The organism is Clostridium ganghwense (assembly GCF_026735165.1).
Taxonomy (GTDB): Bacteria; Bacillota; Clostridia; order Clostridiales; family Clostridiaceae; genus Clostridium_H; species Clostridium_H ganghwense.
The window spans coordinates 230685-288355 of the sequence record NZ_JAPQES010000001.1 but is presented as its reverse complement, the minus strand read 5'-3'; the positions used below and the strand labels follow the sequence as shown (position 1 = coordinate 288355).

Here is a 57671-nt window from a genome sequence, read left to right as displayed (position 1 = left end):
AATTTACAGGTAGTGGATTTACACCAGCACAAAAGGTTGGAACAGGTGAATATCTTATTTGTTTAAACTTTATGGATGATCAGTTAATAGTAAAAAAATCAGGATTTAATATATCATCAAGAATTCCTAATGAGGCAGGTTGGACAATCTGTTCACTTTCAAAGCTTAAAAATGGACCAAATGATGAAGCGGGAAAAGCTTTTGTTGACTATTGCTTAACTAAAGAAGCAGGAGACATACTTGGTGATTTCTCAATGGCTATTTCAACTAGAGCAGATGTAAAGATACCAGAAGGTGGACAAAAATTATCTGAATTACCAATTTTCAAAGCATTTGATTTTAATAAATCAGGAAAAGATAAAAAAGATTTACAGGGAAAATGGAGTAAGTTGAAATAATATTTTAATGCTATCAGGTTTTTCCTGATAGCATTAATTAGTTAGGAGATGAGAAGATGTCTGAAATATCATTAAAAGAAAAAAAAGGGTTAAAATTTGATTTGAAAAATGTAATTAAAGAGCCTGCTTTGCTTATCGTTTTATTAATTTTAGCATTGACGTTTATTATATTTATTCTATATCCTTTTTTAAAAGTATTATCAATACCTAATAAAGCTGAGTGGGTAAGAGTATTTACAGAGAAAGAATTTTTGGTTGATTTTGCTCATACAATGTTTTCTTCATTATTAGCTACTACATCAGCTATTGTTATAGGGTTTATATATGCATATGCAATGAATTATACTGATATACCAGGTAAGAAGTTTTTTAGAATTATAGCGTTAATTCCTATAATGGCACCATCTGTAATTACAGGACTTGCTTTTATTATGTTATTTGGAAGAAGAGGATTTATTACGTATCATTTATTAAATTTAAAGGTGGATTTATATGGATGGGTTGGACTTTGGATAGTTCAAACTATAGCGTTTTTCCCTTTAGCATATATGACTATTTCTGGAGTTTTGAAATCTATAAGTCCAAATTTGGAACTTGCTGCTCAAAACTTGGGAGCTAGAGGTTTTACTTTATTTAGAACAGTAACTTTAAAACTTGCAACACCAGGAATATTAAGCGCTTTTTTACTTGTAGCAATAAATGCTTTTGCGGATTTTGGAAATCCAATGCTTGTAGGTGGTAATTATAGAGTTTTAGCAACAGAAGCATATATGCAGGTTACAGGAAATTGGGATATGGGGGTAGCTGCAATTTTAAGTGTAATGCTTGTTATTCCTACATTAATAGTTTTTTTAATTCAAAAGTATTATTTAGATAGAAAATCTTATGTTACTGTTACAGGAAAACCAGTAGCAGGACTAAAAAGAGATGCTGTATCACCTTTGGTTAAGTGGATTTTGTTTATTATATGTTCTATTGTGGCTTTAATAATAATTTTAATATTTGCTGTAATTATCGGATATGCAGTAACAAAAAACTTTGGTGTAAATAACACGTTTACTTTATACAACATAAAAGAAGGAATTTTAAATTCAAGTGCTATTAAAAATAGTTGGATTTTAGCATTGGCTACAGCAATAATTACAACTATTTTAGGTCTTGTTATAGCATTTGTTGTATCTAGAAAGAGATTTCCAGGTAAAGGAGCTATGGATTTTCTAGCTATGCTTCCAGTATCTTTACCAGGAACATTCATAGGATTAGCTTTAATTTTAGCTTTCAATGATGGACCGTTACCTCTTACAGGTACAGCAGCAATTGTAGTTTTAGGTATGAGTTTAAGACAATTACCAGTAGGATATAGAAATGCAATTTCAGCGTTTAAACAAATTGATAAATCTATAGAAGAGGCTTCTACAAATTTAGGAGCAAACAGTGTAGTTACTTTTAGAAAAGTAGTTATGCCTATGTTAAAAAATGCATTTTCAACTAGTTTTGTTTATAGTTTTATGAAATCTATGAATACATTAAGTACTGTTATTTTCCTTGTAGTTCCTCAGTGGATGTTGGCTTCTGTAAAGATATTAAGTCTTTCAGATCACGGATTTTATGGAGTGGCTAGTGCAACAGCATTAGGAATGGTTTTAACTATTTTAATTACTTTTGGTATTGTAAAACTAATTTTTAGAAACAAAATTAATATATTTGAATTATAACAGGAGGACTATTAATGGATAATATTTTAGTTGAATTGAAAAATATAAATAAAGTATTTGCTGGTAATAAAGTAATAGACGATGTAAATCTTAAAATGAAAAAAGGGGATTTTGTAACATTTTTAGGGCCTAGTGGATGTGGTAAAACAACGCTTTTAAGAACAGTAGCGGGATTTTATGAGCCAGATTTTGGTGAAGTAATTATAAATGGTAAAAATGTTGAAAATCTTCCTCCATACAAGAGAAATACTCCTATGGTTTTTCAAGAGTATGCCTTATTTCCTTATATGACTGTTTTTGATAATGTAGCCTATGGACTCAATATACAAAAAGAAAATAAAGCGGTTATTAAGGAAAGAGTAGAAAAAGTACTAGAGCTTATGCAATTATCTAATTTAAAAGATAGATATCCAAACCAAATGTCTGGTGGTCAGCAGCAAAGGGTGGCAATAGCAAGAGCATTAGTTATGAATCCAGATGTACTCCTTTTAGATGAACCTTTAAGTAACTTAGATGCTAAGCTTAGAGAACAGGTAAGAGTTGAACTTAGATTAATACAGAAAAAATTAGGACTTACAATGATATATGTTACACATGATCAGCAGGAAGCACTTGCGATGTCAGATATGATTGTAGTTATAAATAAAGGACTAATCCATCAATGTGGCAGCCCAACAGATATATATTTTAGACCAAAGACAAAATTTGTAGCTGATTTTATTGGAACTACTAATTTTGTAGAAGGATCTGTGAAGGATAGAACGGGTTCAGAAGTACAGGTAGATTATGAAGGAAGCATATTGAATGTAATTAGTGATGAACCAATTAAAATTAATGAAAAATCAGTAATAAGTATAAGACCTGAATCTATAAAATTAAGTAAGAAAAATAAATCAGGAACAGCTATAAGTTTAAAAGGCATAATTAAGCATTCTATGTTCCTTGGTGAAAAAGTTAGATATTTAGTAGTAGATGAATACAAGAAAGAATGGATTGTAGATAGCTTTGATTCTGGTAAGGAAATATTATCAGGAGAAGTAATAGTTAATATAGATAAGGATAAACCACATTTAATTTATGAAAGATAAATTTATTTTATAAAATAGCAAAGAGAAAATAGTTAAGATGAGTTAATAGTATACAATAACTCATCTTAACTATTTTTTATTTTATAAAGTAATATGGTGACAGTTTTTGACTGAATTATAGTTTAAATTTTAGGAATTTTTGTTGAGAAAATCAATATAAATATATTACTGAAAGAATTATACAGAAAACATTATAAAGGAATGAAAGTACATTTTAGAAAGAAGGTAGGGATACATGCTGAATCAGTTAATAACTAGAGATGTAATTAAACTTAATGTACACTGTGAAAATTGGAAGCAAGCCATAGAAACAGGCGTATATTTATTAATTGATAAAGGATTTGTAGAAAAAAGATATTATGAATCAATAATAGAAAACTTTAAAAAAATGGGAACATACATGGTTATTGCGCCAGGAATAGTTCTTTCACATGCACGACCTGAAAATGGTGTCAATGAAATGTCTATGAGTCTAATAACTTTAAAGAATCCTGTAGAGTTTGGAAGTGAGTTAAATGATCCTGTAAAGCTTGTAATTACTCTTGCAGCTAAAGATAGTGAAACTCATCTCAAAGCATTGTCACAATTGATGGAACTATTTATGAACAGTAAAGATTTAAGAGAGATAATACAAGCTTCAAATAAAAATGAAGTTATAGATATTATTAATAAGTATTCTTACTAAGTTTATAATTAAATAATTTATAATAAAGAAATTATATGAGGGGGAATAAAAAATGAAAATTTTAGTATGTTGTGGAAGTGGATTAGGGAGCAGCTTTATGATTGAAATGAATATTAAAAAAATTTTAAAGGAATTAAATGTAACAGGTATTGAAGTAGAGCATACTGATTTATCTTCAGCAGCAGGAATTAAAGCGGATATTTATTTGGCAACTAGAGATATTGCAGGACAGCTGACTTCTTTAGGAGAAGTAATATCTCTTAATAGTATGATAGATAAAAAAGAACTGAAAGACAAATTGGTTCAAAAGCTAACTGAAAAAGGGATAATAAAATAGGCGATTAAAAAAGTAGCTAAGGCTACAAAAGGGGGAAGAGTATGTTAAAACTAATTCTTGACATTTTAAGTGTTCCCGCAATTTTGGTTGGTTTAATCGCAATGATAGGACTTATAGCACAGAAGAAATCTACTTCTGATATTTTTAAAGGCACAATCAAGACTATTTTAGGGTTTATAGTTCTTGGTGGTGGAGCTGGTATAATTGTAGGAACATTAAATCATTTTGGAGCAATGTTCCAAGCTGGATTTAAGGTACAAGGGGTTGTACCTAACAATGAAGCAATAGTGGCTATGGCGTTGAAAACATATGGTACTCAAACAGCACTTATTATGGCTTTTGGGATGGTAGTCAATATATTAATTGCTAGATTTACGAAATTAAAATATATTTTCTTAACTGGACATCATACATTGTATATGGCTTGTATGATAGGAGCAATATTAGTTTCAGGAGGACTTAAAGGAACAGCACTTGTAATAACTGGCTCAATACTTTTAGGATTTGTAATGGCTATTTTCCCAGCTATAGCACAACCTACAATGAGAAGAATTACAGGTACAGATGAGGTGGCGTTTGGTCATTTTGGGACAGTAGGATATGTACTTTCTGCATGGGTTGGTAAATTAGTAGGGAAGAATTCTAAATCTACAGAAGAAATAGATTTTCCTCAAGGATTAGGCTTTTTAAGAGATAGTTCAGTATCAATCAGTTTAACTATGGGTGTACTTTATATTATAGTAGCAATAGCAAGTGGTGAAAATTTTGTTGAAGCTAATTTAAGTGGAGGACAAAACTTTATTATATTTTCAATACTTCAGGCAATAACTTTTGCTGGTGGTGTATATATAATACTTGCTGGTGTTAGACTAATACTTGCTGAAATAATTCCTGCATTTACAGGAATAGCAATGAAAATAGTTCCTAATGCAAAACCTGCACTTGATTGTCCGGTTGTTTATCCATATGCTCCAAATGCAGTACTTATAGGATTTTTATCAAGCTTCTTAGGTGGAATAGTTGGTATGTTTATACTAATAGCTATGAATAGTACAATTATATTACCAGGAGTTGTTCCACATTTCTTCTGTGGTGCAACAGCTGGTGTATTTGGTAATGCTACTGGAGGTAAAAAAGGTGCTTTCTTAGGAGCATTTGTACATGGATTATTAATAACATTTTTACCAGTATTGTTAATGCCTACGTTGGGGAACTTAGGATTTGCAAATACAACCTTTAGTGACGCTGACTTTGGTGTTGTTGGTATATTATTAGGAAATGTATTAAGACTATTTATACATTAATAGAAAGCTAACTAAGTAAATATTAGTACTTAGTTAGCTTTTACTATATATAATTTATTTGTTAATTTTCGTTATGTTCTAAATTTTTAATAGACGATTCATTTGATATAATTTGTGTAGAAGAGTCAAGTTTTGTTTTACATTCTGAAATTTCTTTTTCAAGTTGAGATATTATTTTAGTCTGCTGTCTAATTTTTAGTTTCATGCGAAATTCTCTATAAAGTCCTAATAAGGTTATAATTAATGCTCCAGAAATTGCTGATATAAAAATTACAAGTGCTTGTGATATTTTAATACTATTAGAGAAAAAGTTGATTGAAACAGTTTCTGCATTTTGTACGGCAAAAATTGTTACTATAACTCCAAAAAGTAATGATAAAATAAATCCAATTCTCATAAAACCCCTCCTATAAATTATGAATTATCGACAAATTACTCAATCTTATTATATAATATTATTGAGTAATATATAAATAAATTTAAAAATGTTGAAAATTATTAATGTGTAGATAATAGCAAATGTAATTTATCAACAAAATATCATGATGGAGGGAATTAGTGTGATTAATACAATTAATAAGGAGTATTTATTAGAGTTAGTAATGACTTATGGAATGAAATTAATTCTTGCAATAATCGTATTTTTAATTGGAATGAAAATAATTAAGTATTTGGCAAAGGGAGTTGAAAAAGTACTTAGAAAATCAAAAATAGAGAGTTCGCTAGAATCTTTCATTTTATCTTTAACAAAAATGGCATTAAAAGTGTTGCTTATTATTACTGTAATAGACATGGTAGGAGTTAAAACCACATCTATTGTTGCTATAATAGGATCAGCAGGTTTGGCAGTAGGATTAGCATTGCAAGGTAGTTTGTCTAACTTTGCAGGTGGAGTTTTGATTTTATTCTTAAAACCTTTTAAAGTAGGAGATTATATTGAAGCTGCTGGACATGCAGGAACAGTACAAGAAATACAAGTTTTCTATACCGTTTTAAGAACACCTGATAATCGCGTGATTGTAATTCCAAATGGTAATTTATCTAATTCTAGTGCTGTTAATTATTCTGCTATGGATACAAGAAGAGTAGATTTAACTTTTGGAGTTGGATATGAGGATGATATTAATAAAGTTAAAGATGTATTACAAGGAATTGTACAACAACATAAGTTAGTATTAAAAGATCCTGAACCTTTTATTAGAGTAGGAGAACATGGAGAAAGTTCAGTTAATTTTGTTGTGAGAGTATGGTGTAAATCAGAAGATTATTGGACTGTACATTTTGATTTAATGGAAATAGTGAAAATTAAATTTGATGAAGAAGGTATCAATATTCCATATCCTCATATGGATGTAATGCTAAGAAAATAAAGTCATTCAATTGAATGGCTTTTATTTATGATATAATTAGTGATAACAAAACAAATTAAAAACTTCTATAAATTCTGTATGTAATGTAAATTGATTTCGGTGGTGGGGATAAAGTATGCAAGCAAACAAAGAACAGTTAAAGTTAATTCATAGTAAGCCAAATGGATATAGCATAATAAAAGGACTTGAAGGATGCGGAAAAACTACCGCAGCAGTATATAAAGCTTTATATCTAAAAAATAATTATTCCTTTTGTCAAGATGATAAAATTTTGATGATAGCTTATAGTGAAAATCATTTTAAATATATAAATGATATCTATCATAAGCTTGAAAAGGATACAAAATATGAATATTATACTTTGTTTTCTAATCTAGAAAATAAACCACACATAACTAAACTAGACGACATTATAAAGAAATACTTTAAGGAATATAGCAAAAATAATAAATTAAGTTATAAGCTTATTTCAAGTGATGTTATAAAAATAGAAACTATAAAACAATGTCTTTTTGAAATTAAGAAGCTTTATCCGAGAGTAAAAATATTAAAAGAGGATTATGCTAGATTTTTTATTGATGAAATAAAGTGGATTAAAAGTTTTAACTATGAGAAGCTTGAAGATTATCAGACTGCTAAAAGAAATGGTAGAAAGTGCAAAAAAGGAGAAGGCCCATCTACACTTAAGAAAAATAGTATAGCTAGAGAAGTAGTATTTAATTTAATGCAAAGTTATAATAAAGAGCTTAAAGAACAAGGCTGTATAGATTATGAGGACATGGTATTATTTGCATTAAAGGAAGCTAAAAGAAAAAGGAAATCAAAATATGCACATATATTTATAGATGAAGGTGAAAATTATACAAAATCACAAATAGATTTTATCAAGAGTTTGTATAATGAAAAACCTTATTCAAGTATTACATTTATAGTTGACATAGATAAAAAGGAAAGTCCTTATTCTGCATTTGTAAGAAAAGGAAGAGTATATGCCAAGGAATTAGGTATAAAAATAAGAAAGTATAATTTAAAACATAATTATAAATCATTTAAAGAAAATGCTAATAAAGAAATTGAAAAAGACGGTAACATAGCAGCGGTTTCTTCTATGGAAAAATTTCAGTATTTTGATTTAAGACATAATAAAAAGTTTGATATGATGAGAGATTATAGTAATCTTAATGAGATAATTGTAAATAACAAAGACGGAGATGTAGAATATAAAAATGATGAATTAAGACAACTACAGGTATTTAGTAATATTGCAGCAGGGGAGCCTATATTAATAAATCCAGAGCAGCAGGATAATTTCTATATTCCGCAATACTGGTTAAAGGGGTTAAATGACTGCTTTATTCTTAAAGTAAAAGGGGATAGTATGAAAAATGCTAATATTGATGATGGTGACCATGTAGTTATTCAAAAACAATATAATGCTAATCATAATGATATAGTAGCTGTTAACCTACAGGGAAGTGCAACATTAAAAAGGCTTCATATAGGAAAAAAGGAAATATTACTTATGCCAGAGAATGAAAATTACGAACCTATTCCTGTTAACGAAGAGGGAATATATTTAATAGGAAAAGCTGTGGGAATAATAAAATGTAACTAGAAAAAGTCAAGTTTGTTAAAGTTATATATTTAAAGGTAACTGCGACGATTAAGTACAGTTACCTTATTTTTAATACTATTTATTCTATAACCGTTGTAACTTCTTCTACAGGTTTTCTACCAGGACTTTTAATTGGACCATCTGGAACACCAATTGGAACTATAGCAGCTAATGCAAAATTTTCTTTTTCAAATCCTATTACATCAGATACTTCTTTTGCTGCATAGTTACCGCTTGTCATCCAGCAAGTTCCGTAACCCATTTCAGCAGCAGCAAGAGATAGATTTTCTATAGCTGCACCTACACTCTGCATTTTTGGTGACATTTCTAGTAAATGATTTATTTCTGCCTCATACCCACCTATTTCTGTTAATTCGTCAAGGCCAGTAGGAGTATAAGGTCCTGCATATATTGCTATTGCTACTGGAGCATTTCTAAAAACAGTTGCGAATCTCACAAATTTAGTAAAAGAAGCTTTTTTTTCTTCATTTTTTATATCCTCAGCAATACAAGCGTTTTTTTCTTCAATAGCCTTAGCCATTTCTTCAATTTTTTCTTTGTTTTTTACAACAACAAAATGCCAGTTTTGAACATTTTTAGCTGAAGCACAATAAGTTGCAGCTTCTAATATTTTTTTCAAATCTTCAATTGGCACCTCTTGGTCTGTAAACTTTCTTACACTGTGTCTTTTGTAAATAAATTCTAAATTACTCAACGTGTATATTCCTCCTTAGTTTTGGGTTAGCTTTGTGTCTAATTATAGTTTGTTTTTATAGTATATACAAATTATCATGGAATTATATAGATAATCAAAAGTGTTATTTTGAAATAAAAATAGGAGATAGGTTTGTAAGCAGGTATTTTACTTTAATACAATGATATTGTATAATTTTACTGAATTACTACAAATAAGGAGAGGTATGATGATGAATAATAAAATAAAAAAAATAGTTATTATATCTATGGTAATATTTATTGCTATAGCTGGAGCAGTATTTGGTACATACAAATATAATATGGTACAGTCATATAATAATCTAATCAATGAGGCTAATCAATATATGGATGGTGGAGAGTATGATAAGGCTATAGCTGTGTTTAATCAATCTTTATCTTATAAAAAAGATACTAATGTAGAAAGAAGTATTACTTTGGCTAAAAGATTGAAAGAAGTTAAAGTTATATATGATAATGGAATAAAACAAATGAGTGATAAAAATTACTCAGAGGCTATAGAGACATTTAAAAAGGTTACTAAAGAAGATAGTAAAATATATGATAATGCAAAGAAGAAAATTGAGGAGTGTAAAAAGCAGTTCACCGCTTTAAATATTCAAAAGGCTAGTAATTCTGCTAAAAATAATAAATATGAAGAGGCTAATAAATATTTAGATGAGGTATTAAAATTAGATAGTAATAATGCAGAAGTTAAAAAATTAAAAGATGCTTATGACAAGAAAGACAAAGAAGAGCAAGATAAAATTAAAGCAGAGCAGCAAGAAAAACAGAAAGAGGAAGCAAAAAAAAGTAGTTCAGGAGTAACACAGCAGCAGGCTTGCAAAATTGTAGAAAGATATGTTAAACATAAGGGTGTAAAAACAATTTTTGAATATGATCATGATGAAAACAGAAATGGTGTAAATTATTATGTAATACATGCATTCGATGATATGGGAGATCATATAGCTACAAGTGGTTGGTACTATGTAGATAAAAAAACAGGTAAAGCATATGAATGGGATTTGGTATCAGATAATTTTATTCTCTTAAATTAAGAAATATATTAGGTAATTTATAAATAATCATTTTTCTATGTGCTCATAATACTAGTATAACAAAATAGTAATTAAGGAGGGCACAAAAATGTCAGAAAAAAGCCATATAGATATAAATAAGTTAAATAAAGTTCCAAAAGGTCATCCATTTGAATATAGAGATGTTGTTGAAGAGAATTTCCCAATGAGTGAACGTGTTCAAGATGGGAAACGTTTTAAAGGAGAAGTTGAAAAGGGAGAATATGATTCAGTAGTGATTACTGAAGATGATGGTGATTGTGTACAGTATAAAAAAATATAATTTAGGAATAGGCTGTTACGACTTTGTAAACAGCCTATTATTTCATTATTAGTCTAAGTCCACAAATTAAAAGAATTATTCCAGATATTTTTGTAATAGTTATTGGCATAGGGGCTATTCCGAACCATCCAAAATGATTTATAAGTGCGCCTATTACAAGTTGCACAGTTACAATGATGGAGAAGGTTGTGAGAGTCCCTAAAGCTGGGATTATCAAAATAGTTCCAAACACTACAATAATTCCAAGTAATCCACCTATCCAGTAGTAAGGGGGAACTTTTGTAATATTTGAGTATTCTTTAATATTACCTGTCAGTAATATTATGATAAATATAGTTATAGAACTTACCAATACACTATTTAAAGCAGCATTTTTAGCATTGATTACTTTGCCTAGATTAGCATTTATAGGCGCCTGTACGGCTAAACATATTCCTATACATAGTGCCAAAATTATACTGTAAAACTTATTCATACTAAGTCCTCCAATTTATTCCTTATGACTTAGTATAACATATAATAGAAAATTTGGGGTGTTATTTTAATGATTTTAGATATTCATTTGGTCCAATTTTATATAAATTATTTCCTTGGCAATCTATTACGACTACTGCAGGAAAATCAACTACTTCAAGTTTTCTTATAGCTTCTGCTCCTAAATCCTCATAAGCTATAATTTCTGAATTAACCACTGATTTTGATATACTAGCACCTGCACCACCGATAGCAGCAAAATAAACACAATTATTTTGCTTTATTGAGTTTACAACATCTTCATTGCGTGAACCTTTTCCTATCATTCCTTTAAGACCTATATCCATTAATTTAGGTGCATAAGGGTCCATTCTATAGCTGGTAGTAGGTCCAGCAGATCCTAAAGCTTTTCCAGGTTTAGCTGGAGTTGGCCCAACATAAAATATTATTTGATCCTTAACATCAATAGGTAATTTCTCACCTTTATCTAAAAGATCTACTAATCTTTTATGAGCTGCATCCCTAGCAGTATATATTACTCCGGAAATTAGTACGGAATCGCCTGCTTTTAAATCTTTTACTTTTTCCTCTGTAAGTGGAGTAACTATTTTCTTTATCATAAAATTGCCTCCTTTTTATTAAAGTTCTTTTGATGCATGTCTTGTAGCATGACAATTTATATTTACAGCTACTGGTAAACAAGCTATATGAGTTGGATAAGTTTCAATATTAACTCCTAAAGCTGTTATTTTTCCACCAAAGCCTTGTGGACCAATTCCAAGCTCATTTATAGTATCAAGAAGTTCTTTTTCTAAATTTTCATAGTAAGGGTTTGAATTTTTTAAATTTATAGATCTTGTTAAAGCTTTTTTTGCTAAATATGCTGCTTTATCAAAGCTTCCTCCTATACCAACTCCAATAACTATTGGAGGACAAGGATTAGGACCAGCTTCTTTTACAGTATTTATAATAAATTCTTTAATACCTTCTACTCCATCTGCTGGTTTTAACATGGCTATTTTACTCATATTTTCTGAGCCAGCACCTTTTGGGGCAACTGTAATTTTTATTTTATCTCCTGGAACTATATCGTAGTATATAAAAGCTGGAGTATTATCTTTGGTATTTACTCTATCTAATGGGTCTTTTACAATTGATTTTCTTAAATAACCTTCTTCATAACCCTGTCTAACACCTTCATTTATAGCTTCTCTTAAATCTCCACCTACAACGTGAACATCCTGACCTATTTCTACAAAGACACATGCCATGCCAGTATCTTGGCAAATAGGTATTTCATCATTTTCAGCTATATTTATATTGTCTAAAATATTATTTAAAATATTTTTAGCTATAGGCCAGCTTTCTTCTTCATAAGATTGGTTTAATTTTTCTTTTACGTCACTGCAAAGATAATAATTAGCGTTAATACAAAGTTCTTTAACTGTTTTTATAATTTCTGAAGTGTTTATTTCTCTCATATTAATTGCTCCCTTCTTATTTTAAATTCTAGTAACTCCTGTTTCTTTAGCTGCTTTTCCTATTTCTTTAGCTACTACCTCTACTACTTTTTTGTTAAAAGCATTTGGAATTATATAATCTTCACTTAGTTCCTCATCTGAAACTATGCTAGCGATAGCTTTTGCAGTAGCTAGTTTCATTTCTTCATTAATATCTGTTGCTCTAACATCTAAAGCACCTCTGAAAATTCCTGGGAAGGCTAAAACGTTGTTAATTTGATTTGGATAATCAGATCTACCAGTAGCAATTACTTTTGCACCGCCTTTTTTAGCTTCTTCGGGCATGATTTCTGGAGTTGGATTTGCCATAGCAAAGATAATAGCATCTTCATTCATAGTTTTAACCATATTTGAAGTTACTATATTTGGAGCAGAAACACCTATAAATACATCTTTCCTTTTTATTATTTCATTTAAGTTTCCTTTTTCAAAATTTCTATTAGTTTTTTCTGCAATAGTTTTCTGTGCATCATTCATCCAATTAGCACCTTCTACTAAAGCACCTTTAATATCACATAGAACTATATTTTTAGCACCACTTAAAAGTAATAGTTTGCAAATAGAAATCCCAGCAGAACCAGCACCATTAATAACTATGTTAGCAGTTTCTATATTTTTTCCTACTAATTTAAGTGCATTTATAAGACCAGCTAAAACTACTATAGCAGTACCATGTTGATCATCATGAAATACTGGAATATCTAGTTCTTCTTTTAATCTTTTTTCAATTTCAAAGCATCTAGGTGCAGAAATATCTTCTAAATTTATGCCACCAAAGGTTGGAGCTAAATATTTAACCGTTTTTACAATCTCATCTACATCTTTTGTATCAAGACATATTGGAAAAGCATCTACATTTGCAAATTGTTTAAATAATATAGCTTTACCTTCCATTACAGGTATGGCAGCTTTGGGACCTATATCCCCAAGGCCTAATACTGCAGTTCCATCTGAAACAACGGCTACAAGATTTCCTTTAGCTGTATATTTATATACATTTTCAGGATTTTCATTAATTTTTCTACAAGGTTCTGCAACTCCAGGAGTATAAGCTGTACTTAAATCCTCTTTACTTTCAACTTTTACTTTGGAATTTACTTCAAGCTTACCTTTGTTTTCTTCATGCATTTTTAAACTTAATTCACTGTAATTCATTAAAGAGCCTCCTCGTTTGTATTAAAATTTCTGAATTATAAAACAATTTTACACTAAGCAATAAGTGGAAGGCAATAGCAATAGGGTAAAATAAAGTTATTTGTGATAAAGATTATATTTTAAAATTGATTTCTTATTGATTAAAATTCTAATCTAATTTTAATCTTTCACTAAGTAAACTCTAATTTTTATTGAATACAATATAAACATAAACAAAATAAAATTTATTTGGAGGTATTCATATGGCAGTATCATTAGAACAAATCGATTTATTAAGAAAGAGAGCACATGTAAATTATGAAGAGGCAAAAGAAGCTTTAGAAAAGTGTAATGGAGAAATTGTAGACGCATTAGTGTATCTTGAAAAAGCTAAAAAGATTAAAGAAAACAAAATATCCGAATGTCAAAATAAATTTTTTAGCAAAATAAAAAATATTATAAGAAAAGGAAATAAAACAAGAGTTGTGATAAAAAAAGAAGAAAGTAATATTTTAAATATATCAGTTAATGTAGCTGCCTTATTTACTATTTTTGCTACACCTGTTGCTTTGGTTGCTTTTATACTTGCATTAGGTACAAAGCACAAAATAAGACTTGAAAAAAATAGTGGTGAAGATTCGTCGATAAATAAGGTATTAGATAAAATGTCAACAACAGTAACTACTATAGTGGATGATGTAACTTCAGAAGAGAATTATGCTAAATAAAAATATTTATAAATTAATACATGAATGACATATATCTTACCTTATTATAGGTAAGATATATGTCATTTTTCCTTTTTACTTGTTTACTAATATTTGAATGGGATATAATTTAAAACGAGAAGATTGTTTTAGGGGGAATTAAATTGAAAGGGCAAAGAATTCTTGTAGTGGAAGATGAAGTGAAAATTGCTCGCTTTATTGAATTAGAATTAAAATATGAAGGGTATATTGTTGAACAAGCTCATGATGGGAGAACTGGGCTTGAAAAAGCTCTAGATGGAAATTATGATTTGATTTTATTAGATGTAATGTTACCAGGACTAAATGGTATGGAGGTATGTCGTAGAATACGACAAGTTTCAGAAATACCAATTATAATGTTAACTGCAAAAGACGAAACTATGGACATTGTAATGGGACTTGACACTGGTGCAGATGATTATATTACAAAGCCTTTTGCTATAGAAGAATTGTTGGCTAGAATTAGAGTAACTTTAAAAAGAAAAAATTCAATAGTTAAACCATCCAAGTTTTTTTCTGTAAGAGGTTTAGAGTTAGACTTAAACAAGCATGTTGTAAACTATAATGGAGAAGAGATTGATTTAACGAAAACAGAATTTGATTTATTAAAATATCTTATGGAGAATCAAAACATAGCTTTAACAAGGGAGCAGATATTGGATAAAGTTTGGGGTTTTGATTACATGGGTGATACCAATATTGTTGACGTATATATACGATATTTAAGAACTAAAATTGATAATAAATATAATGAAAAGTTCATTTATACAATTCGAGGGGTGGGATACCTTTTAAAAAATGAATAAAAAAACAACTATAAGAAAAATACTAAAAGCAGTTTTTCACTATACTTTTCTTGTAACAAAGAAAATTTTATTAATTATACCAGATGCTTTTAAAGCTTTAAAATTAATATTTAAAGGTATATATGAGCGATTCAAGAGACTTTTACGCTTTTCTATTACCTTTAAAATAACATTCGTATACACATTTATATTTTCACTTTTCCTTTTTTTATTAAGTACAGCGATTTTATTTGGATTTAAATTTTTTTTAATAGAACAAGCACGTGAAAGTATTGAGAAGAATAACCAAATTATAATGAGTAATATAAATGATATTTCAATAGTTCCAAAGCAGTTGATAAATACTACTGCCGAAAAAGAAGATATAATAATAAGTATTTTAGACATTAATAAAAATATAATATACACAACTACAGATAATAAAGAGAACATTCATGATATTTATACCTTATATGGTTCAAATATTATTAAAGGCATAAATAATAATGAAAAGTTGATTTTAAATAGAAGTATTGATATTGATAATGAAACATATTATCTTCAGATTTTAAAGGATTTAAAAAAAGAAAATGATTATTTTCATATACTTCTTAGTATTTTAGCAGTTTTAAATATTATTATAATAATCGTAACAAAGGTAATAGGGTCTAGTGTAAGTAAAAAATTGCTTAGTCCTGTAGATGACATGACAGAAACAGTAAAAGCTATTAATATTCAAAATTTAGATACTCGTCTAAATGTTAAAGGTTCTCATGATGAACTTAGAGATTTGGCACAAACCTTTAATGATATGTTTGATAGACTTCAGGATTCCTATGAAAGGCAAAATCAATTTGTATCAGATGCATCACATGAGTTGAGAACTCCTATTGCAGTAATTCAGGGATATGCTAATTTGCTTGATAGATGGGGAAAAAATGATAGAGAAGTTTTAGAAGAATCCATAGAAGCAATTAAAGGTGAATCACAGAATATGAAGGATTTAGTTGAAAAATTATTATTTCTTGCAAGAGCAGATAAGAAAACTCAGAAAGTGGAAATGACGGAATTCTACTTAGATGAGTTAGTGGATGAAGTTGTTAAAGAAACTAAGTTAATTGATATAAATCATGAAATTATTAATAAAACAAATGAGAAAATATTAATATTTGCAGACCGTAAATTATTAAAGCAAACATTAAGAATATTTATAGATAACAGCATAAAATTCACTCCGGAAAATGGAAGGATAACAGTAAGTTCCTATTGTAAAAAAAATAAGGCGGTACTTATGATTGAAGATACAGGTGTAGGAATTCCTAAAGAAGATATTCCTTATGTTTTCAATAGATTTTATTGTTCAGATAAATCTAGATCTAAAGATAAAGGAGGAACTGGGCTTGGTTTATCAATTGCAAAATGGATTATAGCACAGCATAAAGGTTCAATTGAGGTAAAAAGTGCTGTTGATATTGGTACAAAAATTAGTATTATACTTCCAAAGTCATTCAAGTGAATGGCTTTTTTTAGTAGTTGAAAGCAATAATATGATATGCTATAATTCAATTACAGGTGGTATAGTCCACTGGTCAACTAGAATGAATAAATCGATATTATGGTGTATAGAATTTAGTTTGGATACAAAACTATCATTGATATAGTAAAAATTTTGAAAAAAGTAAAACATTAGAAAAGAGGGATAAGATGAAATTAGACGAAAATAGTCCAATTCCATTGTATTATCAATTGGAAAATATAATTAGAAAGAAAATAGAAGATGCTGAATATAGAGTAGGAGAAAAAATCCCTTCAGAGAGAAAGTTAAGTGAAGAATTGAATTTAAGCAGAATGACTGTAAGTAAAGCAATTAGTAATTTAGTAGAAGAAGGAGTTTTATATAGAAAAAGAGGGCAAGGTACTTTTGTTTGTAAAAAGAAGATAGATTTTTTTCCAGGATTATTAGGATTCATAGAGATTATGGAGAGAAAAGGTATGAAGCCTTCAAGTAAAGTGATATCCCAAGAGATAATTACTCCTAATAAAACAATTTGTGAAAAATTACAAATTTCGGAGAATGAAAAAGTTATCTTAACTTCTAGACTACGTTTAGCTGATAATGAGATTATTGCGTTTGAAAAATCTTTTGTTCCGTATTCTATGTGTTCTAAGTTGTTAGAAGTAGATTTGTCAAAAGAATCTATTTATAAATGTTTAACAGAAGAAGGACATAAGCCAACAAAAGCAACTCAAGAAGTAGGAGCGGTATTGTCTGATGAGAGATTAGGAGAACTTTTGAAAATAGGCACTGGTGAACCAATTCTAAAACGAGAAAGAATAACTTATTCAGATTCTAAAGTTATAGAATTCAGTTTTAACTTTTATCGTGGTGATATGTACAGCATGATTATTACAGCATCAAACTAAAGTTACTAAATATTTTTATTATATAAATCAAAAAAAATAAAAGGGATGGTGGTATTAATGGCAGCTAAAAAAGGATTGAAAATAGCAGTTATTGGAGGTGGGAGTAGTTATACTCCAGAAATAGTTGAAGGCTTTATTAAGAGATATGATGAATTGCCAGTTAAGGATTTATATTTAGTAGATATTGAAGAAGGAAAAGAAAAGCTAGAAATTGTGGGCAATTTAGCTAAAAGAATGGTTGAAAAAGCTGGATTAGATATAAACATATATCTTACATTAGATAGAAGAGAAGCTATTAAAGATGCTGATTTTGTAACAACTCAATTTAGAGTTGGATTACTTGATGCAAGAATTAGAGATGAAAAAATTCCTTTAAGGTATAACTGTATAGGACAAGAAACTACAGGGGCTGGTGGTTTAGCTAAAGCATTAAGAACAATTCCAGTTATATTGGATATTTGTAGAGATATTGAAGAACTATCACCTAATGCTTGGTTAATAAATTTTACAAATCCAAGTGGAGTTATTACTGAAACTGTTAATAAATATACAAATGTAAAATGTATTGGATTATGTAATGTTCCTATTTTAATGCATATGCTGTGTGCTGATGTATTAAATGTTGATAAAGATAAAATAAGAATGGATTTAATAGGATTAAATCATTTAGTTTGGGGAAGAGATGTAATATATGAAGGTGAAAGTAAAATAGATGAAGTTATAAAACATTTAATTGCTGGAAAAGGATATACTGCTAAAAACATTCCTGATATTAATTGGGGAAAATACTTACTAGAGTCTTTAGGAATGTTACCATGTCCATATCACAGATATTATTATTTAACAGATGTTATGCTAAAGGAAGAGATGGAGAGTGCTAAAAAAGAAGGAACTCGTGGGGAACTTGTTAAAAAAGTAGAAGAAGAATTGTTTGAATTATATAAAAATCCTGATTTAAAAGAAAAACCAAAGCAATTAGAAAATCGTGGAGGACAGTATTATTCTGATGCTGCATGTGAATTAATCAGTGCAATATACAATGATAAAGGAACTATTCATTATGTTAATGTTGCAAACAATGGAACAGTAGAGTGTATTGCACATGATTCGGCTATTGAGAGAACTTGTTATGTGGATAAAGAAGGGGCACATCCTTTCAATGTTAAGCCTTTACCATCTAAAATAAAGGGATTATTACAAGTAATTAATGAATATGAATCATTAGCCGTAGAAGCTGGAGTGCATGGAGATTACGGTGCAGCTTTACAAGCTTTAATACTACATCCACTAGTAGAAAGCAGTATTGTTAAACCGTTACTAGACGATATAATCAAAGAGAATATTGAATATTTACCTCAATTTAAACATTTAATACCAATGGATTGAAGAGTTATATAACTGTGAAAATAATCCAAGCGGTATATCATTGATTTGTAATATGGTATGGTATATAATTATGAAAGTGAAATTACTGATACAAAATCAATATGTTAATAAAGATATTGGTTTTGTCTAAAAGGATGATATTATGTTGTCAAATGAAATGACTACGGTAATAAAGCAGCGTCAGAGACAAGCAAAAAAGAAAAAGAATCAGATTCCTTATGGAATCATATTGTTTTTAATTGCACTAATTCTGTGTATCGTACTTTGGCAAAATCATCACAAGTACGCTGTATGCTGGATTTTAGGAATTGGGATTGGAATTGTTCTAAGGTATTCCAGATTTTGTTTTGCAGCAGCATTTCGTGATCCTTTTCTTGTTGGTAATACAAAATTGTTAAGAGCGATGTTGTTGGCAATGATGGTGAGCACTATTGGGTTTGCTGTGATTCAAGCTAAGTATATTAGTACGAACCCCATTGATTATGATTTTATTCCTGGAGCTGTAAGTTCCGTGGGAATTCATGTTATGATAGGTGCATTTTTATTTGGTATGGGAATGATTATTGCAGGAGGATGTGGTTCTGGTGTATTAATGAGAATTGGTGAAGGACATGCTTTGCAGTGGGTTGTTCTTCTGGGTTTTTTGATTGGGACTGTGCTAGGAGCGAAGGATTATTCATTTTGGTATGACCATATCATTCACAATGCAAAGACGATTTACTTTTCTGAATATTTTGATTTTAAAATTGTTGTATTAGGGCAGTTAACCGTATTAATGAGTTTGTACGGATTAGCAATATGGTATGAAAATAGACGTTCAAAAGATATATAAAAGATATATAATGGAGGAAATTGTATGGCAGTAAGAGAGATGGATTGTTTGAGTGAAGCATGTCCTGTTCCCCTGCTTCGAGCAATGAAAGAGTTAAAAACAATGAAGCCTGGAGATATTCTGATTTTGCATTCAGATCATAGCTGTGTGGGGATTAGTGTGCAGGAATGGGCATCAAAAAATCAATATCAGGTAGAAGTGATTGAAGTAGAGGACGGAGAGTGGGAAATTTATATTGAAAAGCCAAAACAAGAATAGTGGAGGGATATCATGAAACCCATTGTAACATGGCTAAAAAAGCCCTGGCCTTATTGGCTAGGAGGAATTTTACTAGGGTTGATGAATGTAATTTTACTAGCCACAAGCGGAATTAGCTGGCAGATAACCAGTGGATTTTTAATGTGGGGCGTTGGTATTTTAGAATGGTTTGGATTACAACCTCTCAGTTGGGAGTATTTTAAACATTTTCAATTCTATTATGGGCCTGTGATTACAAATGATAATGTGTTTATTAATCAATACACAATTTTGAATATGGGTGTAATTGTAGGTTCTTTAGTTGCAACTTTGTTAGCATCTCAATTTAAATGGAAAAAAATAAAAAGTAAAAAACAATTTGCCTTTGCTCTTTTAGGAGGTATCATGATGGGATACGGCACAAGACTTGCAGTAGGATGTAATATTGGTGCTTTTTTTAGTGGAATTCCATCATTTTCTTTACATGCTTGGGTTTTTGGAATTTTTGCTATTTTAGGAGCATGGGTAGGCATTAAGATTTTGATTCGATTTTTAGTATAAAAAAGGAGGACAGCTGTCCTCCTTTATTTTTTAGCAAAAGCCTCTTTTACTGGAAATAATAAAATCTACAAACATTTGCTCGTAGTCTGTAAATTTATATTTTTTTCTGGAAGCTACATAGTATTCAAAAGGAATTGTCAAATCATCTATAGTAACCGGTTCAATTGAGTGTTTTTTTAGTTCTTGCTGAATGATTAATTTTGGTAAAAAAGAAAAACCTTTTCCTGCAACAATAGAAGATTTAATGGCTTCCGGCGAATTCAAATCATAAATTACATTTAAATCTTCTAACTCAATCCCTTTTTCTTGGAATGCTTTTTCAACTAAGTATCGTGTTCCTGAATTTCTTTCACGTAAAATCAAAGGAATTTCTTTTAGTTCTTCCATAGAAATTTGTTTTGGAGCATCAAAACAATTTCCTACCAAAAGCAATTCGTCCGAAACAATGGTCTGAGTAACAATATCATCCACTTTTGGATCATGCTGAATGATTCCTATATTAATGGTATGGTTAAGTAGATTTTCAATGACTTCAGCAGAGCTGTTTACCTTCATATGTATATCTACTTCTTCGTGAAGTTGTTTAAAAGTATAAATACTACAAGGAAGTGCATACTCTCCTACACTTTTACAAGAACCAATCATTAGCTGAGGACGTTCTTGCTGCAAATTTTTCAAATCCCTTTGGATATTTCCTTGAATGGATAATAAAGTATCTGCATAATCGAATACTACTTTCCCTTCTTCTGTTAATTCAACTCCTTTATTGCTTCGTTTCAGAAGACTTGCTCCTAATTCCTTTTCTAGGTTTCGAAGCTGCATACTCAATCCAGGTTGGGTAAGGTGAAGACTTTTTGCTGCTTTTGATATGCTGTTACATTTTACCGTTATATAAAATGATTCGAGATATTCAAGATTCATATCATCACATCCTCAAAATTATAAAAAATAATCAAATATCTATTTATTTTACCACTACATTGCACAAAAATAAATATATTTTATACAAAATGGGAAGAAAGCACTATATATGGAATGAATCTAAAAGTGCAAATGTATCAATCATAAGAAAGTGTTATAGTGTATAACATTTGCTTATTATGAATAGGGCTCACCGTATATTATAATTAGATTGAGAGAAAATTAACAAACAAAATTGCATAATTTCATTTGGAATAGAAAGTGATTTTGGAACATGTAATTTTCTTTAAAAATAACAAAGGATAAATTTAAAAATATCTATGGGAGTTGATTTTATCGTTGAAGTATTAGGTCAAGTAATTAACTTGATTAATGGTCATTTATGGAACTTATTTTTGCCACTTCTTATAATATCAGGAACCTTTGTAACTTATAGAACAATAAAACTTTTTAATATTGTAAGTGAAAAGGACAAAACTAAAGGGAATTTTTCAAAGATGAAAAGCTCCCTGTCTATATCATTATCATCTAAAGTGGGAACAGGTGCTATTATTGGAGTTTTAACAGCTATGTGGAAAACATCAAGTAATGGTATCGGAGGAGAAAGTATAGTTTTATGGGTTATTATTGGAATGTTTTTATTAGTTCCCCTAACGTATTCAGAGGTATTATTTTCTCAAATAACCATGAAAACTCCTAGAGATTTTATAGATTATAACATAAACAAAAAAGCAGGAGCTATATATACTGTATGCTTAGTTATATTATATTCATTTGGTTTTGTAGGATTTCAATTAACAGGAATACAGAGTGTTGTAAAGATATTTTCTAGACAAAATTTTAACTATCAATTTACGCAGAGTGGATTACTGTTTTATATAATATTACCACTTATCTTAGCAGTGTCGATTATAGTTATAACAAAAAATCACAAACTTTTTATAAATACTTTAGGGTCTATGATATCTTTAGTAATTTTGATTTACGCTATATTCTTTATGATATTTTTATTTTTAACAATAGAATTTGTTCCTGAGTATATATCTTTTATTTGGAAGGATTTTATAAAGTTTAAATCAGCTTCTATTGGAATACCAATAGGTTTTATAATTGGATTTCAAAGAATTATTCAAATAAGTGAAACAGGTTTAGGAACTAGTGCATTGGCAAGTTCAGATGCAGAAAATTCTCCAAGACGAGAAGCTTTAATTCAAACAATATCAACTGTTATCACAACATTTATAGCTGTTGTAATAACATCATATGTGTTTACATATGGACGATATAACCTGGCTAATGTAAAGTTAAGCGGAAATGGATTTGAAAGAATTTCAGGCTATTTAACAAGTGTAGTTTCTGTAACAGGAGATTTAGGAGCAGGAATTATAATTATTTTCTTTATCTTATCTGGATTAACAACAGTATTAGGAGCATTTCACTTTTTAAATAGGACTATGCATATAAGTCAAAATAAAAGAATTATATTTTATATAAGTTTAATAACATTATCTGGAATACTTAGTGTTTCGAATTTTGATGTGATTTTTGATGCAGCAGATTTACTTATGTTTATAGTAGCTTCTATAAATATTTTAGCAATGTTTATTTTTGTAATTAAATATATAAAAAACTTTAAGATAAAGTAATGGAGGGATACAGATGAGTAGAAAATTTTTAATAGTTGGTGGAGTTGCTGGTGGTGCATCTGCAGCTGCGAGACTAAGAAGACTGAATGAAGATGACCAAATAATAATGTTTGAAAGAGGACCTCATGTATCATTTTCAAATTGTTGTTTACCATATCATTTAAGTGGTACAGTAGCAGAGAGTGATGATTTAGTTCTTATGTGCCCAGACAAGTTTTTAAAACAATACAGAATAGAGGCTAGAGTAAATAACGAAGTACTATCTATTAATAAAGAAAAGAAAGAAGTAACAGTTAAAAATTTATTAACTGGAGAAGAGTATACTGAATCATATGATAAATTAATATTATCTCCAGGAGCAAAAGCAATAGTTCCTAACATTCCAGGAATTGAAAATGTAAATATATTCACAGTAAGAAATGTTGTGGATATTGCTAAATTAAATAAGTTTGTAAACACTATGGAAACTAAAAATGTATCAGTAATTGGTGGTGGATTTATTGGAGTTGAGGTTGCTGAAAATTTAAAGGAAGCAGGATATAATGTAACTTTAATTGAAGCTATGCCTCAAATCATGAAACCATTTGATTATGATATGGTACAAGTTCTGCATAAAGAGTTACATGATCATGATGTAAATCTAATTGTAGGAGATAAAGTAAGCTCTTTTGAGAAAAACACAGTTGTTTTAGAATCAGGAAAGAAAATAGAAGCTGAAACAGTAGTTATGGCAATTGGTGTAACTCCAGAAACTGAATTAGCTGTAAATGCTGGATTAGAATTAGGTGAAACAGGAGCAATAAAAGTAGACCAAAACTTTAGAACTAATGATAAAGATATCTATGCAGTAGGAGATGCCATTGAAGTATATAATGCATTAACTAACTCTATGACTAAATTACCTTTAGCTGGACCAGCTCAAAAGCAAGCTAGAGGAGTAGCAGACCATATTCATGGAAAGCCAGTATTAAATAGAGGATTTATTGGATCATCTGTAATTAAGGTATTTAACTACAATGGGGCTTCTACAGGTTTAAATGAAGGACTAATTAAGGCTCTTAACCTAAATATTAACTACGATATAGTTAAAGCAATTCCAGGAGATAAAGTAGGGCTAATGCCAGGATGTGAAGAAGTCCACTTTAAATTAATTTACGAAGTACCAACAGGAAGAATATTAGGTGCTCAAGCAATTGGTAAAGGAAATGTTGATAAAAGAGTAGATATAATTGCTACAGCTATTAAATTTGGTGCAACAGTAGAAGATTTAAGAGATTTAGAATTATGCTATGCTCCACCATTTGGAACAGCCAAAGATGTAGTTAACCACGCAGGATATGTAGCTTCTAACTTATTAAATGATACATTTAAGCAAGTACGTGAAACTGATGTAAGAGAATTAATTGAAAATGGTGCTTGCATAATAGATGTAAGAGAAAGACATGAATATGAGCAAAGTCATATCATAGGAGTTATGAATTTACCACTTAGTGAAATTAGAGATAGATTAGACGAAGTTCCAAAAGATAAGCCAATTTACTTACATTGTAGAAGTGGACAAAGAAGCTACAATGCAGTATTAGCATTACAACATCTAGGATTTGAAAATGTTTATAATGTATCAGGTGGATTTATGGGATTATGTTTCTATGAATACTTTAATGATCAAACAACTGGAAGAGAAAAGGTTGTTACAGATTATAATTTTGAATAAAAACTTAGGGGCGTTATGCCCCTTCATATTGAATAATGTTTTACTGTGGAATTATAAGAATATTTATATTAGAAAACTTTATAGATGAAATTAAAAAAATAAAAATACACATAGAAGGGAAGTAAACAAATGAAGAAAAAGCAAGTATTTATTGGATTTGCACTTTTAATAGCATTGTTTATATTTGGTGGAATACAATATGCAAAAGATTATAGATTAGCGTTACACTTATTTATTGGATTAACAATTGGATATGTTATGCAAAGATCAAGATTTGGGTTTGCAGGAGCAATTAGAAAGCCATATTTAACTGGAGATAGTAGTTTAACAAAAGCATTAATGTTCTTATTTTCAATTACATTATTAGCAACAGCAGCTATACATTATGGTGCTTATGTTAATGGAGCAGATGTATTTTATAGAGCAGTTGAATCAGGCGCTGCTGTAATTCCAGGTTCTGATTATGTTGAACCAGCTAATATAGCTACTATAATAGGTGGTATATTATTTGGTATTGGTATGATGTTAGGTGGAGGATGTGCTTCAGGTACACTTACAGATGCAGGAGAAGGAGAAGGAAGAGGATTAATTGTACTATTCTTCTTTTCAACAGGAGCATTATGGGGAGCACATGATATGCCTTGGTGGACACAAAGTATATTCTTTAAAATAAAGAAACAACTTTATTTACCAGATGTTTTTGGATTTATGGGAACTATAATTCTTTCATTATTAGGATACCTAGCGATTTATATTATAGCTAAAAAATATGAAGATAAGAGAAGAAAAGAAAACACACTACAATTAGAAGAATATGCTGATTGGGAAAAAGAATTATCTGAACCAACAGAGTATAAATTCTTTAGTAAAGAAACTTATCATAAGTTCTTTGTTAAAAGATGGTCTTATTATACTGGTGCAGTATTAATAATGATTATGTTTGTGGCAATATTGGTTACAACAGGTACAAGCTGGGGTGTAACAGCTGTATTTGCACACTGGGCAGCTTGGTTCTATCAAGCATTAGGACTAATAGATGTTTCTAGCTGGGGATGGTTCTCTGGAAGAATGGATGCTATAAATGGTGGATTCTTTAATCACCCAGGTTCAATGAGAAATATGGGAATATTACTAGGAGCATTAATAGCACCACTATTAGCAGGACATTTCTCATTCAAGAAGAATTTTAGATTAAAGGACATTTTATTCTATGCAATTGGTGGTTTATTAATGGGATACGGAGCTAGAATAGCTTTAGGATGTAATGTAGGAGCATTATATTCAGGATTATCTAACATGTCATTATCAGGTTGGGTGTTCATGCCATCATTAACAATTGGTGGAATATTAGGTGTAAAATTAGCTAAAAAACTTAAAGTTAAAATCTAATTGAATAGAAAATAGGCTTCAGTAAACAATAGGTTTATAAGCTTTGGAAATAAATAAAAATACTACTCCTTTCTTATCTTTTAGGAGTAGTATTTTTATGCTTAGAATTGCAAAAATAAAAAACTTTATTGACGATAGTTCAAAATTGAAATAAAATGAAGTTGGTGATAATAATGAAAATAAAAGTAAGTGCTATTGCAACCTACAATTCTTTGCTAAGAGATAGGATAAATGATTTTTTAAAGATGAAACTTAAGGAAGTTGGAGCAGATGATTTAGTTCCAAGCTATGGTTCGCTTTTATATGTGGTTTATACGCATGGAGGTAGAGTTCAAATTAGTGTTCTTTATAATACTCTGTTAAAGCAAAAAACAACTATTACAGAAATGATTAATAGGCTTGTAAAGTTGGGGTATCTTAAAAAAGAAAAGTGTGCAGAGGATAGACGGGTTACTTATGTAATAGCAACAGAAAAAGCTATGGATATTAAAAAGAAATTCGATAATATTTCGGAAGATCTGCTAAACAAACTATATGATGGATTTACTGAAGGAGAAAAATCAGAGTTTGTTAGATTAATGCAGAAAGCAATAAAAAATTTTTCTTAAGATAAAAATCTCTTAAGAAAAATTTTAAATAAAAAGTTCAATTTTGGACTAAAATCTAATTAATTTTATATTTTATTGAGGTGAACTATGAAAAATAATAACAAGAAATTTATTTCACGTTTAAAATTAAGTGAATATTGTCACCAAATTCAATTGAATAAAAAATATCAATATGAAAATTCAGGACTTATATTAGAAGAACGAAAGGAAATAGTTAATTATTTATTAAATGTACTAATAACAGAAGATAAGAGTTTATTTAGTAAAAGAATTCCAAATGATTATGAAATCAAAAGGAAGCTGTTACGTGCTTTGTTAAATATTAGAGAACCGAAACCATTAGAGTCTACTTTCTTACAGCCGTTAAATTGTTTATTGCAAAGTGAAGTTTATGAGAAAGGAATTGTAGAAGTGGATAAACTTAACTCTGTTTCAGAGTTTATGTCTAGTAGTTCTTTTAAAAATTGTCATAAATTTATATTATGGCAAGGAGATATTACCAGACTTAAAGTTGATGCTATAGTTAATGCAGCAAATAGACAAATGCTAGGTTGTTTTCAGCCGTTACATAATTGTATTGATAATGTTATACATTCAGCGGCAGGTCCTCAGCTTAGAGAAGATTGCCAAACAATTATGAATATACAAGGGGAATTTGAAAAAACAGGTGATGCTAAAATTACAAGAGCATACAACTTACCATCTAATTATGTTTTACACACAGTAGGTCCTATTGTGCCCAAAGGAACATCTGTAAGTGATAAACAAAAAACAGAATTAGCATATTGTTATAATTCATGCTTAGATTTAGCTAATGAGATAGAAAATATAAAATCTGTAGCTTTTTGTTGTATTTCAACAGGTGTATTTGGTTTTCCAAAGGGAAAAGCAGCTGAGATTGCTGTAAGAACAGTAAATTCATGGTTAAATGAAAAAAATAATAGGTTTGACAAAATTATTTTTAATGTTTTTAGTGAGGATGATTATAATGAATATATTAGAATATTTCAAAACCAATAATATAAAAAAGGTTTTTAAGAATTTAGAAAAAGCTGATTGTGTACTTATTGGAGCAGGTTCTGGACTATCAGCAGCGGCTGGAATTGATTATACTGATACTAAAAGTTTTGCTAAAGACTTCCCTCAACTTACAAAAAAAGGATTTAGTTGTCATTATGAGTTGATGGGTTATACAAACTGGAGTAAAGAAGAACAGTGGGCATATTTGGCCACTAATGTAAATCATGTAAGATTTCAATTACCACCAAGTCCTATATATAAAAAATTATTTGATTTAGTAAAAAATAAAGATTATTTTGTAATTACTTCAAATGTAGATGGAATGTTTTATAAAAGTGGATTTGACGAAAATCGGATTTTTACTCCACAAGGTGATTATGCTCGTTATCAATGTTGCACACCTTGCACAAATGAAACATGGCCTATAAAGCCTGTTATAGATAAAATAGTACAAAATATTGACTACAACACGTTAAAAGTAACAAATCCAGAGCTCATTCCGCGTTGTCCAAATTGTGGAGGACATGTATATTTAAACGTAAGGGGAGGCTCTTGGTTTGTTGAAGAGCGATATATGAAAAAAGGCGAAGAATACTTAAGATGGATACAAGAATCATTTAATAAAAAACTTTTTGTAATGGAATTTGGTGTTGGTTTTAATACACCGAGTGTAATTCGTTGGCCATTTGAAACGATTGTAAAAAAGCATCCCAATGTGAAATTTTTAAGGGTAAATAAAGACTATCCTCAAGTTCCTCCAGAGATTAAGTACGAATCTATAAGTATTAAAGATAATGCGAAAAATGTAATAGTAAATATGGAAGAATATTTGTAAGAGGATGTCTTGGCACTCCAATTATGTTTAGAGGTAAGGTTACAAACTTATTTTGTTTAAATATGCTAAAATAATTATAAATAGGCTATATATTGGGGAGGTATGTTAATTGATGAGTAAAATTATTTATAGTATATTTGGAATTTTCACTATAGATAAGAAAGAGTACACATGAAATTCATAGGTTATAGAACGTTAAAAACAGGAATTGGTACTTCAATTGCAATAATTATTGCAAAACAGTTAGGTGTGCAATATGCTATATCTGCTGGTATCATTACTATTTTAAGCATTCAAAATACAAAAAAACAATCTGTTAAAATAGCTTTTCAACGAATAGGTGCTTGTATTTTAGCTTTATTTATTTCGTCTATTCTTTTTAAAATCTTTGGTTACAATGAGATAATCTTTGGTGTTTTCTTATTGATTTTTATTCCTGTAGCAGTAAAAGTCAATGTAGGAGAAGGTATAGTTGTAAGTTCCGTACTTGTAACACATTTATTAATTGAAAAATCAGTTGATATATTCTGGCTTAGAAATGAGTTAGAACTTATGACAATTGGGATTGGTGTAGCATTATTGTTAAATCTTTATATGCCAAGTATAGAAGGTCAGATTAAACAAGATCAAATTTATATTGAAGAAAAGATGAAAGAAATTTTATTTCGTATGGCAAAGGCATTGAAGGCGCATCAAGTTTCATTAAAAGAAGATGATTTGTTTAATAGTCTTGAAACTAGATTGTATAAGGCACGAAGGCGTGCATATATTAATTTAAATAATTATTTTCTTTTAGATGCCAGTTATTATGTACAGTATATGGAGATGAGGATGCAGCAGTATGAAACTATAAAACGAATGAAAGAACATTTTCAACGTTTTTTTATGACTTATAGTCAGACGATTATGATAGCTAAGTTTACAGAAAAGGTTGCTCATTCATTATATGAAGAAAATACAGCTGAGCAGTTGGTTCATGATTTATATATCTTAAGAGAAGAGTTTAAAAAAATGCCTCTTCCTTCAACACGAGAAGAATTTGAAAATCGAGCAATGCTTTTTCAATTTTTAAATGATATGGAACAATTTTTAGAAGTGAAGCATGAATTTAAGCAAAACTTAATAACCAAAGAAAGCTAATAGGTTTATGGAGTAAAGAATTAGGGGGAGAGTATATATGCAAAATTTTGATGCCATTTGGAAAATTTATTCCGATTCTTTTCCAAAGGAGGAGCGTAGAACTTTAGAGCAGCAAATCAATATTTTGAATAAGAATAGATATAATCTAAATCCTATATATCATGAGGATATGTTAGTTGGATTTTATGCTGTTTGGGATTTGGATACTTTTCTATTTATTGAACACATAGCTATTGATAGGAAATTTAGAGCAAAAGGCTGTGGGAGTAAAGCTATAAAAAATATTATTCACAAATTTGATAAAATAATATTAGAGGTTGAAAAGCCTGAAACATATGAAGCAAAACGTAGAATAGAATTTTACAAAAGATTAGGATTTCATCTTAATAACTATGATTATGAACAGCCTGCATATGATGATAATAAAGAAAGTGTGCCTTTACTTATAATGTCTTATCCAAATAAAATTAATGAGAATGAATTTGAAAATGTTAAGAACAAACTTTATAAAATGGTATATAAAGTATAAAAAAAGGAGTGTTTATATATCATTTTGTATTACGTAAAAGAGTTAAGTAAAATAGAGCGAAAGAGTAAAGAAAATATATATTTTTTTCAAGAAGAATTCTATTTAAAAATAGGATTCTTTTTTATTGTGAGCAAATAGAAAAATGTTGAAACATAGGAAAAAATGTTGAAATATACAGAAATAGTATGTATTATATGAAATGGTGCGTTATATCTAATAGACAATAGTAAATAAGCATTGTATTTCATAGAAAGCTATTTCAAAAGGAGAGAAGAAACTCATGTTAAAAGAATCAAAAAGCAAAAAGGAATCTAGAAAAAAGCTTACAGAAATCTTAAAGTTTAGAAAAATAAGTACAAAAATTACTTTAGCTATTACTGTTTTAGTATTTATGCTTTCTTTTATTTTAACAACCATAAATATAAGTAGAAGTTCAAAAATAATAGAAAAAGAAGCTAAAAAAAATCTCGAATTGTTATGTGAAAGTAAAGCAAATAAATTTAATTTAATACTTCAAAAGTCAGAAAGCTCTATTCAATCATTGAGTGATAATATATTTGGTTATTTTGATCCTATAAGTTTAAAAAACGATGAAGAGTATGCTAAAGAATTTGATAAGGTAATTTCACAAATAGTTAAGGAAGTTATGAAAGAAAGTAAGGCATTAAGTATATATGCAGTTTTTAATCCAGATTTAATAGGAAAAGCTTATGATATAAATTTTTCAATGAAAAATGGACAATTAAAAAGAGAAGATATGTTTAGTATAGAGGAATTTAAGGAAAACTCAGAAAAAATGAGCTGGTATTATACTGCAGCAAAAGAGAAAAAACCAATTTGGTTAAAGCCTTACTTTTGGAAAGCATATAATACTGAAATTATCTCATACGTAGTTCCTTTATATGTTGATGATAAATTAATAGGGGTAATTGGTGCTGATCTTGATTTTAAAATTTTTAAAGATGATATAAATAATATTAAAGTATATGATAATGGATATGCTTTCTTATTAGATGACAAATATAACTATTTAGTACATCCAACTTTAACAATGGAAGACAATATGGCAAAAATAGGAGATGGAGCTTTTACTTTTATAACTGAAATAATGAATAAACAAAAATCGGCATTAGTTGAGTGCAAATATAATGGTGAAGATAAAATAATGAGCTTTGCAAAGGTATCTAATGGAGATGTTATAGTTCTTACAGCATCAAAATCAGAAATATTTACTCAAATGGAGTCTTTAAGGTGGTTTATGATTTTATTAGCGATTGTTGGTGTATTCATTGTAAGCATTATTGGGTTATTTTTAGGTAAAAATATTTCTAAACCAATTTTAAAAGTAACAGAGTTACTTAATAAAACTGAACAATTAGATTTAGAATATGATTCAAGTTGTGAATTTATGTTAGATTATAAAGATGAAACAGGAGTTATGGCAAGGGCGTTATTAAATACAAGAAGAACTTTAAGGCAGTTTATAGGGAATATAAAACAAAATTTTGATAATATTAATGATGAAGCTAATAATTTAGCTAGTGTATCACAGGAAATGTCATCTTCATCTGAAAATGTATCAAATGCAATACAAGAGGTAGCAAGAGGCTCAGGAGAACAAGCAGAAGGTTTAATAGATACTAGCAAAATATTGAATGAGTTTAGTGAAGAATTAGAAAGTATTGTACAAGCAATAAAAGAAATTGATATAAACGCTAAAGGGGTTCAAACTGTAGCTGATAAAAGTAACAATAATATGCAGGTAGTAGTAGAAACAGTTGTAAATGTAAGAGATTCTTTCCAAGAATTGATTTTAAAGATTACATCATTGAATACAAATATAAGCAAAATAAATGAAATATCAAACTTAATAAATAATATTGCAGATCAGACTAATTTACTTGCTTTAAATGCAGCTATTGAAGCGGCAAGGGCAGGAGAAGCGGGAAAAGGATTTGCAGTAGTTGCAGATGAAATAAGAAAGCTTGCTGAACAGTCAAAATCTTCTGCAGAAGATATAAATGGCTTGGTAAATAAAATATTAGAAGATACAGATAATATGGTACAAACTACTGATGTAGTAAATGGGGAATTACATAATCAAAATAAAGACATAAATATTGCAATAAATTCATTTAAGGAAATAATAAGTGCTATAGATGAAATAATTCCACAAATAGAAGTTGTAGATAATTCAGCTTTAAATATAAATAGTAAAAAAGATAATATCGTAGAAAAAGTGGAAGAAGCCTCAGCTGTTTCAGAGGAGGTTTCAGCATCAAGCGAAGAAATAGCTGCATCATCAGAAGAAATGAGTGCTTCTACAGAAGAAGTAACTTCAGCTGCACAAACATTAAATAATATGACAGAAAAAATGACAGGAGAAATCAATAAATTTAAATTATAATAGTTAATCAGTAATTTAATAAATAGGCGTAAAATCTAAGATTTTACGCCTATTTATTATTTATTTTAGTTTAGGGAAATAACATTTATTTGCTTCAATAAGAGCATCTAAAATTTCTTTTGCTTTAGGAACAGAAGGTACAGTTGCATTTAGAGCTAAAGCTTTTAGTGCTTTTTGATATGAACCTTCAAGTGCAGCATCTACAGTTAATTTTTCATAAGTGTTTTGAGTAACCATTAAAGATTTATAAAATTCAGGAATTTCAATTGATTTATTAACTTCGGCACCATTTTCGCCTATGGTACCAAACGTTTCTATAACAATGTCATTATCCATGTTAGAGAAAGAACCGTTATTTACTATGTTAACCATAAATCTTTCATTTGTATCGTGAGCTATTGCAACAGCTTGGTCAACAATGAAGTCACCATGAGCATCTAAATTGTGAGTAAATCCTTTTGTAGAATCAGCTTCAATAACAGCTTTACATTCTTCAAAAGTTCTCTTTCTTCTTCCATCCATTACTTCATTTGCACGAGTATAGTTTGGATTTGATTTTTTAACCATTGCTTCAGGGAAATAGTAATACTGCATGTAAGTAAGAGGTATATATTCAGGAAAAGCTTTAACTCCTTTTGATATATTATTAAATGTTTTTACCCAGCTGTCGTCTAGGTGTCCAAAGTCTACAAGAGTTATTCCTTTGTCGCTTAAAAGAATTTCTTTTAATTTAGGAAGTAATTCTTCTCCTTCTTTATTTTTAATTGAAGTAAACCAACCAAAATGATTTAATCCAAAGTATCCAAAAGTTAAATCTTTTTCTTCGTATCCAAGAGTAGCAGCCATTGCCATTTGCTGAACTATAGGCATATCACAAATAAATAATGATTTAGATTGTGGAACTTCTCTTCTAATTGCTTCAGCTAAAATAGGTAGAGGATTTGAGTAATTTATAATCCATGCATCTGGTGCATATTTTACTACATCTTTAGTTATTTTAACCATAGGATGTATACTTCTCATTGCAAAAGCAAAGCCACCAGGTCCACATGTTTCTTGTCCTACTAATCCATGGGCCAAAGATACTTTTTCATCTTTTTCACGCATTTCAAGTCCACCAGTTCTAATTTGAGTAAAAATAAAGTCTGCTCCTTCAAAGGCTTCTTTACGATTAGTAGTCCATGTTACTTCAGCAGGAAAGTTCTCATCTCTAAACATAATTTTTAGATATTTACCCATGATTTCTAAATTCTCTTCATCAATATCCTGTAAAATTAATTTTTTTAGTGGCATTTTAGTATAAGCATTCATTATACTTCTTACTATTCCAGGAGTATAGCTGCTTGCTCCACCAACAATAACAATAGTATATTTTTTCATTTTTATTCCTCCTCAAAGAATAAAATAATTTCAAAATTAGTTGTCTAGACGTCTATACATGTATTGTATTTTATTTTGTTCTTTTTGTCAATGTTTTAGAAGTAAAGTGCTGCTAGTTTTTATTTAACATTACTTGATTTATCTGTTATAATTAAGGGCGATAATGAATAAGGAGTGAGTTTTGTGCTAGATAAAAATTCAACAAAACCGATATATAGTCAAATTTCAGATAGCCTTAAACGCAAAATAGAAAAAGGAGAGTTTGAAATAGGTAAGACAATACCTTCAGAAGGTTCACTAGCTGAAAAATATAAAGTAAGTAGAATGACAATTAGACAGGCAATAAATACTCTTGTAGAGGAAGGGTATTTATATAAAAAACGTGGTATAGGAACTTTTGTAGCAGATTTTAAACTTAGACATGATGCATATAAATTAAAAGGATTTACGGAAGAAATACTTGAATTAAATAAGAAACCTAATAATAAAGTTATAAAGTTTGAAGTTATAGATGCTCAAGATGTAATAATAGAGAAATTAGAAAGTAATCCAGGAGAATCAGTATATTTAGTTGAAAGATTAAGATGTGTAGATGATGAGTGTGTGATTTTTGAAAGATCATATCTGCCTGTTAAACTATTCCCCAATTTAACTGGAGATGATTTAAAAGGGTCTAAGTATACATATGTAGAAGAAGTTAGAAAAGAGAGAATAAAGGAAAGTATACAGGAAATAGTTCCAGAGATTATAGAAGAACCCATTAAAACTCTATTAGATATGAAAGAAAACACACCAATTCTAAAGGTAAAATCTCAGACTATACTTGAAAGTGGAATTATATTTGAATATACAGAAACATATTTTAAATCCAATCGTTATAAATTTATACAAAAAGCTTCAAGATTTTAGTAATAATAATTTTTTATAGACTATATTATATATTTTTATATAAGGATATATGAAATCATTACCACATTGAGTCAATACTTAATGTGGTTTTAATTGTTTTAATAGATATATAATTCGTTTATGTGTTATACTAAATTTTGCATAGTAATAATAGGAAAGGAAGTAATTGTGTGGGAAATGTAGTTGTAGTAGAAAATAAATCTTATGTAAGACAGAACATTATTACGGTTTTAAATTCACTAGATATAAATTTAATTGAAGCATCAAATTCAGTAGAGTTGTTTAATGAATTATATAAATTAAAAAATAATGTTGATTTAATATTAATGGAAACTAATTTAGGAACGGAAAATGCATTTGAAATAATGGATAAACTAAGAAAAAAAGATATTAATATTCCTATTATTTTCTTATCTGCAGATAAAAAAAGAAGTACTATAATAAGAGGAATTATGGCTGGAGCTGTAGATTATATAATAATTCCTTGTTCTGATGATATATTGACAAATAAGATTAAAAAACATTTAAATTTACATAAAGAAGAAAATATTGAAGAAAAAAGTTTAAATATTAATTTTAAAGATTATTTAACAGGGGAATTAAGAAAGGCAGCAAAGGGTAAATATTCAGTTTCAATATTAATGCTTTTATTAGATTCAGATAATAAAGATATAGTGTTTGATAATTCAAACATAATATATAAAGAATTAAAAAAATTATTCTGGGAAACGGATTTATTTGTAAAGTTTGGCTCAAAAAGTTTTATTGGTGTTTTTCCTTTTGCCAGTAAAAAAAATGTATCAGTTATAAAAGATAAAATAGATAACTTATTTATTGAATCAAAGATAGTCAAAGAAAATTCTTTTAAAATAGAGAATATTTCAGTGACGTATCCAGTAGATGGTAGTGATATGGATACGTTGCTTGAGAAATTATTAAATAATAGATAATAAATTTGATTAAGGTATCAATATAAAAATTTATTTATAACTATATTGAAAAGTAAATATACATATAATTACGTTGAAGTTATTTTCAACGTAATTTTTGATTTTTCTAAAATAATTAAGTTTAGAAATTAATTTAAAGTCAGTTATATTTAATGGCTTTATTTTTTTTATTGTCTTTAATATTTTTTGATGAATGATATTTAAAAAAGATGAATTTATTTACCAAATATGGTATTATACTATACAGATAGTTAACAAAATACAATAAAAGACAATAAAATACAATAAAAGACAAAATTTATAATAAGATAACAACCATGAATAAGAAAAAGGTAATTTCTAGAGAAAAGTATTAAAAGTATAAATTATTAAAAGATAAGGATGAGTAATTTATGTTTAGAAGAAATAAAGTTAAAAATGAAATTAGAGAAGAAAGTGAAAAAATAATTAAATTAGAGGGGAAAATGGCTACTTTAGAAGGGATTGTAAATGCAATACCTGATCCATATTATGTAAGGGATATGAATTATAAGATAATAATGTGGCCTAAAATTATGCAGGAGCTTACAGGTTATAGTGAATCAGAAGCATTAGGACTTAAATGCAAAGATGTATTTGAAACTCCTTATTGTTCAGATTGTCCAGTGCAAAAATGTGCTGAAAAACATGAATGTTTAAGAGATGTAGCTACTTATATAATTACAAAAAACGGTGAAAAAAATCCTTCACTTATATCTAGTTCTGGAATTTTCAATAAAGATGGTGAACTTATAGGTATAGTAGAAATTGTAAGAGATAACCAACTACGTACTAGAACTATAGAGACGATAAATTCACAATCGGAGCAGTTAAGTGCTGTGTCTCAAGAATTAGCAGCATCATCTGAGGAGGCAGCTGATTTATCCAAGAACATAAATAGAAAATCGGCAGAAGTGCTGGAAAGAGTAAATGAAGGTCTAGACTTATCTATAAATGTTCATAAAAAGGCAAATGATTGTGATACATTTGCAATTGAAGTTAAAGATAAAGTGAGAGAAGTGACTAAGTCAATGCAAGTATCAGTAGGGTTAACTGATGAATTAAAACAGAAATCTGAGATGATTACAAATATAATATCAGCAATACAACAAATTGCTTCACAGACTAATTTACTATCTTTAAATGCTTCTATAGAAGCTGCAAGAGCGGGAGAAGCAGGCAAAGGATTTTCAGTTGTTGCTGGTGAAATTCGAAAGCTTGCGGAAAATACTAATACATTTGCTAAAGAAATAAAGGATAATATAGATGAAATTAATAATTTAGTACAAGGTGTAGTGAAACATCTTAGTTTAACTGAGAATGATTTATCACTTGGAGATAAAGGAATTACAGAGTTATTAGCTTATATAAAAGAAATGGATGATATAACTAAATCTCTTGCTGATGGTATGAAGAAAAATGAAAACTTATTGAGACAGAGTGTTGAAGACAATGATAGTTTAAGTCGATCAGTGGGAGGGGCATCTGAAGTAAGTCAAGAATTAGCAACTATAGCACAAGAACTACAAAATGGAATGGATTTATTGAATCAATAACTAATTACTAAATCTAATTAATAAAATAGCGAGTAAAATTACTATAAAGTAAGTATAATTTTACTCGCCTTTAATATCATTTAAACCGATAATTTTAATTCATTTGTTTTACAATTAATACACATTCCGTCTTTAATGCTTACTATTCTATCTGCAAGCAATTCCGATTCATATGGATCATGAGTAACAAGAAGAATACTTATTTTAAAATTTTTCTTATATTCTAGGAATTCTTTATAAACTATTTCCTTTGTTGTTTTATCTAATGCTGAAAAGGGTTCATCAAGCATTAATACATTTGGCTTTACAGCTAGTGATCTTGCCAATGCTACTCGTTGTTTTTCTCCTCCTGATATCTGGTTAGGCTTTCTATCTTTAAGATGTTCAATTTTAAAGATTTCAGTAATATACTTTATATAATCCATATTATAATCCTTTTGATTTTTTACTCCAAACAATATGTTTTCTTCTACTGTCATATGAGGAAATAAAGCATAGTTTTGAAATAAATAGCCTATATGTCTATCTCTTATTGGTAAATTTATATTACTAAAAGATGAAAATATTGTTTTATCATCTATTTTAATAATTCCTTTATCAGGAGTTTTAATACCCGAAATACAATCTAAAATTGTTGTTTTCCCTGAACCAGAAGATCCTTGTAATGCAACTACTTCATTATCTAAGGTTAAATTGCATTTTAAATCAAAATAGTGTAATTTTTTTATTATATCTAACTGTATCATTTAATCCTCCTGATATCAATTAATATATGTATCATTAATTCTCAAATACTAGGGCTTTGTTTCAGTGTAGTCTTTCTTTTTTAACCATCCGTTTAGACCAAATATTAAAACAAAGCTAAAGACTACAACTACTCCTAAAAGAGTATTTGCTACTTCTGTATATCCATTATCTACAGCGAAATATATTGCAGTAGGAATAGTTTGAGTTTTACCAGGAATATTTCCTGCAACCATAAGAGTTGCACCAAATTCTCCTAGTGCTCTTGCAAAAGATAATACTATTCCACTTACTATACCTGGCCATGCGAGAGGAAAGCTTATTTTCCAGAAAATACGCCATTCACTTGCACCAAGAGTTCGTGCAGCATTTTCGTATATATGGTCAATATTTAAAAATGCAGCCTTACAGCTTTGATACATTAAAGGTATTGAAACCACTGACGCAGCAATACAAGCAGCAGCTGGAGTAAATATAAGGGTTATATCAAATGTGTTGTATAAAAAGTTTCCTAAAAAAGACCTTTTGCTCATCAAAATAAGTAATCCATACCCTGTAATTGTTGGTGGAAGAACCATCGGTAAAATAATCAAGGATTCAAGTATGTCTTTTGCCTTAAAATTGTATTTAGTGAATACTCTAGCAAGTAACATTCCAATTATAAATGTAAAAATTGTAGATACAAAAGCTACTTTTAATGATAGAATAATTGGCTCTAATATCATAATAATTACCTATTTTTTAATAGGATCAAATCCGAATTTTACAAACATATCATGGGCTTCACTGCTAGAAAGATATTTCATGAATTTCTTTACACCTTGTTTGTTTTTACTATTTTTTACTATTGCCATTGGATATACAATAGGCTTATGAGATTTTTCATCAAAGGTTTGGATTTTGTAACTTTTATCCAATAAAGCAACATCTGTATTATAAACAATACCAGCAACTGCCTCGCCACTTTCTACATATTGAGCAACTTGTTTCACAGTTTTTCCATATACAATTTTATCCTTTAGAGGTTCCCATAATTTATAATGTTCCATAGTTTCTTTTGCATATTTTCCTGCTGGAACAGATTCAGGTTCTCCAATACTTATTTTAACATCCATATTTTTTATATCAGAAAGCTGCTTGATTTTATCTTTATATTCTTTAGATGCAATTAAAACAAGTGAGTTTTTTAATAAATCAACTCTAGTATCTACATCAATTAGATCTTTTTCTTGTAACTTGTCCATTTTACTTTTTGAAGCTGATAAAAATAAGTCTACTGGGGCACCTTGTTCTATTTGTTTTTGTAAAGAACCAGAAGATGCAAAGTTAATTGAAAGCTTAGCCTCTGTTTTTCCTTCATATTTTTTTTGTATTTCAGTTAATACTTCATGTAAACTTGCGGCAGCTGATACTGTTATATCTAAATTCTCTTTATCATTACTTGCTGCAGCGGTACTCTCTTTTACCTTAGAATTACCACATCCAAATAATCCTAAAACTAAAGTACACATAATTAAAATACTAAAAAGTTTTTTCATATTTAATCCCCCCAATTTTTTACTGTATATTATTAATATAGGAGTAATGATTATTTAGTGCAAGTATAATATATAAGCTTTTGGTCAATAAATGTATAATATTTAACTATATTGTAAGTTTTTCTAAAAATTTCTTGAAATTATGATTTTATCTAGAAAAATTGTATAATTTTTCAGTAATAGAGCCCTAAGTCTTTTAAGATTTAGGGCTTCACATTTAGGTTATTTACATTTGTTGGTGATTTATCAAGAGCTTTGGTACAGTGATGGTGTAATATTTTAAAACCAGTTTTGTTGAAGCCATTCTATAGTGGATTCAAGACTATAATTTTCTGCTAGGCATCTTAAGTAAGGAACTTCTTTATAATCATCCAGTATAATTGGATAAGGTAATTTAGGATTTATACGGAAATATTGATTACCAAGAAGGTTAGAACTATAGTATATATTGGCTTGAGTTTGACAATCAAATAGTAGACCTATTAGATGAGGGCAATTTATCCACTGAAGAGTACCCCAGTTTGATGTATCTACATTAATTTTCAAAGGATAAAATCCTGTACCAATAGATAATAAATAAATTTCATCTAAATTTTTATTGCCAAAATCTTGATTTTTAGCAATAGAAATTGCTGCTATACTAGGATTATTAGCTATGACACCCCCATCAATATGGTTTTTATATGAAGGAAAATAAATAGGGGCTGAGCTGCTATAAAGTGCTACATCAATAACTTTTTCGTACTTGGTATTAGAGTTAGGAAAATTGTTGTAGAAGACTGGTTCATAATTACCAGAGTTAGAGGCAATTATTTTAAATGATGGTATTAGTACATGATGTTCTAAGTCTTTTAGACGTAAAGATTTAGGAAAAATATAATTTAATAGTTGTATTAGATGTTTGTTATCATGCTTGGGTCTACACAAATAAGGGTATTTTGGAGTGAAGATAAATTTAGCAGCTTTTTTAGTATACAGATTTACTATTTTTTCTGGGGTTAAACCATAAGATAGCCCTAGAGTCATTAAAGCTCCTGAAGAAGTACCAGAGAAAAGATCAGTTATGTTAATTAAGTTTGGAAAATGCTCATATAATCTTTTAAAAAGTATAGAACATATAATTCCACGTACTCCACCACCATCAAATGTTATGATTCTATATTTAGACATAAAGTAGCAACCCCTTTTATAATAAAAACAATAATATATTTTAGTTTAGAGTTAAACAATATGCATATATATATATATGATTTAAATAAGCGTATGGTGATGAAAAAAAGAAAGAAGAGAGACTCTTAGTTAATAGAGAGTCCTCTTCTTTTGCAATCTTATAATTTATTTTTGAGGAACGGGTTTTATCACTTCTTTTATAAAGAGATTTATAAATTTTTCCCAGTCTAGGTCATATTGAACTAGCACTTTCTGTGCACCTTCAGCTCCAGGCCATATACGATTCCAACCTACAGATGTACCGTAATTCATTCCATGATTAATATCTACATCAACATAAAGATCTTTTGTTTTAACAATGGTTGGATTTATTAAACTGGCAACTGCAACCTGATCATACATTAAATATACGTGATCAGGATTTTTCGCATATTGAGGCCCCATAGTTTCTTTAATTAGGCGTGTGATTGGAGTATCAACTGTAACCAGCTTTTCATACCAGTTTTTAGTCAAATGAGTCTTTCTGGATACATTTAAAGGAGACAACGTAATTGGAATACCTGAACGAAGCACTACTTTAGCAGCTTCAGGATCAACCCAAAAATTAAATTCTGCATTTGGAGTTACATTCCCAGCACCGTCTGGTAGTCGTGCTATAGCACCTCCCATGATAACTAATTGTTTAACATTTTGAGCAAATCCAGGTTCTTGGCGAATAGCTTTTGCAATATTTGTGAGTGGGCCAATGGCAATTATAGTTATTTCTCCTGGATTTTCTCTTACTGATTTAACAATAAAATCAACAGCACTTTCCTTTTCAGCTTTCTTTTTAGCAAAGCCTCCTGGAGGTTTTGAAGGTGCTTCATCAGACCACCATTTACCCCAAACACTCTGTGCATATTCTGTTTTTTCGTGAACTAAAGGCATGTTAGCTCCAACAAAAACAGGAATATCTTCACGATTAGCAATTTCTAACATGCGAAGTAAGTCGGCGGTAGCTTGTTCTACACTATTATTTCCTGCTACTGTTGTAATTCCTATAAGATTAATTTGGGGAGAATTTAAAGCCAATATTGTAGCTAATGCATCATCTTGTGGAGGCATTGCGAAGTCAGTATCCAATATAACTTTATGAGACGTTGAACTTAATACTACTTTATTAGTTTGTAAATCTAATATTGGCTTATGAGTTTCTAGAGAAGTTATTATACATAAACTAAACATTACAATTATGAATAATGACAACTTTTTTTTCATGATTTATCCTCCTGAACAGTTTTTATATATTTTTATTGTTTCTAATAAAAAAGATTAAATGTACACATATTAAATTAAGAATATATAATTTTTTAATAAGGGAGTGATATAAATGAAAATTGCTGCACCTAAAAATGGAGATGATATAAATCAACATTTCGGAAAAAGTAAGAGTTTTGCTGTTTTATCTGTTGAAGGTAATGAGATTACAAGACAAGAAGAAATTGCAATTGGAAATGTACATGAACATAATCATGAAGGACTTGCAAAATTTTTGGCAAGTGAAAATATATCTGTAATTCTTGCTGGAGGAATGGGAGAGGGCATGTATGATGCTTTAGAATCAGAAGGGTTTACAGTTATAAGAGGAGCTTGTGGCAGTTATAAAGATGCAGCTAACCAGTACTTAAATGGGGAGTTAAAGGATAAAGAAGCTATGTGTAGTCATCATGGAGAGCATCATCACTAATAAAAGAATATAAACTGTAATTGTTTTAAAAATAAATAAGCCAACACAACTAGGAATTATAAGTTGTGTTGGCTTAAATTATAAGCTAAGTTAAAAATATTTAGTTGTTTTTTAAAAATGATAGTATTTTTTTTTCATATTCATTTTTATTAGTGAGATAAGACCTTATATGACCTGCCTTTTTAGTAATCCAAATATCAACAAGTTTTTTATTTGGAACAGCTTTATAAATAAGTTCACTGTTATGATAAGGAATTGCTTTATCATTTTTACTATGAATCAATAACAGACGTTTATTTTTCAAATTAGCTACAGCATCAATAGGACGTACACTATCTACATCTACTCCTTCCATAATTGGAATTGTAGATAAAATTATATTTGTAAACGGAAAAGAGGGAAGATGAGACCAATGTGGTAAATTGTCTTTAAGATAATTTCTTAAATTAGCAAATGGGCTATCAGCAATTATTGTTTTTACATCTTCTGACTCTGTACCAGCTAATATGGATGAAACAGCTCCCATAGACCATCCAATTAAATGTATATTGTTAGAATGTTTTTGGCTTTTTGCAAACTTAATAGCACTTAAAACATCATATTTTTCAAATTGACCTATAGAAGAAATTGAACCCTCTGATTTTCCAGAAGCTCTAAAATCAAAAACAAGAACATTATAACCAGCTTGTACTAATTTTTGGGCAAGATTTAATACGGAAATATCACGTAAACTTCTGTTATCACCATATCCATGTGAAAAAATAACAGTTTCATTAGTTTGGTTTATGTTTTTAGACTTTTGAGAAGGAATCCACCAACCTTTTAATGAAATATTATCATAAAGACTGTGAAATGAAATATCTTCATAAATTAGCCCGTAGTTACTAGGGGAGTCATTAATAGCATCTCTTTTGGGTCTTGTTAAATTCCAACCGACGTAAATAGAAATAGATACTATAATCAAAGATATGATAAGAAAAAATGAAACAAATAAAATTACTGTTTTCTTAGGAAATGCTTTTGGCTTGTTTATATTTTTAGCAGTATTCATTTTATTACTCGCTCCTTTTAATATCTAGTGCAGTCTACGCTACACCGACTTATTTTATTATAATAAAAATAGATAAAATAAGCCAACATTTGACAAGGCATATAATAACATAATCAAATATTTTTTTAAACAAAAAGATAATGTTTGATTAAATATAAAGTCAGATATTTGTAAAAAATAAGTCCTCATGCGTTTATTATAAAAGCATGAGGACTGCTGAAAAAAGTTTTATTAACCTAAATGAATTTCACCATGTTTTTCATAGTTTGTTATTTTATCTATTGAATTATCTTCATTTATAAAAACTACTTTAGGTTTGTGCTCTCTATATTCTTCTTCATCAATTTCGCAGTAGCACATAATTATAATCTTATCTTGAGGTTGAACACATCTTGCTGCCGCTCCATTTAAACAGATAACTTTACTTCCACGTTCTCCAGCTATTACATAGGTGTGAAATCTGTTACCATTGTCTATATCTACTATATCAACCTTTTCATATTCTAATATATTTGCAGCATCCATTAAATCTTTATCTATTGTTATACTTCCTACATAATTCAAGTCAGCTTGTGTTACTACGGCTCTATGTATTTTTGATTTTAATATATTTAATTTCATTATTATTTCTCCTTTTCAAATGTAAAATTATCTATAAGACGAGTTTTGCCTATATAAACTGCAATTGCTATAAGTACTGATTTTTCAATTTTTTCTACTGGACTTAGTGATAAACTATCCACAATTTCAATGTAATCTATTTTTGCAGATGGTACTTTAGTTATTTCTTCTTCAATAGTTTTTCTTATTTTATCAGAATATGTTTCACCTTTTGTTAGTATTTCTTTTGCTTTTTTTAGACTCTTGTTTAAACACAAAGCTTCTTCTCTTTCTCTTACTGAAAGATAAGTATTTCTTGAGCTTTTGGCAAGTCCATCTTTTTCTCGTACAATAGGGCATCCTACAATTTCTATATTAAAATTTAAGTCTTTAACCATTCTTTTGATAACAGCTAACTGTTGAGCATCTTTTTCACCAAAATAAGCTTTATCAGGAGTTACAATATTAAATAGTTTTGAAACTACAGTACATACTCCTCTAAAATGACCTGGTCTTTTAGCGCCGCATAATCCAGTTGTAAGACCTTCTACATTTACATAAGTTGCTGCATCCTCAAAATACATTTCCTTTGACTCAGGGTTAAATACTAAATTAGCTCTGGCTTCTTCACAAATTTTTGCATCTCTCTCTATATATCTTGGGTAGGTATTTAAATCCTCATTTGCTCCAAATTGAATAGGATTTACAAAAACACTTACTACTACTTTATCATTTTCTTCTGAGGCTCTATCAATGAGACTTTTATGTCCTTCATGAAGATATCCCATAGTAGTAACAAGTCCTATTGATAAGCCTTCCTTTCTCCATTCTTTTATACATTGCCTAACTTCTTTTATTGTATGAATTACTTTAAATTTATGCATTTTAATACATTCTCCTCTTTAACCTAATATTTTTATGATACATTTTTAAATTTTTTATCATGTGTGTTATTTGCTGTCTTTTTTGCCCAATAACTTGCAATTATTGGACCAGTGATGATTTGCCATATACTAGTTATAGCAGCTGGTAGCGCAGCAGTAGGATTAAAATGAGCAGCTGCTAATGAAACGCCAAGACCTGAATTTTGAATACCTATTTCAAAAGAAAGAGTTCTTCTCTTTTCCTCAGAAAAACCAAAGAGTTTTCCAGCAAAATAGCCTACTACTAATCCTAATGCGTTATGGATTGCAATTACTAAAAACGTTAATAGAGCACAAGTTGTTATTTTTGAAGCATTAGCTCCAGCTATACATCCTGATATCAAGACAATACAAACAATTGATACTAACGGAAAGATTTCACAAAAATTATCAACCTTATGTCCCAAAAGTTTCTTTACTATAATACTTAAAAAGATTGGTAAAAGAATAATTTTTACTATAGATAAAAACATTGCAAAGGCTGAAACAGGTACAAATTTGCCAGCCAATAAAAGTGTTAAAAAAGGTGTTACAATAGGAGCTAATAATGTAGTAACTGTAGTCATAGAAACTGATAGCGCTATATCACCTTTACCAAGGTAAGTCATTACATTGGAAGATGTTCCACCAGGGCATGTTCCTACAAGTATAACGCCTACTGCAAGGTCTGATGGTAGCTTAAACAAATAGCACAATACAAATGCAATTAATGGCATAACAGTAAATTGTACAGTTGCTCCTATTAAAATCTCTTTAGGTCTTTTAAAAATAAGTTGCAAGTCTTCTGATTTTAAGGACATTCCCATTCCAAACATGATAAAACCAAGCATTAATGAAATATGAGGAACTAATGCTTTAAGGGTTAAAGGTTTATATACACACCATGCTGAAACTGCTATAACTAAAATAGCAAAATACTTACCTGCAAATTTGTTAATTTTTTTTAATATGCCTAATAAACTCATTGTGAAGCCCTCCATTTTATGACTACCATATATAAGCGTTTATTAAATTTTTATACATGTTAGCCTTATTTGAAAATGAAAATATAAAATGGATAGGATATTGAGAGGAACATGAATTGTCTATATTGGAAAATGAATTAGAAAATAATCTATCATTATTGTGACAAATTATTTTGCATTTTATATTATACTTAGTTATACTCTGCCAGATATCATATATGCTATTACAGGGAGTTGTAATAAATAGTGTATTGCTATCCTGAATGATTTGTATTAAATTTTGATATGATTTTAAATATATAAATTTAGAAAGTTTTAATGCAGACTGGTAGGTTCTGCTATAATCTCCTGTAATTCTTATATTTTTTGTGGAAAAATATTTTTCTATTTTCAGTATTATCACCTCCATTTTTTAAAAATAAATGGATGCAATACAAAAAAACCTCAAGCTATGAGGTAGGTATACTTGTCCCACTATAGCTGTCTCATTCTAACGATATGAGCAGAATAAATATTTAATTTGAATATGACAAATTGGTGCAGTTCCATAGGATACTACCCATTTTGAAGTATTTTAACATATGAATAATAATATGTCAAAAAAATATCTGTTTCTAATATTGTAATTAAAAGTAAACTACATAAATAAGTTTTGAATTTTAAGTTATTCACATTGAATAGCTTTATTTTTTTTGTAAATACACATAATACTACTGAAATTTTAAATCAATTTATTATTGATTTTTTAGCAAATACAATGGACATGGAGGAACAAAATGGATAAAGTTAAAAGTGAAATTAATTTATTAGTTAAAAACGCTAGAAAAGCTCATGAAGAATTTCTTGATTTTGATCAAGAAAAAGTAGATAACATTATTAAGGAAATGGCTATGGCAGCACTTGAAAAACATAGGGAATTGGCAAAAATGGCTGTTGAAGAAACAAACATGGGAGTATATGAAGATAAGATTACTAAGAATATTTTTGCTTCAGAATATGTATATCACAGTATAAAAAAGCTTAAAACTGTTGGTGTTATAATGGATAATCCAGAAGAGGATTATATGGAGGTAGCTGAACCTGTAGGTGTTATAGCAGGAGTTACACCTACTACAAATCCTACATCAACTACTATTTTTAAAGCATTAATTTCAATGAAAACTAGAAATCCTATCATATTTAGTTTCCACCCAAGATCACAAAAGTGTAGTGTTGAAGCTGCAAGAATAGTTAGAGATGCTGCTATAAAAGCAGGTGCACCGGACACTTGTATTCAATGGATTGAAGAACCTTCTATAGAAGCATCAAAAGAATTGATGTATCATCCAGGAGTGGATATGATTCTTGCAACTGGTGGGCCAGGAATGGTTAAGACAGCGTATTCTACAGGTAAACCAGCACTAGGAGTTGGAGCTGGTAACGTACCATGTTATATTGAAAAAACAGCTAAACTTAAAAGGGCTGTTAATGATCTTATAATGAGTAAAACCTTTGATAATGGAACAATATGTGCTTCTGAACAAGGGGTTATTATAGATAGAGAAATTTCTGAGGAAGTTATAAATTTATTAAAGGAAAATGGATGCTACTTTTTAAGTGAAGAAGAAATGAAAAAATTAGAAAAATTGGCAATTGATGAAGAGAGATGTGCTATGAGTCCTGAAATAGTAGGTCAAAGTGCAGTTAAAATTGCTGAAATGGTAGAATTAGACGTACCAAAGGATACTAAAATTTTAATTGCAGACCTTAAGGGAGTAGGCGTACAATATCCGCTATCAAGAGAAAAATTAAGTCCTATATTATCAATGTATATTGTGGATGGTTATCAAGAAGGAATAAAACGTTGCGAAGAAATGATAGAATTTGGGGGATTAGGTCATTCAGCTGTAATACATTCTACAGATGAGCATGTAATTGAATTATTTTCAAGAAGAGTTAGAGTGGGAAGAATAATAACTAACTCTCCATCTTCTCAAGGAGCAATTGGAGACATATATAATACCAATATGCCTTCCTTAACATTGGGATGTGGAACAATGGGGAAAAATTCAACAACGCAAAATGTTAGTGCATTAAATTTGATTAATGTTAAAAAGGTAGTCAAGAGAAGAGTTAATATGCAGTGGTTTAGAATTCCAGAGAGAGTTTATTTTGAAGCAGATTCAATACAATATTTATCAAAATTGCAGGCAAAAAGAGTTTTTATAGTTACTGATAAAGCTATGGATAGACTTGGATATGTATCTAAGATTATGTATCATTTAAAAAAGACTAATGCTGATATTAATGTTTTTACACAAGTAGAACCAGATCCATCTTTGGAAACTGTTATGCGTGGAACAGAATTAATGAGAGGATATGAACCAGATGTAATAATTGCACTTGGAGGTGGTTCTCCAATGGATGCTGCAAAAGCAATGTGGTTGTTTTATGAAAATCCAAATTTAGATTTTAATGCACTTAAGCTTAGATTTATGGATATTAGAAAGCGAACATTTAAATTTCCTAAAATGGGTAGAAGAGCTAGATTTGTAGCAATACCAACTACTTCAGGTACAGGTTCAGAGGTAACAGCTTTCGCAGTAATAACTGATAAAATAAATAATATGAAATATCCTTTGGCTGATTATGAATTGACCCCAGATATTGCAATTATAGATCCAGAGTTAGTTATGACAGTACCACCATCAGTTACAGCTGATACAGGAATTGATGTATTAACACATGCTATAGAAGCTTATGTTTCCGTTATGGCTTCTGATTATACCGATGCACTTGCTATGAAAGCTATCGAACTGGTATTTAAGTATTTGCCTGTTGCATATAGAGCAGGACATGATAAAGAAGCAAGAGAAAAAATGCATAATGCATCATGTATGGCAGGTATGGCATTTACTAATGCTTTTTTAGGGGTTAATCATAGTATTGCGCATAAACTGGGTTCTGAATTTCATATATCCCATGGAAGAGCTAATGCTGTTATGCTTCCACATGTTATTGAATATAATGGAGGAAAACCAACAAAATTTACTATTTTCCCTAAATACGAATATTATATAGCACCTACGAAATATCAACAAATTGCAAAACAACTTAATTTACCATGTTCAACACCAGAAGAAGGAGTTAAAAGTTTAGCAAATGCAGTTAGAGATTTAATGAAAAAAGTCAATATGCCGTTAACTTTAGCTGAATGTGGAATAGAAGAAGAACACTTTAATAGCATAACTGAACGATTAGCAGATGAAGCTTTTGAAGATCAATGTACAACTTCTAATCCAAGACTTCCACTTGTAAAGGAAATAAAAGAACTTATGATAAAAGCATATAAATAATTAAAAGAGTTTAAAATGAGCCAGAAGAACAGTAAATTAAAAAAAGTTTTTCAGGCTCGTTTTTTTATTGTAAGAAAACATAGACAAATAACCAAATGCATGATATATTGTAATTGAGTAAACGGTTACGTAAAGGGAGAGAAATATGAAACCAACAATTAGAGATGTCGCAAAAAAAGCTAATGTATCAGTAGCTACAGTATCTAGAGTTTTGAATAATCAAGACGGTTATTCAGAAAAAACTAAAGAAAAGGTACTAGAAGCAATAAAAGAACTAGGCTATAAGCCAAATGCAATAGCTAGAGGACTAGCAAACAAGAGTACACAAACAATAGGAGTTTTAGTTCCTGATGTATCAACTATGTTTCTTTCAAAAATTTTAAATGGAATAGAGATTACTGCTCATAAGAAGGATTATAGCGTAATTATATGTAACACAGGAATTTTAGGAGAAAGAATAATAGACTATTTAAACATCTTATCTGAAAAGCGAGTAGATGGCCTTATTATAGTTAGTTTGCCTATGAAAAATGAGTATCATGAAGCAATTTCAAGTATGAATGTTCCATGTATCCTAGTGTCCACAATGTCTTATAGATATCAGCTTCCTTATGTTAAAGTGGATGATAGACAAGCAGCATATAATGCAACTCAATTTCTCATAGAAAGAGGCCATAAAAAAATAGCTATGATTAGTGGAACAAAAGATGAGTTTATAGCTGGAAAATCAAGGGTTGACGGATACATAGATGCATTAAGAGATTATGGTTTATCTATAGATGAAAGCCTTATAAAATATGGAGATTTTAGCTATAGAAGTGGCATTAAGTGTATGGAGGAACTACTAGAAGAAGGCATTGAAAAATTTACTGCAATATTTGCAGCAAGTGATGATATGGCGGTAGGGGCACTATCTATGGCCTATCAAAGAGGAATTAAAATACCAGATGAGTTATCTATCATAGGTTATGATAATACACAGATAGCAGAGATGAGTATTCCGCCACTGACAACTGTTGCACAACCTTTCTACGAAATGGGAGAAAAGGCAGCAGAGAAGCTAGTGCATATGATAGAAAGTAAAGGAAAAGCTGAAAATATTATAATGCCTCATTATATTCAAGAAAGAAGTACTGTTAAAGAAGTTAAATAAGATAAATTATAAGATTTAATGTAAACGGTTACGTTAAGAAGGAGTGGTAAAAATGAATAAAAAGTGGTGGAAAGAAAGTGTTGTTTATCAAATATATCCAAGGAGTTTTAATGATAGTAACGGTGATGGAATAGGAGATTTAAGAGGAATTATAGAAAAGCTAGATTATTTAAAAGAGCTTGGTATTGATGTTATTTGGTTATCACCTGTTTACAAATCTCCAAATGATGATAATGGGTATGATATAAGTGATTATCAAAATATTATGGATGAATTTGGAAGCATGGAAGACTTTGATGAAATGCTAAGTGAAGCTCATAAAAGAGGAATGAAAATTATGATGGACTTAGTTGTTAATCATTCATCAGATGAACATAAATGGTTTGTTGAATCTAAGAAATCTAGAGATAATAAGTATAGGGATTATTATATATGGAAACCTGGTAAAGATGGAAAAGAGCCAACTAACTGGGAGTCTTTCTTCAGTGGTTCTACTTGGAAATATGATAAAAACACAGATGAATATTATCTACATCTATTTAGTAAAAAGCAGCCTGATTTAAATTGGGAAAATCCTAAATTACGTAGAGCAGTTTATGATATGATGGATTGGTGGTTAAGTAAGGGTGTAGATGGATTTAGAATGGATGTTATTAATTTCATCTCTAAAGATCAAGCATATTTAGATGGAGAAGTTCATAAAGGAAAGAAGTATGGAGATGGCGCAAAATATTGTATGAATGGACCAAGAGTACATGAATTTCTGCAAGAAATGAATAGAGAAGTGTTAAGTAAATATGACATTATGACAGTAGGTGAAACTCCAGGTGTAAATCCTGAAATTGCTAAAAAATACGTAGGTGAAAATAGAAATGAGCTTAATATGGTATTCCAATTTGAGCATATGGATTTGGGAAGTGGTCCAAATGGTAAATGGAGTGATTTGCCGTGGAAATTAACAGAACTAAAAGCAATAATGAGTAAATGGCAAAAGGGTTTAGAAGGAGATGGATGGAACAGTTTATACTGGAATAACCATGATCAACCACGTGTGGTTTCTCGTTTTGGTAATGATAAAGAATACAGAGTGAAAAGTGCAAAAATGCTTGCAACATGTCTTCATATGATGCAGGGTACTCCTTATATATATCAAGGAGAAGAAATAGGAATGACAAATGTAGCATTTGATTCTATAGAAGAATATAAAGATATAGAAACATTAAATATGTATAATGAAGCAGTAAATGAACAGGGAAAAGACCATGAAGAAGTAATGAAGGGGATTTATGGTAGAGGAAGAGACAATGCTCGTACTCCTGTTCAGTGGGATGATAGTGAGAATGCTGGTTTCACTACAGGCAAACCTTGGATAAATGTTAATTCAAACTATAAAGAAATAAACTGTAAAAAGGCTTTGGAAGATAAGAACTCTATTTTTCATTATTACAAAAAATTAATTGATATACGTAAAAACAATGATATTGTTGTATATGGAAGATATGATTTGATTTTAGATGATCATGAAAAAATTTATGCTTATACTAGAACATTAGAAGATGAAAAGTTATTAGTAATTTGCAACTTTAGTGAACAAACATCAGAATTTAAATTGCCAGAGGATATAACATATAATTCAAAAAAATTAGTTATTTCAAATTATGAAGTTGATGATTGCAATATAGAAGAATTTACATTAAAACCTTATGAAGCAAGGGTTTATAATTTTAAAAAATAAAGTTTGAATTTAATTTTCAATAAATGGATCCTCATATTTTTTATATATTTTTAGAAGCTACCTTTCAATAGTTTGGAAGGTGGCTTTTTTAGAAAGATAATAAAAAGTTAATTTCTATTAAACATAAGATTTAACACAAATTTAACTTAAGAAAATGTAAATTTTTGACGAAAACTAATATATACATAAAAAATCATAGCAATATGTATATATTTAACATTACAAAAGAACTAATAGTTCTGGAAGGGGGAAGGCAAGAATAATGAAACGGAAATTCAATGATTTAAAAATCAGAACAAAAATACGTTCTGGATTCTTAGGTATAATAATTTTTATGTTGGTTTTAGGGGGAATTTCCTATTCAGTTACAACAAATCTTATAAATAAAAAGATTCCATTACTTTTAGATAATAATAGTGTTTATCAACTTGTATTGGAAATGAGAAAGAACGAAAAAGACTTTCTGCTAAGGGAGCAAGCTAACTTAGACTTTTTTAAAACAGGAAAAAGCAGTTATATTGATGAATTTGAATCAAGTTTTAAAGATTTAGCTGAAAAAATTCAATTAGTAAAAAAGTATGAAGAAATACAGAACAATCCAGAAGAGTTAAAAAAATTAGAACAGTTAACAGGTTTAACACAACAATACCACAATGATTTTTTACAAGTTGTTGAAAAATTAAGAATTAGAGGGTTTAAAGATTATGGAATAGTTGGAGAGCTAAGAGATGCTGTTCATAAAGTTGAAGGTAATATAGAAAAATTACCACAGAATCAGGAGTTAGAAATTTTAATGCTACAAGCTAGAAGATCAGAAAAAGACTATCTTCTAAGAAAAGATATAAAGTATGTTGAAAAGTTAGAAGGAACAGTTTCAAATTTTAAAGCTGTAGTAAATAATTCTAATTATAATGTAGAAACTAAATCAAACTTAAATTCCTTAATAGATACATATAAAAATAAGTTTGAACAAGTAGTTACCATAGATAAAGAAATTGGTTTAAAAGCCACAGCTGGTTTAATAGGCCAATATAGAAATGCAGTGCATAATATTCAGCCTTTAATTGAAGAAATGCATAAAGATAATATAAAATTAGTGAAAAATACAGTTACTAAGTCATTGATACAAATGGGGATAGTTGTAATTGTTGTTATTATAGCATCGTTATTATTTGGAATGTATATTTCAATTTTGATAACAAAGCCATTAAATAAAACTAATGATATGTTAAAGGATATTTCTGAAGGAGAAGGAGATTTAACGCAAAGGTTACAAGTTAATTCTAAAGATGAAACGGGAACGCTTTCTAAGTGGTTTAATATTTTTATTGAAAAAATATATCAGTTGATAGTTCAAGTAAAAGATGATGCATATACTTTAGCGCAGTCATCACAAGAATTATCATCAGTAATGCAACAAGCTAATGAGGGTATAGAAAGTATTGCTAAAGAAATAAACACAGTATCTGGTGGATTACAAAATAATTCTAGTATGGTTGAAGAAACAACTGCTGGTATTGAAGAGGTAACCAATAATTCAGAAGTTATTTCTAAAGAAGCAGAGCATACGGTTCAAACAAGTAAAAATATTCTAGAATCAGCTACTTTAGGAGCAAAAAATATAAAAGAAGTTGTGGAATCTAATATTAGAGTAGAAAAATCTTCACAAAATGTATATGATTCTATAAAAGAACTTAAATATTCATCAGAACGCATAGGTGAAATAGTTTCAATGATAACAGGGATTGCAGAACAAACTAATCTTTTAGCATTAAATGCAGCAATTGAAGCTGCTAGGGCTGGGGAACAGGGAAAAGGCTTTGCTGTTGTTGCAGATGAAGTAAGAAAACTAGCAGAAGAAAGTAAAGAAGCTACGTCTAAGATTAGTTTATTAATAACTGAAATTCAGGAAAAAGCTGATAAAGCTGATTTATCAATTGTGGAAAGTAAAGAACTTGTAAAAATAAGTGTAGAAAAATCTAATGATACAAATATTCAATTTGATAATATATTAAAAGCTATAGAGCAAACAACTGAAAAAATTGAGAATATATATGATTCATCCAAAAGACAATTTGAAATTTCAGAAGAAATGACAAAAGCAATGAATGAAATATCTAAAACTACTCAGGAAAATGCGTTATCAGTGGAACAAATAAATGCAGCTATAGAAGAGCAAGTTGCTTCTTTTGAAGAAATAGGTGCAGGGGTAAGTGAACTGGATAATTTAGCTTCAAAATTAAAAGAACAAACGGATAGATTTAAAACCGAATAATTAGAAATTAGAAAAATAAAAGTAACAGTAAAATATAAAGCTAATGGATAAGAGGAATTAATCTTCTCCATTAGCTTTATGTTATTATTATACTACTTTTTTAAAAAAGAATTTTCGAAGTCTTCAGTATCAACAGGCTTTCCAATTAGATAGCCTTGCATAGCGTTACATTTTAATTCTTTTAAAATATCAAGTTGGTCTTCAGTTTCTATACCTTCAGCAACTACTTTTACATTTAAACTATGAGCCATTACTATTATTGTTTTAATTATCTCATGATTTTTAGAATCTTTATCTAAAAATCTAATAAGCGATTTATCTATTTTCAAAGTGTTAATAGGTAAAGTATTTACATAGCTTAGCGAAGAATAACCTTTACCAAAATCATCTAAAGAAATAGTTATTCCTAAATCCTTTAATTGATTTAAGGTAGTGATAGTTAATTCCACATCTTCCATAGATTCATCTTCAGTGATTTCTAAATTTAAATAAGTAGGAGCTAGTTTTGATTGATTTAAGGCATCCTTAACTATATCTAAAAAGTTTTGCTGTTTTAGCTGATTAAAAGAAATATTTACAGAGATATAGATATCTTTAAATCCTTTCTCGTGCCATTTTTTACACGCCAGACAGGCATTACGTAAAACCCAGTTATCTATATAAACTATCTGTCCTATGTCTTTGGCTTTTTGGATAAAATCATTAGGATAAATAAGCTTATCTTTGAATTTCCATCTAATCAGTGCTTCAGCACCTATTATATCCATTTTAGCTATGTTATATATTGGTTGAAAGTGAAGAATAAATTCATTATTTTCTAAAGCTTTTTGTAGGTTGTTTTTTATTATTAGTTCATCTAATGCTTGAGAATTCATGTTTTTAGAGTAAGTTTTATAACTATATCCTTTATTTTTCTTAGCAGCATACATTGCAGTATCTGAATTTTTCATTAATGTAGGTAAATCTTCACCATCATCAGGATAAATACTAATTCCAATACTAGCACTAACATAAATTTCATGTTCACCATATTTAATAGGATGTCTTAAAATATTACAGATTTCCTCAGCTAGTTTTTCTGTTTCTTCTACTGAAGATATATAATTTTGAACTATTATAAATTCATCTCCACCTAATCGTCCTAGCAAACAGTTTTTATCCATTATGGTACTGAGGTTCTCGGCTGATTTTTGAAGTATAAAATCTCCTGCATTATGACCTAAACTGTCATTAATATTTTTAAAATTATTTAAATCAATAAAAAACAAAGCAAATTTAGAGAGATTATTTTGTATTAGTTGTTCTATACTTTCTAATATATTCTTACGGTTTGGCAGTGTTGTTAATGTATCAAAATATGCAAGTTGTGTTAATTCCTTCTCAGATTTTTGTAATGTGTTAAACATTTTATTTAATTTTTTACTTAATTCTGTTATTTCATCATCGCCTTTTTCATCTATTCTCAAAGATAAGTTTCCTGTATTTGTAATTGAGTCTACTGCAGTTTTAATAGCGAATATTTTTCTAATTATTATTTTGTTTAGAGAAATTACCACAAGAGCAGTACACAAAAAGCATATCAAAGATAGAATAAAGAGAAAAAACATAAGGCTATCTTGCACATTTTTATAAATATCTCTAGGCATATCTACAGCTGTAATTAAAGAAGGTGTAGCAAATATATCATTCATTAAAAAATATCCTGAGATAGTATTATTGTTTTGTATTTTCACATGTATATTATTATAAATAATAGAGTTTTTCAAAAGTGTTGGATTATATTTTTTTACCTTTATGTTAAGTTTCAAGTCACCAGATAGAGTTTTAAGGGCAGAATCATCAAAGTATTTTGCTAAAATAAAAGTACCTCTTGGTAGTCCACTACCATCATTTTTTATTATGGGTTGTGCGCTAATAAAAACAGGTATATTATTACTTATCAAGATGCCGGAAAGTCTTTTGGAATTATCAAAAGAATTTATTTTAGAAATAATATCTTTTTGTATATTTTGTTTTAAATCTGGTGATAGTGGTAAAGAACTAGTTACATCTTTAGTAAATAAAGTTTTACCAGAATAATCCACAAATGCTAAAAATGCTATATTCAAGTTTTTAAAACTGATTAAATCACTAAAATTGGAATTTAAATACTGTTCATTATGATTTTCCATAAATGCATAAGTTTCATCCCATTGAGAATATTCTAAATTAAGAGTATCCATAGTTTGTAAATCTTTTTTTATAAAGCGTGAAACTCTTATAGTATCTGATACAACTTTTTCTGTTTCTAAATTATTAGCGTTTTTCATCATTAAATTTCTGGAAAAAGCATATAGTAGGCAAATTCCAAGTAATATAGATAATATTGTTATTTTAAGAACTTTTATATATAATTTCATCTTATGTATTTCACTCCTCTATGAGTTAAGGTTATAATTATATTTTCGTATAAAAGCAGTAAAAGTTGAAATAAAAAATTAGAAAGCCAATGAAGTTTTCTTCATCGGCTTTCTACATGTATAAAATTAAAGTTTATAGTAATTTTGTAATATTGTAAACTAAGTAAATTAATTAGTATTCTTAAGCACCTAAAAGATCTTCTTCAGACTCGTCCCAACATTCAACATTTTCTAAACCTTCAATGCTATTTACAGTGAATACAGGGTCTTTTCCTTCTTTCTTTTGTTTAGCATAATCTTTTAGAGCTGCAAAAGCAATTTTTGATAGCATTGCAATGGCAATTA

54 protein-coding genes (2 of these 54 cut by a window edge) are annotated in these 57671 nt (G+C 29.2%); 35 read left to right on the top strand and 19 right to left on the bottom strand.

Annotated elements, in window-relative coordinates; genetic code table 11:
* From OXH55_RS01355 to OXH55_RS01330, 6 genes are all read left to right on the top strand, one after another.
* A protein-coding gene (locus OXH55_RS01355; protein ID WP_268047608.1) for an ABC transporter substrate-binding protein crosses the window boundary here: on the top strand, positions 1 to 398 show its final stretch. Its footprint begins 661 nt before the window's first position; the window shows 398 of its 1059 coding nt (coding positions 662-1059); the start codon falls outside the window, past its left edge; its stop codon occupies positions 396 to 398.
* Between the two features lie 56 nt (positions 399 to 454).
* Positions 455 to 2113 carry an ABC transporter permease gene (locus OXH55_RS01350; protein WP_268047607.1) on the top strand — a complete coding sequence of 553 codons (1659 nt, stop codon included), beginning with the start codon at positions 455 to 457 and terminating at the stop codon, positions 2111 to 2113.
* A 14-nt stretch (positions 2114 to 2127) separates the two neighbouring features.
* Positions 2128 to 3201: an ABC transporter ATP-binding protein gene (locus OXH55_RS01345; RefSeq protein WP_268047606.1), complete on the top strand. Its 1074-nt coding sequence runs from the start codon at positions 2128 to 2130 to the stop codon at positions 3199 to 3201.
* Between the two features lie 235 nt (positions 3202 to 3436).
* On the top strand, positions 3437 to 3886 hold the full coding sequence (locus OXH55_RS01340; protein ID WP_268047605.1) for a PTS sugar transporter subunit IIA: 450 nt from the start codon (positions 3437 to 3439) through the stop codon (positions 3884 to 3886).
* A gap of 52 nt (positions 3887 to 3938) precedes the next feature.
* Complete coding sequence (locus tag OXH55_RS01335) at positions 3939 to 4223, top strand: PTS sugar transporter subunit IIB (protein ID WP_268047604.1); 285 nt, start codon at positions 3939 to 3941, stop codon at positions 4221 to 4223.
* Positions 4224 to 4264: 41 nt separating this feature from the next.
* The gene (locus tag OXH55_RS01330; protein WP_268047603.1) at positions 4265 to 5527 is read left to right on the top strand and encodes a PTS ascorbate transporter subunit IIC; all 1263 of its coding nucleotides are present in this window, start codon (positions 4265 to 4267) and stop codon (positions 5525 to 5527) included.
* A 61-nt stretch (positions 5528 to 5588) separates the two neighbouring features.
* Here the strand turns inward: OXH55_RS01330 and OXH55_RS01325 are convergent, their stop codons facing one another.
* Positions 5589 to 5924: a LapA family protein gene (locus OXH55_RS01325; protein ID WP_268047602.1), complete on the bottom strand. Its 336-nt coding sequence runs from the start codon at positions 5922 to 5924 to the stop codon at positions 5589 to 5591.
* Between the two features lie 166 nt (positions 5925 to 6090).
* Here OXH55_RS01325 and OXH55_RS01320 point away from each other — a divergent pair, with 166 nt between their 5' ends.
* Together OXH55_RS01320 and OXH55_RS01315 are read left to right on the top strand one after the other, a co-directional pair.
* Positions 6091 to 6897: a mechanosensitive ion channel family protein gene (locus OXH55_RS01320; protein ID WP_418921824.1), complete on the top strand. Its 807-nt coding sequence runs from the start codon at positions 6091 to 6093 to the stop codon at positions 6895 to 6897.
* 115 nt (positions 6898 to 7012) lie between these two features.
* Complete coding sequence (locus OXH55_RS01315) at positions 7013 to 8512, top strand: LexA family protein (protein ID WP_268047600.1); 1500 nt, start codon at positions 7013 to 7015, stop codon at positions 8510 to 8512.
* 79 nt (positions 8513 to 8591) lie between these two features.
* Here OXH55_RS01315 and OXH55_RS01310 read toward each other — a convergent pair whose 3' ends face one another.
* Positions 8592 to 9227, bottom strand: a complete 636-nt coding sequence (locus tag OXH55_RS01310) for a nitroreductase family protein (protein ID WP_268047599.1) — start codon at positions 9225 to 9227, stop codon at positions 8592 to 8594.
* Positions 9228 to 9438: 211 nt separating this feature from the next.
* Between OXH55_RS01310 and OXH55_RS01305 the strand changes: the two genes are divergently transcribed.
* Together OXH55_RS01305 and OXH55_RS01300 are read left to right on the top strand one after the other, a co-directional pair.
* On the top strand, positions 9439 to 10287 hold the full coding sequence (locus OXH55_RS01305; protein ID WP_268047598.1) for a tetratricopeptide repeat protein: 849 nt from the start codon (positions 9439 to 9441) through the stop codon (positions 10285 to 10287).
* An 88-nt stretch (positions 10288 to 10375) separates the two neighbouring features.
* Positions 10376 to 10588, top strand: coding sequence for a hypothetical protein (locus tag OXH55_RS01300; protein ID WP_268047597.1), 213 nt, complete (start codon positions 10376 to 10378; stop codon positions 10586 to 10588).
* A gap of 37 nt (positions 10589 to 10625) precedes the next feature.
* Here the strand turns inward: OXH55_RS01300 and OXH55_RS01295 are convergent, their stop codons facing one another.
* The 4 genes from OXH55_RS01295 to OXH55_RS01280 form a co-directional block, all read right to left on the bottom strand.
* The gene (locus OXH55_RS01295; RefSeq protein WP_268047596.1) at positions 10626 to 11063 is read right to left on the bottom strand and encodes a DMT family transporter; all 438 of its coding nucleotides are present in this window, start codon (positions 11061 to 11063) and stop codon (positions 10626 to 10628) included.
* Between the two features lie 61 nt (positions 11064 to 11124).
* Positions 11125 to 11682 (bottom strand): Fe-S-containing hydro-lyase, encoded by a 558-nt coding sequence (locus tag OXH55_RS01290; RefSeq protein ID WP_268047595.1) that lies wholly within the window; start codon positions 11680 to 11682, stop codon positions 11125 to 11127.
* A gap of 18 nt (positions 11683 to 11700) precedes the next feature.
* A complete protein-coding gene (locus OXH55_RS01285; protein ID WP_268047594.1) occupies positions 11701 to 12543 on the bottom strand; it encodes a fumarate hydratase in 843 nt (280 codons plus the stop codon).
* A gap of 21 nt (positions 12544 to 12564) precedes the next feature.
* A complete protein-coding gene (locus OXH55_RS01280) occupies positions 12565 to 13737 on the bottom strand; it encodes an NAD(P)-dependent malic enzyme (protein ID WP_268047593.1) in 1173 nt (390 codons plus the stop codon).
* Between the two features lie 242 nt (positions 13738 to 13979).
* On the opposite strand from OXH55_RS01280, the gene OXH55_RS01275 reads away from it, so the two are divergent.
* The 8 genes from OXH55_RS01275 to OXH55_RS01240 all read left to right on the top strand — a co-directional run bounded on the left by OXH55_RS01275 (position 13980) and on the right by OXH55_RS01240 (position 20690).
* A complete protein-coding gene (locus OXH55_RS01275; protein ID WP_268047592.1) occupies positions 13980 to 14444 on the top strand; it encodes a DUF4342 domain-containing protein in 465 nt (154 codons plus the stop codon).
* Between the two features lie 143 nt (positions 14445 to 14587).
* Positions 14588 to 15271 (top strand): response regulator transcription factor, encoded by a 684-nt coding sequence (locus OXH55_RS01270; RefSeq protein WP_268047591.1) that lies wholly within the window; start codon positions 14588 to 14590, stop codon positions 15269 to 15271.
* Complete coding sequence (locus OXH55_RS01265) at positions 15264 to 16766, top strand: sensor histidine kinase (RefSeq protein WP_268047590.1); 1503 nt, start codon at positions 15264 to 15266, stop codon at positions 16764 to 16766. Before OXH55_RS01270 ends, OXH55_RS01265 begins: the two co-directional genes overlap by 8 nt.
* Before the next feature lie 188 nt (positions 16767 to 16954).
* Entirely contained in the window at positions 16955 to 17674 is a 720-nt protein-coding gene (locus tag OXH55_RS01260) for a GntR family transcriptional regulator (protein ID WP_268047589.1), read from the top strand.
* A gap of 57 nt (positions 17675 to 17731) precedes the next feature.
* Positions 17732 to 19060, top strand: coding sequence for a 6-phospho-beta-glucosidase (locus OXH55_RS01255; protein ID WP_268047588.1), 1329 nt, complete (start codon positions 17732 to 17734; stop codon positions 19058 to 19060).
* Between the two features lie 145 nt (positions 19061 to 19205).
* A complete protein-coding gene (locus tag OXH55_RS01250; protein WP_418921823.1) occupies positions 19206 to 19892 on the top strand; it encodes a YeeE/YedE thiosulfate transporter family protein in 687 nt (228 codons plus the stop codon).
* A 24-nt stretch (positions 19893 to 19916) separates the two neighbouring features.
* Positions 19917 to 20150, top strand: a complete 234-nt coding sequence (locus OXH55_RS01245; protein ID WP_268047586.1) for a sulfurtransferase TusA family protein — start codon at positions 19917 to 19919, stop codon at positions 20148 to 20150.
* Positions 20151 to 20162: 12 nt separating this feature from the next.
* Entirely contained in the window at positions 20163 to 20690 is a 528-nt protein-coding gene (locus OXH55_RS01240) for a YeeE/YedE thiosulfate transporter family protein (protein ID WP_268047585.1), read from the top strand.
* 30 nt (positions 20691 to 20720) lie between these two features.
* Here the strand turns inward: OXH55_RS01240 and OXH55_RS01235 are convergent, their stop codons facing one another.
* A complete protein-coding gene (locus tag OXH55_RS01235; protein WP_268047584.1) occupies positions 20721 to 21611 on the bottom strand; it encodes a LysR family transcriptional regulator in 891 nt (296 codons plus the stop codon).
* 320 nt (positions 21612 to 21931) lie between these two features.
* On the opposite strand from OXH55_RS01235, the gene OXH55_RS01230 reads away from it, so the two are divergent.
* From OXH55_RS01230 to OXH55_RS01190, 9 genes are all read left to right on the top strand, one after another.
* A complete protein-coding gene (locus OXH55_RS01230; protein WP_268047583.1) occupies positions 21932 to 23257 on the top strand; it encodes an alanine:cation symporter family protein in 1326 nt (441 codons plus the stop codon).
* Positions 23258 to 23270: 13 nt separating this feature from the next.
* A complete protein-coding gene (locus tag OXH55_RS01225) occupies positions 23271 to 24971 on the top strand; it encodes an FAD-dependent oxidoreductase (RefSeq protein WP_268047582.1) in 1701 nt (566 codons plus the stop codon).
* 129 nt (positions 24972 to 25100) lie between these two features.
* Entirely contained in the window at positions 25101 to 26360 is a 1260-nt protein-coding gene (locus tag OXH55_RS01220; RefSeq protein WP_268047581.1) for a YeeE/YedE family protein, read from the top strand.
* Positions 26361 to 26533: 173 nt separating this feature from the next.
* Positions 26534 to 26968: a MarR family winged helix-turn-helix transcriptional regulator gene (locus OXH55_RS01215; protein WP_268047580.1), complete on the top strand. Its 435-nt coding sequence runs from the start codon at positions 26534 to 26536 to the stop codon at positions 26966 to 26968.
* Positions 26969 to 27055: 87 nt separating this feature from the next.
* Positions 27056 to 27988 (top strand): protein-ADP-ribose hydrolase, encoded by a 933-nt coding sequence (locus OXH55_RS01210; RefSeq protein ID WP_268047579.1) that lies wholly within the window; start codon positions 27056 to 27058, stop codon positions 27986 to 27988.
* On the top strand, positions 27957 to 28823 hold the full coding sequence (locus OXH55_RS01205; protein WP_268047578.1) for an SIR2 family NAD-dependent protein deacylase: 867 nt from the start codon (positions 27957 to 27959) through the stop codon (positions 28821 to 28823). The genes OXH55_RS01210 and OXH55_RS01205 overlap by 32 nt, the downstream gene beginning before the upstream one ends.
* A 171-nt stretch (positions 28824 to 28994) precedes the next feature.
* Entirely contained in the window at positions 28995 to 29963 is a 969-nt protein-coding gene (locus tag OXH55_RS01200; protein ID WP_268047577.1) for an aromatic acid exporter family protein, read from the top strand.
* 37 nt (positions 29964 to 30000) lie between these two features.
* Positions 30001 to 30492, top strand: coding sequence for a GNAT family N-acetyltransferase (locus tag OXH55_RS01195; protein ID WP_268047576.1), 492 nt, complete (start codon positions 30001 to 30003; stop codon positions 30490 to 30492).
* 280 nt (positions 30493 to 30772) lie between these two features.
* Positions 30773 to 32899, top strand: coding sequence for a methyl-accepting chemotaxis protein (locus tag OXH55_RS01190; RefSeq protein WP_268047575.1), 2127 nt, complete (start codon positions 30773 to 30775; stop codon positions 32897 to 32899).
* A 60-nt stretch (positions 32900 to 32959) separates the two neighbouring features.
* Here the strand turns inward: OXH55_RS01190 and OXH55_RS01185 are convergent, their stop codons facing one another.
* On the bottom strand, positions 32960 to 34279 hold the full coding sequence (locus OXH55_RS01185; protein ID WP_268047574.1) for a family 4 glycosyl hydrolase: 1320 nt from the start codon (positions 34277 to 34279) through the stop codon (positions 32960 to 32962).
* 183 nt (positions 34280 to 34462) lie between these two features.
* Between OXH55_RS01185 and OXH55_RS01180 the strand changes: the two genes are divergently transcribed.
* The 3 genes from OXH55_RS01180 (at position 34463) to OXH55_RS01170 (ending at position 37712) form a co-directional block, all read left to right on the top strand.
* Positions 34463 to 35188: a GntR family transcriptional regulator gene (locus OXH55_RS01180; protein WP_268047573.1), complete on the top strand. Its 726-nt coding sequence runs from the start codon at positions 34463 to 34465 to the stop codon at positions 35186 to 35188.
* Positions 35189 to 35358: 170 nt separating this feature from the next.
* Positions 35359 to 36138 (top strand): response regulator, encoded by a 780-nt coding sequence (locus OXH55_RS01175; RefSeq protein ID WP_268047572.1) that lies wholly within the window; start codon positions 35359 to 35361, stop codon positions 36136 to 36138.
* Positions 36139 to 36530: 392 nt separating this feature from the next.
* Positions 36531 to 37712, top strand: a complete 1182-nt coding sequence (locus tag OXH55_RS01170; RefSeq protein WP_268047571.1) for a methyl-accepting chemotaxis protein — start codon at positions 36531 to 36533, stop codon at positions 37710 to 37712.
* A gap of 80 nt (positions 37713 to 37792) precedes the next feature.
* Here the strand turns inward: OXH55_RS01170 and OXH55_RS01165 are convergent, their stop codons facing one another.
* The 5 genes from OXH55_RS01165 to OXH55_RS01145 all read right to left on the bottom strand — a co-directional run bounded on the left by OXH55_RS01165 (position 37793) and on the right by OXH55_RS01145 (position 42421).
* Positions 37793 to 38458, bottom strand: a complete 666-nt coding sequence (locus OXH55_RS01165; RefSeq protein ID WP_268047570.1) for an ATP-binding cassette domain-containing protein — start codon at positions 38456 to 38458, stop codon at positions 37793 to 37795.
* Positions 38459 to 38506: 48 nt separating this feature from the next.
* Positions 38507 to 39181: a molybdate ABC transporter permease subunit gene (modB, locus tag OXH55_RS01160; RefSeq protein ID WP_268047569.1), complete on the bottom strand. Its 675-nt coding sequence runs from the start codon at positions 39179 to 39181 to the stop codon at positions 38507 to 38509.
* 9 nt (positions 39182 to 39190) lie between these two features.
* Positions 39191 to 39994: a molybdate ABC transporter substrate-binding protein gene (gene modA, locus OXH55_RS01155; protein ID WP_268047568.1), complete on the bottom strand. Its 804-nt coding sequence runs from the start codon at positions 39992 to 39994 to the stop codon at positions 39191 to 39193.
* A gap of 279 nt (positions 39995 to 40273) precedes the next feature.
* The gene (locus OXH55_RS01150; RefSeq protein ID WP_268047567.1) at positions 40274 to 41164 is read right to left on the bottom strand and encodes a patatin-like phospholipase family protein; all 891 of its coding nucleotides are present in this window, start codon (positions 41162 to 41164) and stop codon (positions 40274 to 40276) included.
* A 165-nt stretch (positions 41165 to 41329) separates the two neighbouring features.
* On the bottom strand, positions 41330 to 42421 hold the full coding sequence (locus tag OXH55_RS01145) for a nucleoside hydrolase (protein WP_268047566.1): 1092 nt from the start codon (positions 42419 to 42421) through the stop codon (positions 41330 to 41332).
* 112 nt (positions 42422 to 42533) lie between these two features.
* On the opposite strand from OXH55_RS01145, the gene OXH55_RS01140 reads away from it, so the two are divergent.
* The gene (locus tag OXH55_RS01140) at positions 42534 to 42890 is read left to right on the top strand and encodes a NifB/NifX family molybdenum-iron cluster-binding protein (protein WP_268047565.1); all 357 of its coding nucleotides are present in this window, start codon (positions 42534 to 42536) and stop codon (positions 42888 to 42890) included.
* Positions 42891 to 42990: 100 nt separating this feature from the next.
* On the opposite strand, the gene OXH55_RS01135 is transcribed toward OXH55_RS01140, so the two are convergent.
* The 4 genes from OXH55_RS01135 to OXH55_RS01120 form a co-directional block, all read right to left on the bottom strand.
* Entirely contained in the window at positions 42991 to 43941 is a 951-nt protein-coding gene (locus OXH55_RS01135) for an alpha/beta hydrolase (protein ID WP_268047564.1), read from the bottom strand.
* 231 nt (positions 43942 to 44172) lie between these two features.
* Positions 44173 to 44562, bottom strand: coding sequence for an aspartate 1-decarboxylase (gene panD, locus OXH55_RS01130; RefSeq protein WP_268047563.1), 390 nt, complete (start codon positions 44560 to 44562; stop codon positions 44173 to 44175).
* Between the two features lie 2 nt (positions 44563 to 44564).
* Positions 44565 to 45425 (bottom strand): pantoate--beta-alanine ligase, encoded by an 861-nt coding sequence (gene panC, locus OXH55_RS01125; RefSeq protein WP_268047562.1) that lies wholly within the window; start codon positions 45423 to 45425, stop codon positions 44565 to 44567.
* Between the two features lie 32 nt (positions 45426 to 45457).
* Positions 45458 to 46429, bottom strand: a complete 972-nt coding sequence (locus tag OXH55_RS01120) for a bile acid:sodium symporter family protein (RefSeq protein WP_268047561.1) — start codon at positions 46427 to 46429, stop codon at positions 45458 to 45460.
* A gap of 776 nt (positions 46430 to 47205) precedes the next feature.
* On the opposite strand from OXH55_RS01120, the gene adhE reads away from it, so the two are divergent.
* The 4 genes from adhE (at position 47206) to OXH55_RS01100 (ending at position 54927) form a co-directional block, all read left to right on the top strand.
* Positions 47206 to 49764, top strand: coding sequence for a bifunctional acetaldehyde-CoA/alcohol dehydrogenase (adhE, locus tag OXH55_RS01115; protein WP_268047560.1), 2559 nt, complete (start codon positions 47206 to 47208; stop codon positions 49762 to 49764).
* 145 nt (positions 49765 to 49909) lie between these two features.
* On the top strand, positions 49910 to 50917 hold the full coding sequence (locus OXH55_RS01110; protein WP_268047559.1) for a LacI family DNA-binding transcriptional regulator: 1008 nt from the start codon (positions 49910 to 49912) through the stop codon (positions 50915 to 50917).
* A 52-nt stretch (positions 50918 to 50969) separates the two neighbouring features.
* Entirely contained in the window at positions 50970 to 52652 is a 1683-nt protein-coding gene (locus OXH55_RS01105; RefSeq protein ID WP_268047558.1) for a glycoside hydrolase family 13 protein, read from the top strand.
* A 262-nt stretch (positions 52653 to 52914) separates the two neighbouring features.
* Positions 52915 to 54927 (top strand): methyl-accepting chemotaxis protein, encoded by a 2013-nt coding sequence (locus tag OXH55_RS01100; RefSeq protein ID WP_268047557.1) that lies wholly within the window; start codon positions 52915 to 52917, stop codon positions 54925 to 54927.
* 92 nt (positions 54928 to 55019) lie between these two features.
* On the opposite strand, the gene OXH55_RS01095 is transcribed toward OXH55_RS01100, so the two are convergent.
* Entirely contained in the window at positions 55020 to 57326 is a 2307-nt protein-coding gene (locus OXH55_RS01095) for an EAL domain-containing protein (RefSeq protein WP_268047556.1), read from the bottom strand.
* 181 nt (positions 57327 to 57507) lie between these two features.
* Positions 57508 to 57671, bottom strand: partial view of an alanine/glycine:cation symporter family protein gene (locus OXH55_RS01090; protein WP_268047555.1) — the 3' portion only. It continues 1288 nt past the right edge of the window; only the last 164 of its 1452 coding nucleotides appear in the window; its start codon lies off the right edge, out of view; it ends in the stop codon at positions 57508 to 57510.

Coding starts and splice junctions, on each gene's coding strand:
- OXH55_RS01280 (WP_268047593.1), bottom strand. CDS start 13,737: ATGAATTACAGTGAATTAAGTTTAAAAATGCATGAAGAAAACAAAGGT.
- OXH55_RS01330 (WP_268047603.1), top strand. CDS start 4,265: ATGTTAAAACTAATTCTTGACATTTTAAGTGTTCCCGCAATTTTGGTT.
- OXH55_RS01140 (WP_268047565.1), top strand. CDS start 42,534: ATGAAAATTGCTGCACCTAAAAATGGAGATGATATAAATCAACATTTC.
- OXH55_RS01325 (WP_268047602.1), bottom strand. CDS start 5,924: ATGAGAATTGGATTTATTTTATCATTACTTTTTGGAGTTATAGTAACA.
- OXH55_RS01145 (WP_268047566.1), bottom strand. CDS start 42,421: ATGAAAAAAAAGTTGTCATTATTCATAATTGTAATGTTTAGTTTATGT.
- OXH55_RS01295 (WP_268047596.1), bottom strand. CDS start 11,063: ATGAATAAGTTTTACAGTATAATTTTGGCACTATGTATAGGAATATGT.
- OXH55_RS01245 (WP_268047586.1), top strand. CDS start 19,917: ATGGCAGTAAGAGAGATGGATTGTTTGAGTGAAGCATGTCCTGTTCCC.
- OXH55_RS01210 (WP_268047579.1), top strand. CDS start 27,056: ATGAAAAATAATAACAAGAAATTTATTTCACGTTTAAAATTAAGTGAA.
- OXH55_RS01185 (WP_268047574.1), bottom strand. CDS start 34,279: ATGAAAAAATATACTATTGTTATTGTTGGTGGAGCAAGCAGCTATACT.
- OXH55_RS01240 (WP_268047585.1), top strand. CDS start 20,163: ATGAAACCCATTGTAACATGGCTAAAAAAGCCCTGGCCTTATTGGCTA.
- OXH55_RS01220 (WP_268047581.1), top strand. CDS start 25,101: ATGAAGAAAAAGCAAGTATTTATTGGATTTGCACTTTTAATAGCATTG.
- modB (WP_268047569.1), bottom strand. CDS start 39,181: ATGATATTAGAGCCAATTATTCTATCATTAAAAGTAGCTTTTGTATCT.
- panC (WP_268047562.1), bottom strand. CDS start 45,425: ATGCATAAATTTAAAGTAATTCATACAATAAAAGAAGTTAGGCAATGT.
- OXH55_RS01335 (WP_268047604.1), top strand. CDS start 3,939: ATGAAAATTTTAGTATGTTGTGGAAGTGGATTAGGGAGCAGCTTTATG.
- OXH55_RS01120 (WP_268047561.1), bottom strand. CDS start 46,429: ATGAGTTTATTAGGCATATTAAAAAAAATTAACAAATTTGCAGGTAAG.
- OXH55_RS01315 (WP_268047600.1), top strand. CDS start 7,013: ATGCAAGCAAACAAAGAACAGTTAAAGTTAATTCATAGTAAGCCAAAT.
- OXH55_RS01305 (WP_268047598.1), top strand. CDS start 9,439: ATGAATAATAAAATAAAAAAAATAGTTATTATATCTATGGTAATATTT.
- OXH55_RS01275 (WP_268047592.1), top strand. CDS start 13,980: ATGGCAGTATCATTAGAACAAATCGATTTATTAAGAAAGAGAGCACAT.
- OXH55_RS01260 (WP_268047589.1), top strand. CDS start 16,955: ATGAAATTAGACGAAAATAGTCCAATTCCATTGTATTATCAATTGGAA.
- modA (WP_268047568.1), bottom strand. CDS start 39,994: ATGAAAAAACTTTTTAGTATTTTAATTATGTGTACTTTAGTTTTAGGA.
- OXH55_RS01190 (WP_268047575.1), top strand. CDS start 30,773: ATGTTAAAAGAATCAAAAAGCAAAAAGGAATCTAGAAAAAAGCTTACA.
- OXH55_RS01100 (WP_268047557.1), top strand. CDS start 52,915: ATGAAACGGAAATTCAATGATTTAAAAATCAGAACAAAAATACGTTCT.
- OXH55_RS01230 (WP_268047583.1), top strand. CDS start 21,932: ATGGGAGTTGATTTTATCGTTGAAGTATTAGGTCAAGTAATTAACTTG.
- OXH55_RS01200 (WP_268047577.1), top strand. CDS start 28,995: ATGAAATTCATAGGTTATAGAACGTTAAAAACAGGAATTGGTACTTCA.
- OXH55_RS01195 (WP_268047576.1), top strand. CDS start 30,001: ATGCAAAATTTTGATGCCATTTGGAAAATTTATTCCGATTCTTTTCCA.
- OXH55_RS01300 (WP_268047597.1), top strand. CDS start 10,376: ATGTCAGAAAAAAGCCATATAGATATAAATAAGTTAAATAAAGTTCCA.
- OXH55_RS01235 (WP_268047584.1), bottom strand. CDS start 21,611: ATGAATCTTGAATATCTCGAATCATTTTATATAACGGTAAAATGTAAC.
- OXH55_RS01135 (WP_268047564.1), bottom strand. CDS start 43,941: ATGAATACTGCTAAAAATATAAACAAGCCAAAAGCATTTCCTAAGAAA.
- OXH55_RS01255 (WP_268047588.1), top strand. CDS start 17,732: ATGGCAGCTAAAAAAGGATTGAAAATAGCAGTTATTGGAGGTGGGAGT.
- OXH55_RS01170 (WP_268047571.1), top strand. CDS start 36,531: ATGTTTAGAAGAAATAAAGTTAAAAATGAAATTAGAGAAGAAAGTGAA.
- OXH55_RS01340 (WP_268047605.1), top strand. CDS start 3,437: ATGCTGAATCAGTTAATAACTAGAGATGTAATTAAACTTAATGTACAC.
- OXH55_RS01150 (WP_268047567.1), bottom strand. CDS start 41,164: ATGTCTAAATATAGAATCATAACATTTGATGGTGGTGGAGTACGTGGA.
- adhE (WP_268047560.1), top strand. CDS start 47,206: ATGGATAAAGTTAAAAGTGAAATTAATTTATTAGTTAAAAACGCTAGA.
- OXH55_RS01215 (WP_268047580.1), top strand. CDS start 26,534: ATGAAAATAAAAGTAAGTGCTATTGCAACCTACAATTCTTTGCTAAGA.
- OXH55_RS01095 (WP_268047556.1), bottom strand. CDS start 57,326: ATGAAATTATATATAAAAGTTCTTAAAATAACAATATTATCTATATTA.
- OXH55_RS01165 (WP_268047570.1), bottom strand. CDS start 38,458: ATGATACAGTTAGATATAATAAAAAAATTACACTATTTTGATTTAAAA.
- OXH55_RS01350 (WP_268047607.1), top strand. CDS start 455: ATGTCTGAAATATCATTAAAAGAAAAAAAAGGGTTAAAATTTGATTTG.
- panD (WP_268047563.1), bottom strand. CDS start 44,562: ATGAAATTAAATATATTAAAATCAAAAATACATAGAGCCGTAGTAACA.
- OXH55_RS01285 (WP_268047594.1), bottom strand. CDS start 12,543: ATGAGAGAAATAAACACTTCAGAAATTATAAAAACAGTTAAAGAACTT.
- OXH55_RS01265 (WP_268047590.1), top strand. CDS start 15,264: ATGAATAAAAAAACAACTATAAGAAAAATACTAAAAGCAGTTTTTCAC.
- OXH55_RS01110 (WP_268047559.1), top strand. CDS start 49,910: ATGAAACCAACAATTAGAGATGTCGCAAAAAAAGCTAATGTATCAGTA.
- OXH55_RS01205 (WP_268047578.1), top strand. CDS start 27,957: ATGAATATATTAGAATATTTCAAAACCAATAATATAAAAAAGGTTTTT.
- OXH55_RS01225 (WP_268047582.1), top strand. CDS start 23,271: ATGAGTAGAAAATTTTTAATAGTTGGTGGAGTTGCTGGTGGTGCATCT.
- OXH55_RS01105 (WP_268047558.1), top strand. CDS start 50,970: ATGAATAAAAAGTGGTGGAAAGAAAGTGTTGTTTATCAAATATATCCA.
- OXH55_RS01345 (WP_268047606.1), top strand. CDS start 2,128: ATGGATAATATTTTAGTTGAATTGAAAAATATAAATAAAGTATTTGCT.
- OXH55_RS01290 (WP_268047595.1), bottom strand. CDS start 11,682: ATGATAAAGAAAATAGTTACTCCACTTACAGAGGAAAAAGTAAAAGAT.